The following is a 45,425-nucleotide window of genomic DNA, read 5'->3' on the forward strand; positions in this document are numbered from 1 at the left end:
GTGCGTATGCTGATGCCCGCCGACAACAGGGAACCGAAGATGGACCTTCGGCAAACGACGTTCCTAGAGGAAGAGGAAGGCGCCCGTGCTCCCGAAGTAAGCCGCTCAACGTTGCGAGGGAGCAAGCGTTCTAGCAGTAAAGAGTCAATTCAGGCGATGCTCATCGAATCACTTGTACCGCTGGCAGAGCAGCTCCAGCGAATTCATGCGATGCTCGATACGCTCGCCAAGCAAGTGCTGTCGCAGCAATTGGTCAAAGAATACTACAGCACCAAAGAGGCCGCGAAAGTGTTGGGCAAACGTCCCTATACGGTGCGGGAATGGTGTCGCATGGGCCGCATTCGTGCTGAGAAAGCTGACTTCGGTCGCGGACTGGACGAGGAGTGGCGGATTTCGCACGACGAACTGGTGCGGATTCAAAATGAAGGCTTGATGACACTCAAGCCGGAAAGCCGAATCGGTGGCCCCAGGCGCGTCGCGAAAAAGCAGGCTGGTTAAGTGGAAGTCGCCAACAGCAGCATAGCGGCCACGGGCAGATTACGGTTCTGCTCTTGGCCGCTATCGTTTTATAGCCAGTCAGAAGATTGGTTCTCCATCGCCACAGCCAGGGCAAGCCATGCGGCGCAATTGCTCGCGATAGGCCCGGCGGTATTCTTCCTCACGAAGTGCATCCAGTTGTTCGTGATGATCGGACAATTGACATGCATTCTCTTGGATTGCGGTTACTGCCGCCAATTCGGTTTGCGTGGTCCGGCCGTTTTGCTGCCAAGGAGGGACAATCCGTTCCTGCGATTCGCAAGTTCGACCACAACGGCTACATTTGACAACCGGCTCTGGATAAAACCACTTGGCGTTGCAGCAGCCGCACACGAAGTAGAAAGGAGGCAAGTCGCTTTGCATCGGAACACCTGTGGGCACGAGCGATTTTTGCTAAACGTTCGTCACGGTCTGAATGCTAAACAGTCGATGACGATAGGCCAGCGATACAAGTCCCATTCAAGCGCGACGTGCTGAGATGCGCAGCAAGAGTACAGCAGCGCTGCAACCTTACGCGAACACCGATCGAATCGCTTCCTGCTGCTGATTGGGAATTAAATGACGATAACGGTCCACCATTTCTTCTGACTGGTGGCCGACCCAGGCGTTGATCAATCGTTGGTCGACGCCGCGAGCCGCGCAGTTGGAACAGAATGAGTGACGCAGAACGTGCCATCCCCGCAGTCGCGACCATTTCGAGTTGGCCAGTGTCCGCTTGAAGTGATCGTGCGATTCATCGCGGGTTAGCAAACCGAACTCAGTCCGGGTTTTCTTGCTGCGCTCCACTTCGAGTTGCTGTGAAAAGGTATACAGACCACCGGGATGATGAGACAGCCAACCTTTCAGAACGTCGATCAACAGCGGCGAGAGTGGTACGCGCCGTGTGCTGAGCTTGCCTTTTTTGCGTTTTCTTTCGTGGATAATTGCCGATTGCGATTGAAAATCGAGGTCAGTAAGTAAGGAGCGAATCATTTCACTGCGCCGGGCGCCGGTGTGAGCAGCGAAGACGAACATGGGATAGATAAACGGCTGCACCGCCTTGACTCGAACATATTCCAAGAGTTCGGTGATGTCGGGGAGTGTCAGGAATACGCAATCCCACAGATCTGCTTCTTCCGCTGGAGTGAGCCCGCCCTTATCCACGCGTCGGGAGACTTCGGCAAAGGTCTGAAAGGGTGGCTTCTCTGTCATTTTGGGAAACAGCAATCCCCGATTAGGATACGGGCGTTTCACGACGCCCATGTGGAACGACCAGTTCCAAACCGTTCGCAAAGTCACCAGTTCTTTTTTGATAGTGGCAGCACTGAGTTTCCGACCGTGAATGCCCTTTCCCCGCGAACGCTGCTCGATGTACCGCTGCAAATCTGCGCCTTCGAGTTCTGGAATCGAACAGTGACTTCCCAGAATGCGCTTCAGATGGTTGACATGAATCTCCATCCCGTCACGGGTAGTTTGCTCTAGTGCTGCGACGGGAATCGAAGCAAAGTAGTTCTTGAAAAGCGCACCGAGTGTGCGAATCGGCGCCATTGATGGCTTGCCTTGCACTCGGCCATCCGACAACAGAAAGCTCACCAAATCGACATCGTCGGGAGGCGTTAGAAGTCCCAACTCAACTCGACGCAAATTGTCGTCCAGTCGCGCCAGCGAGGCGAGCGCCTCACGCTGGTTGTTCGTCTTCAGGGAACGGGCGAAGCGCTCCCTGCCGAAGTAGAAGATGACACGATACTTGCCGGAGCGTTTTTCGAGAGTCGCCATCCTTGCAGCATCCTTTCGGATTGCGGCAAGCGCAAGCGATACAAACGCCCTACAAGCGCCACATTCTTCCCAATTTCTTCCCAGTAAGGACTCTTTCGCAATCTTGCATTCAGATTGTGAAAGCCATAAGTCCTTACTGGGTTAAAAGTACCGAAGGTCGGACTTGAACCGACACGGCCTTGCGGCCACTGGATTTTGAGTCCAGCGCGTCTGCCATTCCGCCACTCCGGCATCCGATGGTCATGCTTTCGACAGCATTCACTTCACAAGGGGAAAAGTCTACCATGTAAACGATGGAAAGTGAACGGCCGACGTGTCCGTTGCCGCTCGGTTTTGATTGGGTCCACTCTGCCTGATTTTCGCGGACTGACCCTCTTCCATTTGCCAGCCCGCAGTGCACGAGTAACAATTGCATTTTGGTTGTTCCCTGTGCGGAATTTTCCTTAGCAGTTTTAATCGCTTGACGGCTCTGCGCTTGCGGAAATATCACGATGGATAAACCCGATACCCAGCGAATGACGGTGCCGCGGTTTGCGGCCCTCAAATCGGCCGGTCACAAAATCACAGTTCTTACAGCCTACGACTACACCATGGCGGCCCTGCTGGACGCCACCGGCATCGAAGGCATTTTGGTTGGCGATAGTATGTCGATGGTTGTGCAAGGACACCCCAACACTTTGCCTGTCACACTGGACGAAATGATTTATCATGCCGAGATGGTCGGCCGTGCTGTGCAGCATGCGCTGTTGATCGTCGACATGCCGTTTCCCAGTTATCATTTAGGCGTGCCCAAAGCGATCGAAAACGCCGGCCGTATTCTCAAAGAAACGCGTTGCCAGGCGGTGAAGTTGGAAGGGGGGGCCGATCAGGCCGATGTGATCCGCGGCCTGGTCTCGGCCGGCATTCCAGTGATGGCCCATGTGGGCTTGCGACCGCAAAGCGTGCACGTGCTAGGCGGTTACAAAGTGCAGCGTGACGAAGCTCGTTTGCTGAACGATGCCCGGGCGGCTCAGGAATCGGGCGCTTTTGCGATTGTGCTGGAGTGCATTCCGGCCGAGATTGCGGCGAAGATCACTAAGACGCTCACGATTCCGACCATCGGCATCGGCGCCGGCGTCGATTGCGACGGGCAGGTACTAGTTGTAAATGACCTCCTGGGCATTACCAGCGGCTATGTACCAAAATTTGTGAAAGCCTATGCGGATTTGAAAACCACCATCGCCAACGCGGTGGGCCATTTCCGAGAAGACGTTCGCAGTGGCAAATTTCCGGGACCCGACCAAGCCTTTCATTGAATTCCGCATGCGGTGCACTCGCTGGTCGCGCGAAAGCGCGAAATCCTATGATCGAATTCCCCGCATTCTCCACTAGCGCGACCAAGGGTCGTAGCTTTATTGAAGCATGAACCGGCTTGCCGACGAATCGTCACCCTATCTGTTGCAGCACCAGAACAACCCGGTCGATTGGTATCCCTGGGGGCCAGAATCGCTGCAGCGCGCAAAGGCCGAGCAAAAGCCGATTTTTTTGTCGATCGGCTATTCCGCCTGCCACTGGTGCCACGTCATGGAGCACGAAAGTTTTGAAAATCCAGACATTGCACGGCTCATGAACGAAAACTTCGTGTGCATCAAGGTCGATCGCGAGGAACGCCCCGACTTGGATCATATTTACATGAATGCCGTGCAATTGCTCACGGGCCGCGGCGGCTGGCCCATGTCTGTGTTTCTCACGCCCGATTTGCAGCCGTTTTATGGCGGAACTTATTGGCCGCCGACCGCGAGAATGGGCATGCCGGGATTCGATCAAGTGCTGCTGGCCGTGGCCAATGCTTGGCAGGAGCGGCGGCAACAAGCCATTGAACAAGCGGCGGAATTGACCGGGCACATTTCACAATTGGCGGCGCTGCCGACAGCTGCAGGAGAGCTGTCGCAAAAACTAATCGACGTCGCTGGCGCGGCCTTGGAACGCAGTTTCGACTTCCACCATGGTGGTTTTGGCGGCGCGCCGAAATTTCCGCACCCGATGGATTTGCAAGTGCTGTTGCGGTTGTGGAAGCGCCATCGCCGGCCCGGCTTGTTGGGCATGGTAACCACCACGCTTGATAAGATGGCCGCAGGAGGAATTTACGATCACCTGGGCGGCGGGTTTCATCGCTACTCAGTCGACGAACATTGGTTGGTGCCGCACTTCGAAAAAATGCTGTATGACAATGCGCTGTTGACAACCGCCTATACGGAAGGATTTCTTGCTACCCATAACGCCGAATACGCCAGGGTGGCGAGGGAAACGTGCGATTACTTACTGCGAGATTTGACAGATCCGGCGGGCGGCTTTTATAGCACCGAAGACGCCGACAGTGAAGGCGCGGAAGGAAAATTCTACGTTTGGACACCGCAGGAAATTGCGACCGTGCTAGGAACGAAAACCGCGGAAGTTTTTTGCTATGTTTACGATGTAAGCGAAGCGGGCAACTTCGAAGAGCAAAGCATCTTAAATTTGCCAAAGCCGCTTGAAGTGTGCGCCAAAATCAAGCAGCGTGATCCAGCTGAACTCCGAGCTGTACTGGCCGCGAGCCGGCAGAAACTATTGGAAGTGCGCGGCCGCCGAGTGCGGCCAGGACGAGACGATAAAGTGCTCGTCGCCTGGAATGGGCTGATGATCGATGCATTATCGCGTGCAGCGGTGGCCCTGAGTGAACCGCGCTACATTGCGGCGGCTGTCAACGCAGCAAATTTCATTCTGCACGACATGCGCCGATCTGACGGACGCTTGCTACACACCTGGCGGGCCGGAAAAGCAAAGTATGATGCTTATCTCGACGATTACGCGGCGCTGGCCAATGCGCTGGTAAGTTTGTATGAAGCCACGTTCAACGAACGATACATTGACGAAGCAGTTCGGTTAGCTGAGATCGTGCTGACACACTTTGCCGACGGTGAAGCAGGCGGTTTTTTTTATACTGCCGACGATCACGAGCAACTTATCGCCCGACACAAGGATATTCAAGATAGTTCCGTTCCCAGCGGCAATGCGCTGATGGCCACAGTGCTTGTGCGACTGGGCAAACTCACCGGCAGGGCAAATTATCTGGAGGCCGCCGAAAGAACTTTGAGAATGGCTATCGGTTTGTTAGAGCGGGCGCCAACCGTTGCGGGGCAAATGCTGCTGGCGATAGATATGCTCCTGGGGCCGACACCGGAAATTGTGCTTGTGGGCAACAAAGCCAATTCTGACACTTCCGCCATCCTGCTCGAATTACACCGCCGATTCATTCCCAACAAGATCGTCGCCCTGCGGTCGCCAACCGCTGAATCTTCCCAACCGCATTCAATTGCGCTCGACCCGCTGTTCGCCGGCAAAGCGCCGCTTTCATCCGAACCCACGCTGTTCATTTGCGAAAACTTCGCCTGCCAAGCGCCGGTCAGCGGCCATGCTGCAGCAGTTGAGAAAATTGCGACGCTCGCTGGCGAATAGCACTCTCGGTTAAAGCTGCACACGAAAAGCGGGCGTCGTCGGCCACGATGATGCTTTGTGGACGGCGCCCGCGACAATGAAAATCAATTTATCAAGCCACGAACACGAACGATTCAAATAAAAGGTTGCTCGTGGGCGTCCAGCCCCCAAATCCATTTCGAGCAACCCGTATTTTCAACACATAAAGCGGGTGGCAAAACAAAATAGGCCTTTCGGAAATTCAGCCTTTTGCCTTCTATTTTCTGCTTTTTATGAACAGCCCATTGAATTGCCGCAGTTGTGGCACAAATAGCAGTTGCCGTTGCGGACAGTAATATTACCGCAGTTGTCGCAACTGGGCGCATCCAGTTGGAAACTGGCGAACTGCTCTTCGCGGGCCATCGCCCCAGCATTTTGGTCGATGTGCATGACGGCTCCAGACCGGTGCAACAAGGCAGCATTGTCAGCCACGATACTCGCTGCTTTGCCGTGACCGTTGCTTCCGTTGTGTGCGCCGTTTGTCACCTGTTTGGTGACAATTGGCTTGGTCGTCGACGTTTGATTGCCGGCGCTTGCGGCCTCCGGAGCACGGGCGCCACTGGCAGGCTTTTGCGCTGACTCCTGGCCTTTGACCGCGGACCCTTGATTCTTCACCGCCGGTCCCGGCAGATCAACGGCGTTGGTAAGCGGCGCCGGCTCGTCATTGTGCAAGCCTTTACTGGCTGCTTCTTTGTAGCCTCGCAAAAACTCATTTCCCATCCAGCGGAAAATGTAATCAACAACGCTTTTGGCAATGCGAACTTCTGGGTTCTTCGTTTGCCCCATTGGTTCAAACCGCATGTGCGAGAACTTGTTGACCAGGACCTCCAACGGCACACCGTATTGGAGACTCATCGAAACGGCGGTGCCGAAAGCGTCCATCAAACCACCGATGGTGCTGCCTTCCTTGGCCATGTTGATAAACAATTCGCCGGGTCGTCGAATTTCATTCAGATTGTTTTTGTCGACACGATCGTATAACCCAACGGTTAAATAACCTTCGTGCCCGACGATGCTGAATTTATGTGTGACGGAATCTCGCGTATCGGGCAACCGTTCGCGGCGCGGGGCTGCAACGACCTTTGCCGCCGCTTTGTCGCTTTCGGTGCCGGTGTTTAGCGGCTGACTTTCTTTGGAACCATCGCGGTAAATCGCCAGCGCTTTTAAACCTAGGCGCCAACCTTCCATGTAGGCGTTGGCAATATCGGCCGGGGTAGTCTCCCGCGGCATGTTCACCGTTTTGCTAATTGCGCCGGAGAGGAACGGCTGCGCGGCAGCCATCGTAGTCACATGAGCATGCCAGGCGATGGAGCGCTGACCTCGCATCGGCTTAAAGGCACAATCGAATACGGCCAGATGCTCAGGCTGCAGGTCGTTGGCGCCTTCGATCATGTCGTTTTTCTCGATGTACGCCAAAATCGATTCGATTTTTGGTTGATCGTAGCCCAACGTTTTCAACGCCGAGGGAACCGTGTTGTTGACGATTTTTAACATGCCGCCGCCGGCAAGTTGTTTGTACTTCACGAGCGCAATATCGGGCTCGATGCCAGTCGTGTCGCAATCCATTAGGAAGCTGATTGTTCCTGTAGGGGCCAATACCGTCGCTTGAGCATTGCGGAAACCGAAGCGATGCCCTTCATCGAGCACCTGATCCCACAGACCTTGCGCGGCGTCTTTCAAATAGCCGGGGCACGCGGAATTAATTTGCTCCACGGCATCGCGATGCATTTGCATCACCTCAAGCATTGGCTCGCGGTTTTGCTCAAATGCTTCAAAGGGTCCCACGGCTGCGGCCAATTCCACACTCGTGAGATTGGCGGTCCCATGCAACAGCGCCGTGATGGCGCCGCACAGACCACGAGCCGCATCGCTATCATACGGCACACCGCCAGCCATCAGCAGGCTGCCGAGATTGGAGTAACCCAAGCCCAGCGGACGGAAGCAATGGCTGTTGGCCGCGATTTTTTTCGTCGGGTAACTAGCGTGATCGACCAAAATTTCCTGCGCGATGAAGAAGATGCGGCAAGCAACCTGAAACCGTTCCACGTCGAACGTGCCATCTTCCCGGCGAAACTTCATTAAATTGATGCTTGCCAGATTGCAGGCAGTATCGTCCAGAAACATGTACTCGCTGCACGGATTGCTGGCGTTAATGCGGCCGCTTTCCGGGCAGGTGTTCCAACGGTTAATCGTCGTGTCGTATTGCACGCCGGGGTCGCCGCATTGCCAGGCGCACTCAGCCATACGTTGCATTATCTCGCGGGCTTGCAGCGTTGGACCTTCGCGCTTGGCATCCGTCACCCAGCGTGTGGTCCAGGGTTGATCTTTTTCTACAGCCTGCATGAATGCATCACTCACGCGGACTGACAAATTGGCGTTTTGGAACAGGATGGAACTGTACGCCTCGCCGTTGAAGTTCGATTCGTACCCGCCCTTTTCGATCAATACGCGAGCCTTGTTTTCTTCCTTGGCCTTGCATTCAATGAACTCCATTACGTCAGGATGCTCCACTTTCAGCGATTGCATTTTTGCCGCACGGCGCGTTTTGCCGCCGCTCTTTACCACCGCGGCAATTTGATCGTACACGCGCATGAACGAAAGAGGGCCGCTGGGGCGGCCACCACCAGAGAGCTTTTCACGGTGAGAACGAAGCGTGGAAAGATCAGTGCCGGTACCGGAGCCAAACTTGAACAACATCGCTTCGCTACGAGCCAGCTCCATAATGTCTTCCATGTTATCGTTCACGCTTTGAATGAAGCAGGCCGAGCCTTGCGGATATTCGTAAGGATTTTCTGGCTGCTTCACATCACTGCTTTCGGCATCCCAGTGCCAGTTGCATTGCGCACCCTTGACGCCGTACTGATGAAACAAGCCCACGTTGAACCACACAGGCGAGTTAAATGCTCCATGCTGATGTAAACACAGCCAGGTAAGCTCGCGGTAAAATTGTTCGCCGTCGGCAGCACTGGCGAAGTAACCGTCGGCCAGTCCCCAATCAGCAATCGTGCGGCTCACACGATGAATTAATTGCCGCACGCTGCTTTCACGTTCCGGGGTGCCGTTTTCGCCATAGAAGTACTTGCTCACAACCACATTCGTGGAAAGCTGGCTCCAAAACTTCGGCACTTCGCAGTTTTTTTGCTCGAACAGCACTTCGCCGCCCTCGCCTTTGATGGCGGCGGTGCGCAAATCCCACTCGACTGTTTCGAACGGATCGACTGCTGAAGCAGGGCAAAAGAGCGAATCGATGGCTAGGCCGCCGGCACGTAACCGCCCGGCATTTCGTTTTGAATTTCCCATTTTCTGGCTACGCTTGGGGATGGGCTTGGTCGATAAAGCGAGATCGGCTTGCGCCATGATTCAGCTCCTTCTGTATGCGAACAACCGGGGCATCCGTACCTAGCAAAGTGTACTTCCATACACTATGCCACTATAACTTATGTTCGACATGCTCGCTGCTTAATTTTAGGGGCGTTTCGCGAGAAAACCCGAGAAAAATAACCCTATTGGGTGGTAGTGCTGGCAGAGTCGATAACACCCATATATTGTGGTGAATGCCCTTGCGGCCACAACATACAGTGCGAAGGCGACATCTTACTCCGATTCCTCGAGTCGTCAACTCCCATCTTTGAATTGCATTAAACCTTTATTGATAAACCAGTTGCGCTGATTTTAGATGGCCCTCGTTCGCGCGAAATTCGGCTCCATGGTTAGAACTGCATTGCCACTTTCTCCCGAGCGATAGTGCATTTTTTTGAATTTGCTCATTCTTTTCTTGCGCGCACCTAACAGACAAAAAGTTTTTCTGGATTTTTTGGCCGCTCACCGTAAAACTAGGTGTCTTCTGAAAATGGGGCTAAAGGCAACGATAAGAGGGGCCGCACGCAGTGAAGGTCTCTTTGTCCATAAAGTGGAGCAAAAAAACACATGCACGTCGTCAAAGGCTAAGCCGGTGCTGTCGTTGCGAATTGCTCGCAGCCCGGGATCAGTTACACTCACATCTTTCCGCCGGGCCCGGGCCCCGCGCTCTATATGACCAGCCGCAATGCCTAACCGCAGGGCGGCTTTTTTATTGCGCTCTTTTGAAGGCGCGAGGCAGGCTTCTCCACTGGCCCAAAAGTTCGCTCGATTTTTTCTGGGGCGATGCTATACTGATCGGATGTACATGTATGCTGCGTACTAGGGGCTAGTGAGTAGTGCCTGGTCACTTTAGCCACTGACCACTAGCCACTAAACACCAGCCACTAGCCCCAGCTCCTAACCACTAACGACGAACTACTCGATACCAGACCTCCAGGCCATCCGAACCATATCAACCGCTCCCTCACGGTCGCGGCTCACTAATCCCTAGCCACTAATCACCAGACCACAAGCCACCTGACCACCACTCACCAAATTCCAGCCACGATGAACCAATATTCGCTCCATTTCGCCGGTCAGGAATTAAACAGCGCTCGAGAAAATGCGCTGCGGCGGCAAAGGGGAGCGGACAAATCGTTCTGTTTTGTCCGTGAAAAAAAATTCCGCACAAAACACAGTCCGCTACTGTCCGGCGACTTTGCCTGCGGCCTGGGATTGCTCGATTGCCGTCAGTGCGGCCAGGGCTTGCTGGCGAACTTCGCCGGCGGGGCTGGCTTGTTTGGCAGCGTTTTGGAAATAGATTTTCGCCACGCCCAATTTATGCTGGGCCACCCATTGGCGGCCCCGCGCCAGGGCCGCGGCCGCCTGTTCATCGGCCGCGACATTTTCGGCTGCTTGTTCCGCCTTCAAGGCAGCCACGCTTTGGAGTGCTGGATTGGGGACGGCGATCGCCGCTTGTTGCGAAGCCGACAGATGCCAGGCGGAAACATCGGTTTGAAACGAGGGCGGGCCAATGAGCGCATCTTCCATGGCCCCGAAATCGTGAATTTGGGCACTCACACTGACATTGCTGGCCCCGGTCGTTGTGCCAATGGCGGTGTTAACAAACGGCGGGCCGGAAAAACCTGGAATGCCACGCTCGCTGCGGCCAAAACTGGAACTGCTTGCGCCCCCCAAAAAGGCATCGCCCCCATCGGGCACCAGCACTGTGGTGTCCACGGCGAAATAATGGAACGACGGCAATTGCACCGTTTGGGCCGCCGCTTCGCCGGTCCACAAATGCAGAATCGCCAAGCCGGCCACGAGACCCAGCGTTCGACGCAGCACGCACGCAGGAAGAATCGATTTCATCGCAGCGTTATCCTTAGCACCCGGCCTTTAGCCCACAGAAGGCCGCCCGTATTGTACCGCTTTGGCTCGCGAGAAGGCAACGATTTTGTTGCTTACCGGGTGCCGGACCACAAGGTATCGACGGTATCGGTGCTAACCGAGGTGGCATCCAGACTGGGATCGACGGCGACGGACAGGTCGTCCAAATCGGTGCGGATGGATTGCAGCAGCTTGAACGACAGGATGGTGTCCAACAGGCCAATCAGCGCCAGGCAGCCCATCCAAATTTTTTGGGACTCTTCCTTCAAGCCCGAGACCGCCAGTAGCCCGACGGCAAAAAACGGCGCCATCAAAGTTAAATACAACGCCCAACCGCAGCGACGGCCATTGCTGTTCAGATTGTTTACTTCATCGGGATGGGATTGTTCCGGGCGCACCAGCACCGGATAAAAGGCACGCACAAACATGAACGTGAGCAAGAAAAACGTGAGCGTGGAAGAGATCCAACCGCAGACGATTTGCGAAGCCAAGAAATTTCGATATTGGACCAGGCCGACGCCCGGAATTTCACCGAAATATAAATGTTGCCACAGCGGAAACACAATTCCCGAAGTTACCCACAGCGCCATTCCGACCCAAGCGGCGCCATCGCCGATCCAGAGCGATCGGCGGCGCAGGCGACTTAGTTCATCGGACGGCATCGAGCTTCCGGAGCCCACCCGACCCACGGCGGTGAGCACGGGCCACGCAAAAAAGAAAACCAGGAGAATTGCAATGGGAAATGCAACCGCGTTCACCACCGGCACCTCGACGTGCCAAAAGAAATCGTGGATGGCGGTGTTCACCGGGGAATCTGCAGGCGGAATGAACTCTTTGGAATTGAATTGCAAGTTCATCACGCTGAAAAAGACACTGGGCATGAGCCCGACGCACACAAAAAACCAAAATGGCCAGCGCCGCAAGCGTTGGCGCAAGGAACCGGGGGTGGGGCGCAGCAGCCGTTGCACTTTCGGCTTCAGGCACAATTCCAATTGCCGCTGCAGCAGGCCTGCGGTGGCCGGCCGGTCTTCACGGTTTGGCGATAAGCACGACACCAACAGCGGCTGCAAGCCATTGGGTAAGTCCGGAGGCAAGTTGGCCAATGCGTGCGACGATAACCCGGCCCGGCGGCGCTGGGCCAACCGGGTGAGGAGCTTGTGCGTGTTGCCAATGCAATCGTCCAAGTTGTCTTCGACAAACGGTCGACTTCCGGTAAGCATTTCCCACAACACGATTCCCAATGAATAAACATCGCTGCGACCATCTAACTCGTCAGGTTGGCGGTCGTGATCAGGATTGTAGGCTTCGATTTGCTCGGGCGACATGTAGGCCAACGAGCCGCCGAAAAATGCCGCCGGAGTGGCCCCTTCCAGTTTGGAGCTGAAGCTGACATTGAAATCGACCAGCTTAGGAGAACCGTTGGCGGCCAGTAACACATTCGCCGGCTTGACATCGCGATGCAGTACACCCCGTTGATGAGCATAATCTAATGCCGCTGCCAAACGTGCACCTAACCAACAAACGGCTTCGGGCCAGGAATACGCTGCCAAGCGTCGGCGTGCGCTCGATTCGGCCGGCGGCGCCTCGCCATGACGCTCCAAAGCCAGATCTATCGATTGCACCACGGTTTTGCCGTTCCGCAGCGCCGGCGCTTGTTGCCGAGCCTGCTCCAGTACATCTTGCAGGGTGCCACCGGGAATGTGCTGCATGTACATCAACTGCAAGCGATTGTCGGGCAACACGCGCTGATCATACACGCGGACAATGTGTGGGTGATCGAGCTGTGCCAACGTTTGCGGCTCGGCCCCTTTGTTGCGAGAAATTTTTAGCGCCACCAGCCGCTGCATGGATCGTTGCCGCGCCAAAAATACCGATCCGAACGAGCCTTTGCCCAACCGCACCAGCAAATCAAAATCATCAATTTGCTGGCCGGCATCAAGTTCCAATTCGCGCGCTCCGCGCGCCAAGGCGGTGCTAGATGTGCGATTGGGATCCAATCCGATCATTCGGCGCAAGCGTTCAGCTTGTTGCGGGAAGCGTGCGAAATAATCTTCCAATTTGGGAGGATTGTCGGTTTGCCACCGAACGTGGTATTCCTCGCAAATCAATTCGGAGGGAATATCCCCATCGCGAATCAATTCGGGAAACTCCGCGACATATTCCTCCACTTGCTTGGGAAGCTCATGATGTTGCCAACGATACTCGAGATCGATTTTGATCAATTCGATCAGTGTCAAACTCCGCAAGGCGGGAGGTTCGGCGGGAAGGAATTGCGACAAATCGGGAGGCAAGTCGGTTCCTTGCCAGGCGGCCAACAGGGCGTCGGCCCGTTCCACTAGGGCATTCAAAGCCACGGTGGCCAGTTCAGCGGGAGTCGTGCTGGGACGGGCTGTGCTTTCAATCATGCCGAGAGCTTCGAGAACTACTAAGGATTGTTGAATGCCGCGCACACGGCAGCGCAACCGCCGTTCTGTTTTAGCACACTTCGCGAACTGTGGCAGGGCAGGTTGTGCTAGCACCTGGGTAATCAATAGGACGAGTCACGGCTTGAGAAGATTCACGGAGCGTTTAGCAATACTGGACACACGTTCATATCCGGCATATAATCAACAGTGTACAGATAATCAGTAAATTGTGATTTGCCAGAGAGAGTAAGCCATGATTGCCCCCCTTCGTTCCACCAGCAAACCTGCGGCAAGAGTTTCCACCCAACCGATCGGTCAATTATTGCCACAGGTTTTGGCTCGCTATGGCATTTCGATGACTGCCGAAGAATTAGCTGCGTTCGACTTCCCCCGAACCCTCCAGTCCGCATCCTTGTCACGCACTCCTCTATTGCGGATAGACAGCCGTGGTCGTAAAAAACCCCGTCGAACTGGACGAACGCCGCCTCGAGATAATCGTTCCGGCACATGCCAGCGGATGCAACAGTCGTTGTTTCTGGCATCCAATAGTTCTACTGCTGAAGTGGTCGCGATACCATAACTTGTCTCAACCGGCAATTACAGAAATTTTGGTTCGCGCTTTTCGATGAACGCCGCCAGTCCTTCTGCAGCCGCTTCCGTCGTGCGTGCCGTAGCACTGACCGCTGCGCCCGCAGTTAGCAGTGTGTTCAAATTCTCGCCGATGGTTTCATTGAGCATCCGCTTGGTCAACAGCATGGCTTCGGGCGCGCAGTCAGCAATTTCGCCGGCTAATTGATGGGCCCGAGGCCAAAGCTTTTCCCCTGGAATAAGTTCGTGGTAAATACCCATTCGGAAGGCTTCTTCCGCCGGAATTAATTGGGCGCTTAAAAGCAAATAAGCGGCGCGGCCTGCGCCCAAGCGAAAAACCAACAGTGGCGCGACCAACCCGGCCACAATGCCGCGCTTGGGTTCGGGCAAACCGAATTTGGCTTCCGGGGCGGCCAACACAATATCACAGGCCAACGCCAGGCCGGCGCCCCCTGCTACCGCTGGACCGCCGACTGCGGCAATTATCGGCTTGGGCAATTGCAAAATGGCTTCCAGCAAATCGCGATAAGCGGTAGCATCGTCATACCACAATTCTTGGGAGTTGCTCGCGGCAGCAGTCTGCTGCATTTCATTCAAATCCATTCCGGCACAAAAGGCCGAACCGCTGCCGGCAATGACAACGGTTCGCACTCGTCGCTCCCGACGCAAATCGTCCAAGGCTTGCGTCAATTCGGCGATCAGTCCGCGCGTTAAAGCGTTGCGTTTGTCGGGCCGATTCAAAATCAATGTGCCGGTATGTTCGTGAATGTGAATTTTTACTAGTGGTGCGCCGTTGTTCATAGAATTCTGCAGTTATGGATATTAGATCCGCAACATTTTTTTCAAATCTGTTTCTGATGGAGCGGGAAGCGGCAAATCAAGAATAGCCATACTTAATAGTTTGCCTTGCGTGTCAATTCGCAACGATTGGCTGGCCCCGCCGGCTAACGCATGAAGTAGTAAAAAATTGAGTGCGCCGAGCTTGGGCAGTTCAAATCGATTGACTTGACTTGGTTTCAGGCTAGCAAAGAAATCGGCTACACGTTCGGCAGTTAATTCCGATTGCAAAAACTGAAAACCTGTTGGCGTGTAAGCAATCACACCAATGTTGGCATGATTTCCTTTGTCCCCACTGCGAGCATGTGCAATTTTACTAAGCGGAATCGACGGCATGGTAGATCTTCACGTTGACGGAAATTAAATCCACTGCTTCGCAGTTTTGACCGAAATCGACGGTTTAACGAATTTTTTTGGCATCAGCGTAGGCCAATAAGCGAATACTGGCCGCACCTGTGGACGGCCCGTGGCATAACCGGCGATGCCAGGGGGCCCGCTAGTGATAAGTGGAGCAAATTCTTTCGTAAATCGTTCCACGGCTTTCTGACGAGAATCGTGTGCTGAGACGCGTAACACAACCTGTTTGGCGTCGATATGATTATCGCCCAAACATTCAATCAATGTCCGCTCCAACTTGAAGCCGGCACGTTCCACTCGCTGCAAAATCAACTCGCCGCAGGCCTGGGCCTTCTTCACGCAATCTTCACCGTAAATGAGCAACTGGCCGCTGGCCATAAATCCATTTGAATAGGCTAGCGAAACTTTGTAATTTTCCGGAGCCGGCCTACCCGTGGCGCCACGAACCAATACCCGATCGGTTCCAATTTCTTCAACTTCCACCGTCGTAAAATCGACATCGACATCAGGCGTTAAATAGTGGGTAGGATCGCCGATTTCATAAACAAGTTGCTCGATTACCGTGTGCCTATTCACTGTCCCACCGGTGCTATTGGGCTTGGTAATGATGCACGATCCGTCGGCGTTGATTTCGGCGATGGGGTAACCGGCATTGGCCAAATCCAGATTTTGCCAGTGTCGGTATAGGCCGCCAGTAACTTGTGCGCCGCATTCGATTAAATGCCCCGCGACACTAACGCCGGCTAAGAAATTCCAATTCTCCCACTCGTGGTCCAATTCGTGCATCGCCGGGCCAACCGTCAGCGATGCATCTGCCACCCGGCCAGTGATGACAATCCTTGCCCCATCGGCCAAGGCGTTGACAATTGAGTGCGCGCCTAAATAGGCATTGGCGCTTACAATCGGTTGACGTAATTCGGAAAGAGGTTGGTGAGTGTCGAGATTCTCGAATTTGCAGCCGGCGGCCTGAAGTTTTTCCAGGCGCGGCAGTAAATCGTCACCGATCACAACGCCGATGGCGGTTTCGCCTAATTCGGCGGTGGTCAGAATGGCTCCAACTGCCGCAGCACATGCCAGCGGATTCACACCACCAGCATTGGTGACAATTTTCAATTGTCGTTGTGTTTTTAGTGCGGGCAACAAACTTTTCAGTACATCTAGAAAATCGGTCGCGTAGCCCATTGCGGAATTTTTCTCGCGCTGTCGAGCCAAAATTGACATTGTCAATTCGGCCAAGTATTCCAGCGTGAGATAATCGACACACGCACCTTCCACCAACAGCCGCGGCGCATCCAAATTATCTCCGAGAAATCCAGCGCCGTTAGCGATTTTGATTGTCATGTCAATTCTGGGCGCTGGCTGTGAATTAAATTTTCGCTATTTGTTTGTGCCGCCCTTACACCTGAAACACGCCCAGACGGAATGGCTCTGGCTCGACGTACCGAGTTGCACATTCTAGGGCGAAGATTAATGCTTCACGGGTAACCGCGGGATCCAAAATGGCATCGATCCAGCCGCGTGCGGCGGCGTAACGGACATCCGTCTGGCGCAGGTAATCGGACTTCACGGTGTCGCGAAGTTGCTCTAATTCGGCGGCGTCCACATCGCTGCCTTCACGTCGCAGACTTTTCACCGCTACCTGCAACAACGTGTCCGACGCCTGTTCGGCTCCCATGACTGCTACCTGGGCAGTCGGCCACGCGAAAATGAATCGTGGATCGAACGCCTTTCCACAGAGTGCATAGTTGCCCGCTCCATAGGAACCGCCGGTAATAAGAGTGACTTTCGGCACCCGACTATTGCTGATGGCGCTTACCAATTTGGCACCGGCCTTAATGATCCCGGAGCGTTCTGCGTCACGCCCAACCATAAATCCGTTGACATCTTGCAGAAACAAAATCGGCAGCCAATCTTGATTGCAATTCATCACAAACCGCGCGGCCTTTTCGGCGCTATCAACGTACAGGACACCACCGAACTGGTACGGGCCATCGGCGGGACGTACTCGATGATGTTGATTCGCTACGACGCCCACTGTGAAACCGCCCAATCGAGCTGTGCCGCAAACAACGGTTTGGCCATACTCTGGTTTGAATTCATCGAAGCTGTTGGCATCGAGCAAACATTCCAGAATATCGCGCACTTCGTATTCGCCGTGGACACGCTCCGATAAAATTCGAAGAATCTCGGCCCTCCCAAGTACGGGAGCTTGTTCTTCATCGCGCCGAAACGGCGGTATCGATTTTGGATCGTCCGGCCGTACCGCTGCCGCCAAACGGCGCAGGCGTTCCAAGCAGGCTTCGTCGGTCACATCACGATAATCGATGGTGCCGCTCACCTGAGCGTGCATTGCCGCGCCCCCTAATTCTTCGTGCGAAACTTCCTGTCCAATCGCACTGCGCACCAGTGCGGGCCCGGCCAAATACAGGCCCGAATCTTCAGTCATCAGCAGTTTATCACACAGTACAGGCAGATAACCGCCGCCGGCGACACAGTTTCCCATAATCGCGGCCGTCTGTTGCAAGCCCATGGCCGAAATGACAGCGTTGTTGCGAAAGATGCGGCCAAAATCATCTTCGTCGGGAAAAACATCTTCCTGCAGGGGCAGAAAAATGCCGGCCGAATCTACCAAATACACGATCGGCAGCCGATTTTGCACCGCGATTCGTTGTGCCCTAAGAACTTTTTTGGCTGTAGCGGGAAAGAACGCGCCGGCTTTCACGGTGGCATCGTTGGCGATAATCATGTGTCGCCGGCCGCTGATGGCGCCAATGCCGGTAACAACGCTAGCGGCGGGTGCACCGCCCCATGGGCTGTACATTCCCCATGCAGCCCACAAGCCAAGTTCAAAAAAGGGAATGTCCGAATCGAGGAGTTTTTCGATTCGCTCGCGCGCCGTGAGACGGTTCTTTTTGTGTTGCCGTACGATGGCCGCCAACCCACCCCCCAGTCGAATATCGGCCTCCTGTTCGGCCAAGTGAGCAATAAGCTCAGGCAAAGATAATTGATCAGCCATAGACATAATCGATTATGCACTAAATGATTGATGGAAGAGATCGATCCGCTAGTGCCATTCGCCGACTCGGCATCGCCATATCATATTCAATCATGCTAGAAGTCTATAGCATGGTGGCTTAGTGAGAAAATGTGTGAAATTATTCCCGCCGCAATTCAGCATGTTTCACAACAGACACTCAAAATCCACCGTCGACCGCTTTGGAAGAATATAGGGGTAGATAGCGATAGTACACTTCCAGTGTGAGGATGGCCAGCGACGTGTTGAGCAGCCGGCCCCCTTTATCGTCATGAAAATCGGGGAAGTACCAACTGCCGTTTTCGTGCCCTTCGGTGGCTTGCGTGGCAATCAGATAATCGCGCATTTTTTTGTTCCAGCGCTCCCATTGCGAACCGCCGTGGTGGTACATCACTTGAGTGGCGTAGTAATTGAAGTACATGTTCGTTTCGGAGGGGCCCAATTTTTCCAGAATTGCCACGCCTGCATTCAAAGCCGGGTTGTTTCGCCCCCAACCCAAGTACATACGGCAGAGCAAGCCGACGGAAGTTGTGGTGGCTCCGCCATTACTAGGAAGCGTGTAACCGTAGTAGGCCCCCTTTTCGTTCTGCACGCTGTCGAGAAATTTGTTCGCCAGGAAAAACGCGGGGGAAGAAACATCCAAGCCGGCCATCTGGGCGCTTTTGAGCGCCATCAGCTGCCAACCGGTCACACTGGTGTCGCCTACTTGCCCGGGAAAGTATCGCCAACCGCCGCCGCGATGATCTTGCGCATACAAAATGAAATTGACCGCATTTTGAGCATAAGGTCGCAAGTTGGAATCTTTTGACATGGCGTACGCCTCGCACAACACAATCGTGGTCAGCCCTTGCGCATACATGGTTCCTTCCTGCAAATCGCCCCCTTGCGGAGTGACCAACATTTTCGTGCCTAGATAATACAGTCCGTGATTTACTTGTTCGGCATAAGGCCCTTCCTTGTGCGTGTAGCCGGCACCGTAAAATGGCAACAGAGCCAAGGCGGTGGCGGCAGTGGTGGAAGTTTCACGACCCGGGTTGCGGCATAAATTTCCACACGGGGCACCATCAAAATTGAATCGCCAACCGCCGTCCTCGTGCTGATGGGCCAGCAGCCATTTCAGACCGCGCTCTACGGCCGCCTCACTTCGTTCGGAACCGCCTCCGGAGCCGACCAACTGCGCTCGACGTTCCGGTGACCGTCCTCCTAAACCGCCGCCGCCTTTGCCCATGGGTTGCCCCCACGGTACGCCGCCCCCGTCGGCCGAAAACGCAGCAGCCAAAGGATCAACCTCTGGTAGTTGTGTAGTGAGATGGCTTTTCAATTTACTTGCAGTTCCTAATTTCGGCACGCCCAAAGGCGTATCTTCCAAGGCCGACCCGAATAAATCGCCGCTGGGTGAAGCAGAGGCGGCGCCCGGCAGCCGGGACTGCGAACGATCGGCGGGGGACGTTTCACCAGGCAATTCTTCCGACAAAGGCTCGTCACTGCTGACGGTGTGGACATTCAAATTCACGGGCGAAATATCTTTGATAACACGGTGCATCAATAAGCAGAGCATCACAAACAGCGTCGCATGCATCAAAGCACTGGTGAACCAGGCACCGGTCTGCTGATGGAACGGCCACATCCGTCGCATTAGCGACAGACTGGTTTCGCTGGGAATGGCATTCAACTGGGTCGCGATAGTAGTGGATTGCTCCGACGCAGACTGAGCAGAGGAAGCAAAATTTGCAGCATCAGCGGCCGCCGACTTCTCTGCGGCAGGCAGTTCGGGCGCTGCTGTATTTGTGGACACCACGGGAGGCGGTGCTGGTTGAGTCATGTTTGGAGCTACTAGATCTGCTTTGAACGGCACACCACGCCAGCCCCGCGAGGAAGGCAGATTTGTTTTGTCGACGGGAAAACTGGGATCGGCCGAACCCAATTTCACCGGCGATGGGGACACATTGACGGCAGATGGAGTTTCACCAGGCATCGCTGAATTCACATAGCTAAACCTAGGCCGGACACTTCTGCATCGCCGGCACGTGATAGGCAGAAACTGAGCAGCTTATATCAATTATAACCCGTGCCCCTTACGAAAGACGCCGAGAAAACGGTACAATCGAGCGTTCTCAACCGATGGTTTTAATCGTTTTGGCCTGAGGAGAAAATCGTGGGAAAGAGCAAAAAGAAAGCGGAAACCGTGTTTTTGGTGTGCGACGAAACCGGCGATTACAATTACACCCTGCGGCGGAAGCCAGGGGGCGAGAAACTCAAGCTGAGCAAGTTCAACCAGCGGTTGCGCAAGCACACCATGCATACCGAGAAGAAAAAGTAATGGTTTGCCGAAGGTGTCAGGAGGACGAAGCATGCCCAAACGCTGGCTCATTCGCGAACATGATCCGGCACAAATTGTTCGCCTGGAGCGCGAAGCAGGCGTATCGGCTGTGGTGGCCCAACTGCTGATCGGCCGAGGCATTTGCGATCCGCACGTGGTGGGCGGTTTTCTCGATCCCAAGCTTACTGCCCTGCGCGATCCGGAAGAATTGCCTGGTATTCCCGCAGCCGCCGATCGATTGTTGTCTGCCATCGCCGCCAATAAGCCGATTGTGGTGTATGGCGATTATGATGCCGACGGCATGACCGCCACCGCCATTCTATTGGGTTGTCTGCAATTATTGGGCGCGAATGCCAGTTTTTATGTGCCAAATCGCATTGATGAAGGTTACGGTCTGAACCATGAAGCCCTGCGCAGCTTGGCCGAACGCGGCGCAACGGTGGTAGTGACCGTTGATTGTGGAATTACGAGCATCGATCAAGCCCTAACTGCCCGCGAACTGGGTTTGGAACTTATCATTACCGACCATCACGAAATGGCGGCTGAGTTACCGACCGCGGCAGCGATTGTGCATCCACGACTGTCGGGACATGGTTATCCGTTTGCCGGTTTAAGCGGTGCGGGTGTGGCGTTCAAATTGGCATGGGCATTGTGTCGACGGAAGTGTCAGGCGAAACGAGTAACCGACGCCCTGAGGTCGTTTTTGTTGCAGGCGGTGGGCATTGCCGCCATCGGCACAGTGGCCGACATCGTGCCGTTGATCGATGAAAATCGTATTTTGGTGTATCACGGCCTGACCAGCTTGAAGCATCAACCGACGCCGGGTGTGGCAGCGCTCATGCGGCTGACCAAACTCGATCAAAAACCGGCGCTCAATTGCGAAGATATTGGCTTCACGCTGGCCCCCCGATTGAATGCGGCCGGTCGTTTAGGGCAAGCGCAGTTGGGCGTCGAATTACTGACCACTACCAACGCCGAACGGGCCGGCGCACTGGCCGAGTATTTACACGAGCTCAACAACAGTCGTGATAGTTTGGAGCGCAGCATTTATTTGGCGGCGAAAAAGCAACTGCAGGAACAGTTCGATGCCGAACAGGATGCCGCGTTGGTGCTCGCCAGCCGCGGCTGGCATCCGGGCGTGATTGGCATTGTTGCCGGACGGCTGGCAGAGAAACATCATCGACCAGTAGTATTGATTGCCCAAGATGATTTGGGAGTAAAACCGGGAATTGGCTCGGTTCGGGGAGTACCCGGCTTTCAAGTACATCTCGCGCTGACGGCTTGCACTCAGTGGCTATTGAGCCACGGCGGACATGCCGCAGCCGGCGGTTTGAAAATTGAAGATGGCCATGTAGGCGCTTTTCGCATGGGATTTTGCGAGTTTGCCGCCCAACAAATTTGCGACGACCAGCGCGTGGCCGAGTTGTGGATTGACGGCGAAACCGCACTCGCCACGCTAACGCTAAAAGCCGTGGAGCAGATCGAGCGATTGGCACCCTTCGGTCATGGCAATCATCGCCCCCTGCTATGTGCCAGCCACCTGCGGTTGGCGGAGCCGCCCAAACGCATTGGAGCCAGCGGGCGGCATTTATCGCTGCGCTTGGAGCAACATGGGGCCCGTCTTCGCGGCGTGGCCTTTGGCGGCGGTGAATGGTTCGACGAACTGGCCGGGCATGCCGGCCTGCTGAACGTGGCGTTTCGGCCCGTCATCAATACTTTCAATGGCCGCCGCGCGGTAGAATTACACGTTGTTGATTGGCGCGCGGCAGAGTCAGCCGTAGTAGCAAAAACGGGCTAACGTGGTTTGGGAATTCAATTTTTCCAAACGACGTGGGGCACGGCGGCTCGGCATGTTTCAAAATAAGTGATTTATGGCAACGCCGGATCCACTTCAGACGGCGCGGCTGCAAATGGTCGCGGAGCAACTAGAACATCGCGGCATTCACGATGCAAACGTGTTGGCCGCCATGGGTAAAGTACGGCGAGATGTGTTTGTGCCCAAGGAACAACAGGCTAATGCCTATCGAGATGGGGCTCTGGCCCTGGATCACGGGCAGACGATCAGCCAGCCATACATTGTGGCGCTGATGACTCAAGCGCTGGAGCTTACGGGCAACGAAACCGTGTTGGAAATCGGCACCGGCAGTGGATATCAGTGTGCGGTGTTATGCGAGCTGGCACGCTGGGTGACTAGCGTAGAACGACACGAAGAGCTTTCTAACCAGGCCGCCGCCGCCTTAAAAACGCTGGGTTATACCAATTACACGCTGGTAGTGGGCGATGGCACGTATGGCTGGCGCGAGCTTGCGCCGTATGATCGCATCATGGTTACCGCCGCCGCACAGCGCATGCCGCAGGCATTGTTCGATCAATTACGCGAAGGAGGCATTTTGGTCATTCCACTGGGTCCCACGGAAGATCAAGCGCTGCAAGCAATCAAAAGAATCAATGGGCAACCGTCCTTGCGCGAACTTTCGCCTTGTCGCTTCGTTCCGCTTGTGGGCAGCGAAGAACCGCGGTGGTAATGTGCAAATTCGGCGGGCGGCAATTTTCAGATCTCGGCATGACCACGCTATCAACATGGCTAGAAGTAACCAAAACCTCGCGGAATACGCATAAAAAACGCTCTTGACCCATTTGGAGAATTGCCCTAATCTTCCCGCCTCACGACGGTCGATTGGGGTGGACGACCAATACTTTTCGTCTAGCTCAGCTCGCCGCCAATCAAACACAACAATTCGCGTGATCCACTAGTGGATGGGTCTGCACGGGGATAAGTATAGGCGACGGGCCCGGTTTATCCTGCGGACCAGCGGAGCGATTTCGGCAGCATGGATGCGGCCGGACGCTTCGATACATCAACCGATGTTACGCACACGTCGGACAAGCGCTCGCCAGTACCAAACTTTGCACGGAGGCAAATCTTTCCCGCCACGCGGACATCTTTATCCCCTAGTTCCGCGTCACAACCACCTGCCGCATCGTCCAATCGCTCCCGGAAACGGATGGAGTCCTTTGCCCCCCTGGGACCCGGCCTTTCCGGGAGCTTTTTTGCGCACATGATGTACGAATGAAGATTGTTATGCTGGCTTGCTTTGTGGCGATGCACCCAGCTTGCGGACTTCGTTGAGTAGTTCTTCCAAGCGCATTAACAGTTCGCCGTGTCGCATTTCATCTGGTTCAGGCTTGCGAGCCACAATCGAAATGTTGCCGCCAGGTTCGAGAATCGCACGTTCGACATCCTTGAGTGAACTGAATCCTTGTCGTCGAGCTACGGCCTCCAATTCGGCTTCGGTAATGAGTTCACGGCGCAACCGATCTTTGTGCACTTTACCCGCTTCCACCAACACGTCGGCATCCCCTTCAATTAGATGCTCCAATTTTTGATGGCCGAACAAAAACCACACCACAACATAATTAACCAACAGCAAAGTGGCGGCGCCAATCAGGCCGCCGGTGACAGAGTTATCATCACCAATAATCGCGTTTTGCACGGTGTTAGCCAACGTCAACAGCACGATCAAATCAAACGGATTGAGCTGCGCCAATTGCCGCTTACCCGCCAAGCGCACCCCTAGAATGAGAAAAACGTATACAACAATAGGCCGCAAGATTTTTTCGATGACCGGCAAATTCAAATAAAACATGTCGTGCCAAGAGGTGTCAGCAAAAAGCATAGGCCGGGTCTCCAAAACAAATTGAATGGGAAATGGCGGATCGAATCAGAAAAAAGGAACGGCTCGATTTTGTCTTTTTGTCCAGGAAATTAAATTGGTGGACAAAATCGCTACGTTTTGTCACAAGCTTGGCCTGCTTGCCGCGGATTTTTTCGAAGGTGTGCTGAGTTGGCGGCGACATAATCGGGGAGTTTTTGGCTTGGAAGTGCTAAATGATGAATGATAAATGTTAAACGTTAAACGGCGGCGCAGGTGCCGGCAAAGCGCTGAACGATGAACATGAAACGATCAACGGCTGCGGTTTACATCTCCGTGTGTAATATCGTGGCTCTCGCTCTTTCTACCAATTGTCTATCGCCGGTCGCCTTCGATCCACGCTTATATAGGTGACACATGTACACTTTACCGAATTTCGCCTGAGAATCAATGCTATTTTTGAGCCACGGAATGCCACTGGCTGGAGTCAGTGTTGTTCAATGAATACAGCTCTGGCTCGATCAACAAGTTCTTGCGTCGAAAATCGTAGGAATCGGTTGGTCACCTACAGGCTCACGTCTTCGGCAACTTCAGCACAAATTGGTGGAGTTCGGTCAGTTCTCGTTCGTATCCGCCGGAAAGAATGGGAAAGCGGCACCAGGTTTTGGGATCCAAGTTCTCGTCGTCCACATGAAATGATGGGGCATAGCGCTCGCGCTTCCATTGATTACGGCTCCACAAACGAAAAAATCGCTCCACCCATGTCAACATTTCCTGCGCCGAGTATTGCACAAACTGAGTGCGCATGAGCTTAAATACTTCCATCGGGCTGTGTTTATCGCGGATGGCAGCCCGTTCGATGGCGTCCAGCACGTCGTACGGCATTAAATCGGCTTCGTCGGTTTGACCGGCGCTAGGCGGACGAAGCTCCGCGGTGGGCGCTTGCACGTTCACCGCGTGTAGTGCGGGAATAGGGCCGAATCCTTGCGGGCCGATGGTCTCCAACCACAATAGCCAGCGGCGCAAAAATGCTTTGTCGATGCCGGCAATTGGGCTGATGCCGCCGCTGGTATCGCCGTCCATCGTGGCGTAACCTACGGCCGCCTCCGAACGGTTACTGGTGGAAGCCAGCAGTGCCCCACGCAAATTTGCCAACAGCCACGCACTGGGAGCGCGGGCTCGAGCTTGAATGTTTTGCAGCGCCAAATCGTCCGTTTTCCAACTCAACGTGCGGTTAGTCTTCTGAGAAACAAGATCCAGGTACTCCTGCACTACTCGATCGATATCGAATTGGAAAAAATCGGCGCCAATGGCCTCCGCCACACCGCGAGCGGCCGCTAAAGTAACCTCGCCACTGTTACGCGTCGATTGATACACGCAAGCCAACAAGCGCTGCACCATTTCTCGCTCGTTGTCGGCGGTTTGAATTTCGGGAAAGTAAGACAGCTTGGTAAGAAACGCTTCGCGGCCCAATTCAGCCACGCCGAATTTCACCATCAGCGCGATCAAGCAAGATACCGCCGCCGAATCGGCCCCGCCGCTGATCGAAACCACAAAACCTCGAGAGCGGCTTTTGCGCATGTAGTCGAATAGAGCTAACGAAATAGCCCGGGCGAATTCTTCCTCCTTCACGTCCACGCTGTTTTCCCAGGCTGGGCGCTGCACGGATTGCGCCATGGGTTCGCACGGCAAATAAGTAAACGGCACGTGAATGCAGTCGTCGGTGACCGCGGTTAAATCAGGAGTGAAGCTGCCGGTGCGAGCCCGCGTCAATCGCGCTGCATCCATATCGACCAAGGCCGACGTCAGGCCCCATTGGGCAAAGGAAAAGCGTGGTCCGGCGGCAATCATTTTTCCGGCCGAGGCAATTAAAGCATCGCCATCGTAAATGGCCCGGCCTGCCTCATTGCCAACCAAATTGGAGTACACGTAATGAACCCCGAACGCGCGGGAACCCTCCAACACAAATCGTTCGCGAATGATTGTTTTGCCGAATGCAAAATGACTGGCGCTGGGATTCAAGATGACATCGACGCCGCGCTGAGAAAGCTCGATACCCGGCCGGTTAGCCACCCAGGCATCTTCGCAAATTTCAAAGCCGATGCGCACACCGCCGCAATCGAAGTAAATATCTCCTAGTGGATACTCGTGACCGTCGACCACAATTTGCACCCGGCGACCCAACGGCCAGGGCTTAAACCAACGGGGTTCGTAATGAATTCCGTCGCCGGCCAAATACCGCTTGGCGGTGAATCCGGCAATGCGCCCATCGACGGCCAGGCAAGCCACGTCGTATAGCGCATTTTGATACAGCAAGGGCAAACCCAGAGAAACAATCATGCCGTGGGTTTGCGGCACAATTTCTTCCAGCACACGCCAGGCCATGCGCTGCACGCCGGAAGAAAGAAACGCATCTTCGCAGCCGTAGCCGCTGATGCATAACTCCGGCAGGCAGAGAATGCTGACGTTCCGCCGTCGCGCTTCTTCGATGGCAGCGACAACGTTGGCCTGATTGGCATCCCATGCCAAAGGCGTTTGATTTAGCACCGCGGCGCCGACGTGAAGCAGTTGCATGGGATGATTGAAAGGTTAAATCAATTGCTTTCAATCATTTTCCGCCGCCGCTAAAACGTTCGTCAAGCTGTTGGCAGCCTTGTTGGATGTAATAGTTCAGCAATTCGTTGCGCAGGCTACGCAACGAAATTTGTCGCTGGTCCCAACGCGCGACCAGGTCGGCATGCTTGGTGCGAATGCGATCGATGGCGGCGCGCTCTTCCGAAATATGCTGACGTTGATCGGCCACCGGGGGATTGACCGGGGATGCTGGGTTGACGTCAAGCGGAGGTGGTGGCCCGTCCGAAATGGCATCCAATGCCGCTTGAAACTCGCGGCCAGCGCCATTGGCCACGTCGTCCAGGGTTTCTACCACAGCCTGGGTTTTCGCCGCCGAAACCAAATCCATTTGCGCGCTCACGTTGGCGCTGGCTGCCAGCGCTTTGGCCAGCAATTCGTTGTCTTTGGCCGCCTCCGCCACTTTCAGACGCAACGCTTGAAACAAATCGGGCGTGGGACGCAACACTTGCTTTTCCATTAATTGCGCGAAATGGTCGTAGATAGCTTCTTGCACCTGCCGCTGTGGATCGTACATGGGCTCAGCACGACCGACAATTTCCATCTTCGGCGAAAACAGCGCGCCGGTGGGTGAAACAAAGCCATCCCCCAGCGACAGGCCCAAGGTGGCAATGTTTTCTTGCGTGTGGCCGCTGGCGGCGGTTTCGGTTATCGGAAAAAAAACTTCGCGCGGCAAACCCGTTTGCTGGGCACACAACAGCAGCAAGCCGGCGCAGTAGGTGTGAATTTTCTTGCCGCGCAAATCGACGTTTTTCAATTGGGCAATGCGGTCAGTGCGAAAATTCAGATCGAATTCCGCTGGGTCGCCGATCATTGCCGTGGCCGCTCGCCCCATTTTTTCCGCCACAGCTGGATCGGGATGCCGCAAAAATACGTAATTCAACGTGCGATTCAGAAACAAATCGACATTCGTGGCCGGAATGCTGGTGCCACGTTCTTCCAAATCAACCACGACCATTCGCTGCTTGCCATCACTGCCGGTGTCAACAGCCAACACTCCCACGTGCGTGAATAATCCCGGCGATAAATCGGTGAATAAATTGTATGGCGAAGGATTACGCATCAGCAGCCAATCGCCGGGGCGCACTTCAAAGTGCCCCAAGCGGTAAACGTTGCCTTCCAAACCGTTCCGCTCGCGGTCGGCCAGCCAGGCCAGCAATGTTTCCACCCGGCGTTGTTCTTCGGGCCGCCATTGGGTGCGATCGATTTTCAGCAATCGCTCTCGAAGCTTGGCTGCCGTGATTACCGGCGGCGGAAGCGTAGAATCTTGTCCGGGTCGTGGATCTTGCGGCAAGCCCAAAGCGCGAATCGCTTCGGCCGCGGCCAGAATTAAGGTGGGAGGCGTGGTTTCATCGCGAATGAAATCGGCCAAATCGCGGACGGAATCGATGGTGCCGGCCGCGGCCATCAATTGAATGACTTTTAGCTTTTGTTCGGGCGACAAGACGGAAGCGGTGGCCGGATTGAAATTAAAAAGATTCGAAGTCATGGCGCTGGAGGCGCCTTTGGAGCCATTTGCCTCGTTGGCGCCGGCGGACAGGGCTGCGCGCATGGCCAAGCGCCGTTGAAAGGGAGTCATGCCGGCCATGGCGCTGGCTTGGTTTTTGGCCGAAGTGGCTTCGGAGTTGTTGGGGTCGCTGGACGTTGCCGGCGGATCGATCAAATCGACCGACATGACTTCCGCTCCCACGCTGCTTTTGCGCTGCGAAAGAAAATCTAGGAGCCGTTGCCGCAACGGAGGGACATCGGCGAAGCGGTCGGCGGTGTCGTCGAGAATATCGATCAAATCGGATTGCAACCGGCCCGAAAGATCAACTAATTTGGCCGTCGTCGATAAATAATTTCGGAGACTCGTGTGACGCTGGCTATCGTCGGGAAGCGAAGCAAAGCGAACGCGGACGGTCAACAGGTCGTCGAGTTCTCGATCGATAAACTCTTTGGCATCGAGTAACCGGCCAAGAATATTAATTTGTTCCTGCGGCGGCTGTCCGGCAGCCACTCGACCCCATAAATGCACCCATTGTTCGATCGCATCGGCTGCTTGTGAAAGGCCTGTCAGATCAAGACTGCCGAAATCTTCCGCCGCTTGTGGAACCGATTGATGAAAACGTCGTAGCCAGGGGCTAAGGCCATCGGTTTCCGGCGGAGATGGGGCATTGGGATCGACCGGCTGAGAACGACCTTGTTGTTGCTGAAGTTGCTGCTCCTCTTCCAGCATGCGCTCCATGCGCGGATTCGTGCGCATCATGCGGGCTTGCGCCCAGGCGGTTGAGCCATGCACAACCAATTCCGCTGCAATTGTGGCAATCAAAACGCCACACTTGCCAGACACTAGCCAGCGACAACGCAGCACAGCAATCACAACAAGAGCCCTGCAAATTCAGGAAAAATCGGCACGTTTTAGATTATATCACTATTAACGTGCTGCAGGTTGAAATGCCAGAGCGCGAGCGAAAATTTACAACCCCTTGCCGAGCCACCATAAGAACAGGCCCAAGCCAAGCAGGAACGCGGCAATCCATGTTCCAAAGCGTAACGCATGCCACAAGATCGAGCGCATATCTTCGTGTCGAGTGGCAGCATAGACAAGGCTTACCGAGACTACGAGCGGCAATGCGTACCACAATTGATTTGCTTGTGCCAGTAACATTTATTTCTTTTCCTCTTTATCGGAAGGTGTGCTATCGGTGAATTCTCCTTGCGGTTTCGGTAGGGGAATCGCGGGTCCACCCCATGCATCCCAAATGGCTAGCACATTGAGCAAACCAGCCACCATGGTAAACACGGTGCCCAAATCGTAATATCCGCCTTGCTGATATTGCCAGTGTGCTGATTGATCAGTCGGCGGTTCGCTGCTGGAAACATATCGCAAATATGTGGCGTTAGGATCGCGCGGATCGTACGTATCGAATTTCCGAAATTCCGGATCGTCGGGATACTTTGCTCGTTCACTTTCGACCCATGCACGGGGAACTACCTGGCCAGGCACAACCGGAGGCGCCATGAATCCATCCCACAAGGGCGCTTTGGGGGGAACACTGGCGACGCGAACGGCCTGTACAATGGCCGGAAGGGCCGGCAAGCCTGCGGCGACTTGGCACAAATAAGCATAGTGGGCGTCATTTTCGCGGAACGAAGCGTACACAACGCGCCCGCCCCCTAGCCACAATCCGTAAAAGAACGTGGCCAGAATGCACGTCATCAGCAGGCCACCTTTGCCCCAACGGCGCTGGTACATGTGACCCAACCCCGGCACCAACCACGCCAACAGGGCCGACAGCCAAGGATCGCGCAAGTTAATTTGCAGCGTATTCTTTCCCGCGGGAACCGTAATGATTTTTCCGAGTGTCGTTTCTGGCATGGAAATTCCCTCGCAGTAGCGATGATTTTACGGGACCGATTACCCGCGGCCTTTGGAACGCCAATCGCTAGGCCAGCGCACATGCTTCGATTTTAATGCAATCGAGAACGTACCACTAGGGCAACTAGTTATTCGCCGCCGCGAATAGAATCTTAGTCTGCTGCCAAACGGCGTAGTAGATTTTGTTAGGCCACGGCGTCTACAGCGCCCAATTCGTGATAGACGCTGTTGACGATATCGACGTCGATTTGTGCCAGTTCGCGACCGGCCCCGGCAAGCAACGCCAGGTTGGCCAATTGATCGACACACCTTGGAATGCCGCGGGTCAGATCATGCAAATGTTGCAGCGCTTCGTCGGTGAAAATGGGCGATTCGCTGCCGGCTTGCGCCAACGTTTCGATAATGTATTGCACGGTATCAGTCGGTTCCCAGGCTTCCAGGTCGATGCGTAATTCGGCCAACTCAAGCAACCGCGGAGACAACCGGACCGCGGAATTACCTGGGGCGGTCGTGGTGGCAACCAGCACCATGGTCAGGCGGCCGCCAGCAATATTCTCGGTTTGCGACAACCGTACTAAGTGATCGAGCATTCCGTTGGCGGCCTCATCGGCGTTATCTAGCAGCAAAACGGTGTCGAGTTGCTGATAGCGATTTTCGGCTAGCCGATCGAGTATGCCGCGCCACAACCGAAACGGATCGTCCCGGCGATCTGGATTAATTCCCAATTCGGCCGCCGTGAGCCATAAAAACTCGTGCAAATCGATTCCTAGCAAGTTCACATTGGCCAGTTGCGCGCCGCTGCGCCGAAGCCGACGAGAAAATACATCCAGCACCAGCGATTTGCCACAGCCGCTGGAACCCAGGAGCAGCCCCAGCCGCCTTCGCTCCTCTACTAAAAAATGGAGTCGGGCCAGCGCTTCTTCGTGGATCGGGCTGCGGAAAAACCGCCGGCCATCTAGCGTGCCGCGAAAGGGGGATTCACGCAGTTTCCAATGATTGCGAAGCATACTTGTGCCAAGCATGAAACGAGGAGATTGAGCCGGCCATCCACCGCTTAATCCACTTTGGATTTCCGTATCTTTTAAATTATCGGTAAGATTGACAGAAAACTTGGCTGAATTTTTTCAGAAAAGTGAACTCATGTCCAAAAGATTTTTTGCCCAGACTCCCATCAATGGCGATCGTGTGACGCTCGAAGGAGTCGAAGCTCATCATTTGGCGCGCGTGATGCGTGCTCAAGTGGGCGATGTAGTAACGCTGTTCGACGGATCGGGTTGCGAATGTATGGCGGAAATTGCAGAGATTGGAAAATCGCATGTGGAATTTGTGGTGCGCCAGCGCCGAGAAATGAATCGAGAATCGCCCCTTAAGCTTACGCTGGTGATCGCGCTGCCGAAGGGAGATCGGCAGCGCTGGCTCGTGGAAAAAACCGTAGAATTGGGCGTGGCGACGTTAATTCCGTTGGAAACCCATCGCGGCGTAGCACAGCCTTCCGCGGCAGCACTGGAACGGCTGCAGCGCGCCGTAATTGAAGCCAGCAAACAATGTGGCCGCAATCGGCTTATGGAAATCGCTGCGCCTCAAGCTTGGAGCACCTTTGCGGCCGCTTTCCATGGCCCGGCTTTACGATTGGTGGCCCATCCGGGCGGAGAGCCATTGCACGGCATTCGGTCGAACAACGCAACCATGGAACTTGCCGAAGGCGTGGTCGCTGCCATTGGCCCGGAAGGTGGATTTACCAACGAAGAAATTGCGCAAGCGGTCACGGCTGGCTGGATGAGTGTTGATTTGGGTCCGCGAATTCTACGTGTTGAGACAGCAGCCATTACCATGGCTGCTTGGGCTGCCCTCATCGGCATCGAGATTTGTTGATAATACGGTTTCTAACAAATGTTCTGTCACATTTCGAGTCATTCCTTCGGACTCGCACGAAACTGTAAGCCGATAATATTCTTTAGGTTATCAAGTCTGGGTTTGCGCGACTTTGGGGCAAGCAGTATAATGCTGCATCGTTCACCAAATATTCGAAATTAGCAACATTTTTAAATTCCATTTGTATGCCGCATTGCTTGTATTGTGGCAAAAAGAACCATGAAAAACATTTCCTTCGTGTTATTAGTTTGCGTCGTGTGGTTACCTCTGATTGCCAACGCGGAAGACAACGCGGTTTACAAGGAATTAGTGACGCAAGGCATTGCACTTGCCAACGGCAAAACGATAACACTTCCTGAGCCCGTTATGGTCGACGGTCTGAAAGCCGACCAGCAGCAAACGATCATGACGCAAGTGGGCCCGAAAGCAAAAAGCCTGCTGCAAAGCTATTTGCAAGGCAGTTCAAACGCCGAATTCGAACGCAAATACACAGATGAAAAGGGCGATAAGTCGGAAGATTCGATCGGTCGCCGGATTGATTTGTACTTTGTCGCCAAAGGAAAATTCAAAGTCGTTGCCAGCGAAGGTTTTATAAAAGATCAAATTGCACAGCAAAAACAAAACGGCAATCAGGCAAATCAACCAAAAAGAGCGACAAACGGAAAAGTCGAGTTTTATACCGATGCGGAATTGAAACAGCGAAATCTTTTGGTGACAAATAAAAACACGTTAAAGGATCGTTACGCCCATGCATTAGTGGATCTGATTGGTGAAGTTCAAGTTTCCGGCAGTGGGTACGGTGTTGAGACAATAACGGATGACAGTATCACAATGGCGTTCAAGCTCGATCCGCGGTTGGCGAAAGATGCTCAGTTTCCCAATCAATATCAAACGATCAAAATCAATGCGGCCGGCGCTCCGGTTCTAGCAGATCCGAAGCCTTACGCCGGCTTTGGCGGGTACGCCAAAATTACGAAGCTGGAAGGATCTGAAGATAAAGTCTTTGTCGAATATCACCTTGTTTTTGATGAACCATACGAGTGGTTTAACGGGACCACGGCGTTGGTTTCCAAACTCGATTTTTCTTTTCAAGCCGACATTCGCAAATTCCGGCGCAATTTACTAGCATACGAAAAAAATCTTCCAGCGGCGGCAGCTCCGCAGCCTAATTCTGCGAAATGATCGAGCCAAAAAAATCACGATCGCGGCCGGCAGAGTGCGGTTAAAATCGCTCGTTCAAAAACATTTCACTTGCGCCGCAGGGCTTCGGTGGGCAGCAAATTGGCGCTCCATAATGCCGGGTAAATCGCCCCGAACACTCCCACCAAAATTGCAAAGAAAAATCCCCAGAGAATAACCGGCAGAGAAATATTACCCGACACCAAGCCCGAGGTATTAGGCAATTCGGTCAGTAATTTGACCATCACCAAACCGGCCACACTGCCAACAATGGCGCCCCCCAGGCTTAACAACAGAGATTCGCCAATGACCATTTGAATGATTCGCGTCCGGCGCCAGCCAATGGCCCGGAGTGTGCCGATTTCCTTGGTGCGTTCAAAGACAGACATAATCATGGTATTGAGCATTCCAATGGCGCCGATCACCAACGCAATCGCCGAAGTAATCCAGGCTACGGCGTTAATCATTTTGATTTGTTGCACATTGTTGACGAATTCCGCGGATTTTTTTACCTGCAATCCCGGCTGCAAGGCTTTAATTCGCTCGGCTAAATCATCGAGACCTTTTTCGTCGATCGGCTTCTCAGCGCTAATGGTAAAGCCTGAGGTTTCGTTGGGTTTATTAATTAATGATTGTAGTTCTTTGAGCAAAATGACCGCGCCGCCGTTCTCATACACGATGGGGCTTTCGTAAATCCCGACGACTTCAAATTTTTTGGTGTTGTATAGCTCAATAGTATCGCCGACCTTTTTGTTCATGTTGGCGGCGAACACCCGGCCCAGGATGATTTTGTCGGTATCGGCGGCGGTTAGCTTTTGGCCTGAGATCATTTTAATTTCGCTGAATAACGGAGAATCGGGAGGCCAACCATTCAGCAGCACGCCCAACAGACCTTGATCACGAAATTGAATGGTATCGACCAAACCACCCACCACCTGCTTGACTCCTTTCAGCTTAGTGAGCGGCCCTTGCAGTTGCTCGGGAAGGCCGTTGTTGATTGCCTCGGTGCCTCCAGCGCGCGTGACGACCAGATCGACATCGCGAGATTCGTAAATTTTCATGAACGAATCTTTGAATCCGCTGGCCACGCCCACTAATGACACCACAGCGCCGACCGCCACCGCCAGGCCGACAATTGTCAACAGCGTGCGGGCCGGCCGACGAAGCAAATTTTTGAGCAAAAACGTAAAGAAATGCATGGGCTAAACGGCTTCGCGCTGCTTGAGTGCTTCGGCTCGACTTGGCACAATGCGGCCGTCGCGGATCCAGATAATTCGCTGAGCGTGTTCGGCGACTTCCTGGCTGTGGGTAATCACGATCAGTGTTTTTTTGTGCTTCAGATGCAATTCGTCGAATAAATTCAACACATCGTTGCCGGAACGAGAATCTAAATTGCCGGTGGGCTCGTCGGCTAATAGTAGGGGCGGATCGTTGGCCAACGCTCTGGCAATGGCCACCCGTTGCCGTTCGCCCACCGAAAGCTGCATGGGTAAATGGTTGACCCGATGGCTCATGCTGACCGATTCCAACAGCTCTTGCGCCTTTTTCACACGCTGGCTCGGCGGAGTGCCGGTTTCAAACATGGGAATTTGGACATTTTCCACCGCAGTAAGCGTGGGCAGCAAATAGAACGATTGAAACACAAAGCCGATTTTTCGCGACCGAAAGGCGTCCAAATCGCGCAATTGCGACAGCGGCTGGCCTTCAAAATACAATTCGCCTGTGGTCGGCCGATCGAGCGTGCCCAACAAATTCAATAACGTCGATTTGCCGCTGCCGCTGGGACCCATGATGGCCACATATTCGCCCCGGCAAATTTCCAGGCTGACTTCATTCAGCGCGGTTACTGCACCATCGGCATAAGTACGGCCGACGCGGTCCACACGCAAAATCACCGGTTGGCCATTGTGGCTGCTGTGCAACAGATGACTGTGATTACTCATATCGCAAAGCCTCGGTGGGGGGCAGACTGGCGCCGCGCAGCGCTGGGTATCCGCCGCCGACAAGTCCTACCAAAATCGATAATAAATAGGCCAAGATCACAATTTGAATGGTAATGCCGCCGCTCAGCACGCCCTGAGCTGCGGGAAAACGGGCCAACATTTGAACCAATGCGAAAGCCAACAAAATGCCGGTTGCGGCTCCGGCAAAGCTCAACGTAAAGGATTCAACCATAATCATGCTAATGATACGCGATTTTCGCCAGCCAATGGCGCGTAAAATGCCGATTTCCTGAGTTCGCTCCAACACCGAAACAATCATGGTGTTCAACATGCCAATGGAGCCCACAATCAATGCGATGGCTGAAGTAATCCAGGCCATGGCGTGCGCAAGGCGAATTTGATTATCGCTTTTTACAAATTCGTCGCTGGCTTGCGCTGCCAGGCCTAATTTATTGCCGTCATCGCCGCGCAAACCTTCAATTTGCTGCCGCAGAGCAACTAGAACGGCCGCCCGATTGGACAAATCTTTTTTGACGGTAATGTCGAACTGCGAAACTTGTGCATCTTTACTCGATAGATTCTGGAAAGCGCGCAAAAGCATCACGGCCGAACGATCTTCCATAATGCTGCCGCTGTCGTAAATACCCACCACGGTGAATTTTTCTCCCTCGATTTCTACTTCGTCACCAACTTTTTTATCGAGATTTTCGGCCAATGTTTTTCCCAACAGAACCGCCTGTTTATCGCTCGCTTCCAAGTCGCGGCCGGGTGGCAAAATGGTTAAGGTATCAAAGTTAAAGCTGTCCAAAGGCCAGCCATTTACGGGCACCAACCCCGAGGTACCTTCAATAGAAACGGTATCGCGCAGCGCCATGCTGACCTTGCTGACCCCATCAAGTTCCTGGAGGCGCTTAGCCAGTGATTGATCCAAAGTGCTGCCGTTGGTGACCGCTTCTCCGGCACGCACCACGACCATATCAATGCCGTGGCTAGCATATACTTCTTTGCTGGATTCCTCATAGCCACCGGTAATGCTCATTAGCCCTACAACGGCTGCAATAGCGACCGATACGCCAACAATAGTTAGCGCGGTCCGTACTTTGCGCCGGAGCAAGTTTCGCAAGACAAAATCCAAGAAATGCATACCTATAATCCGTCAAGAGTAAACGCAACTCTAAACGAACCATCAACTTAACGAATTTCAACATTTTGTCCAGCCGCGTTTCGCGTGCTAGCACCTATTTGTATCCGTGCGGCGCCTTTGACCGAAGCGTTTGGGGGGGTTCCAAGGGCTTATCGGCTGATTCGGTTGATCTTGGGACCGAATTGGATATGGCATGGCGCCTCACTCCCAGAGATTGATTTTGTTTTTTACAATTTGGACATTCAAGCATTCGCTTTTATTGATCCAAGGCCAGGTCATGCACATTGAACTGCGAAACATTTGTGTGCCAGTTGATTTCAGCGATACCTCTGCCGCCGCGCTAAATTATGCCAAAGCGCTGGCCGAGGCGTTTCAAGCGCAGCTTCATTTGTTGCACGTACTGGTGAATTGGATTCCTGACAACGATTTTCCCATCAGTCCGCAGTTTTATTCCGATTTAGAAAAATCGGCGCGGCTGCAATTAGACAAGCTGCTGACCGCTCAAGAGCGAGATAAATTCAAGGCGCGTTTAGAACTGGTGAACGGAATGAGTGAGTTTGTCGAAATCATTCGCTATGCGCGCGAAAAAAACATCGATCTTTTAGTATTAGGCACGCATGGACGCGGTCCCATTGCCCACATGCTACTGGGAAGCGTTGCTGAAAAAATCGTGCGCAAGGCTCCTTGCCCAGTCCTTACGGTGCGCCATCCGGAGCACGAATTCGTGATGCCTTGACGTTCGAGGATTTCGTATCGACGGCGGGGAACGTCATTTCGGCTTCGAACTTCGCACGTCGACCTTTGTTCGCGGCCTGGCAAATGCCCCGGCCAACGGGCTTTCCAACCGCATAAAGTCTTCGCCAGCCATGCGAATGGCTTCTTGATGCGTGTTGGCCTCGAACACAATTTGTTCGGCCTCGCGCAGAGACTCGTCTAACACGGTTTCCAAGCCGTAAATCGAGCCGAACGGCGGCAAAACCCCCATTTCGCAATCGGGGCAGCGCTGGCCGATTTCGTATTCGGTCGCTAACTCTACCTTAGCTCCGCCCAACAATTGGCTGATCGAATCCAAATCGATCAAATGGGTAGCAGGCAGAATGGCGACCGCATATTTGTAACCATGATCCATCCGCAGCAACACCGTTTTTGCCACTTGCCGACCTGAGACGTGCACTGCTTCGGCCAAATGCTGGGAATCGAAGGTGTCTTCATGTGGTAACACGTCGAACTTCACCTCTCGGTCATGAAGATATTCTTGAACTTTCATGGTGGACTCCCCTCTCTGGCCGAACGTCGGCGACGATATTTGTGGAACAAAGATTTTCGTCCCATCCTGCCAGTTAATCCTTGCGAATTGAAGCAGCCGGTCAATGGTTGAATTGCCAGGGCGAATATTTCATGCGGACAATGAATTTTAGAGGCGATTTTACGCTCCTAGCGAAGTGGCCCGCGGCCCGGCAAACCGGTAAACTGGGAGTAACTGACATATCTTTTCGACAGACACTTAGGAGCGCGGCGTGTTTCATTCGCTGGTGGAGAACTGGTTTTGCCGTCGCTTTGGCCAGCCGACGGACGCTCAGCGCTTGGGCTGGCCGGAAATTGCGGCCGGCCGTCACACGCTGATTGCCGCCCCCACCGGCAGCGGAAAAACGTTGGCCGCTTTTTTATCGTGTTTGGATCGACTCCTGCGCGAAGCACTGGCCGGCACTCTGACCGATGCGGTTCGTGTGGTCTATATTTCGCCTTTGAAAGCGCTTTCCAACGATATTCACAGGAATTTGGAAGTGCCGCTGGCCGAACTTCAACAAGCGGCAATCGATATGGGGGAGCGGCCCCTGCCGATACGTGCTGTCGTTCGCACCGGCGATACCCCCAACCGGGAGCGCGCGGCCATGCTTCGCCATCCCCCGCACTTGCTGGTTACCACGCCGGAATCGCTGTACTTGTTGGTAACCAGCGCCAAAGGGCGCGCGATGCTTCGCAGCGTGGAAACCGTGATTGTGGACGAAATTCACGCGCTGGCCCGAGATAAACGCGGCTCTCATTTATCGATCACTTTGGAACGGCTGGCCCGGCTGTGTCATCAACCACCGCTGCGAATTGGACTTTCCGCCACCCAGGCCCCGATTGACGAAATTGCCCGATTCCTGGTCGGCACGAACCAGGTGAATGCGGAGGGCCGGCCCCAGTGCACCATTATCGATGCGGGCCATCAGCGGCAGCTCGATTTGAACATTGAAGTACCCCCCAGCGAATTGGAAGCGGTTTGCTCTGGCGAGCAGTGGGGCGAGGTTTACGAGCGGCTATCTCAATTGATTCAAGCTCATCGCAGCACGTTGGTGTTTGTCAACACACGCAAATTGGCCGAACGTGTGGCCCATCAACTGCGCCAAACCCTGGGTGAAGAAGCCGTGGCGGCACATCACGGAAGCTTGTCACGGCAAATTCGTTGGGATGCCGAAGAACGGCTGAAGCAGGGTAAGTTGAAAGCCATTGTGGCCACCGCTTCGCTGGAAATGGGCATTGACGTAGGTTACATCGATTTGGTTTGCCAAATCGGTTCGCCGCGTTCGATTGCCACGTTTTTGCAGCGCGTAGGTCGTTCGGGCCACTCTTTGGGGGTAATTCCCAAAGGCCGACTGTTTCCGCTGACTCGAGATGAATTGATCGAATGTTTGGCGCTGATTCGGGCAGTCGGTTGTGGTCGATTGGATGCTATCGAAGTACCCGTGGCTCCGTTGGACTTGTTGGCCCAACAAATCGTAGCCATGTGCGCCAGCGACGAATGGCACGAAGATGATTTATTTGCTGTGGTACGTGGCGCATGGCCGTACCGCAATTTGAGCCGCGAGCAATTCAATCGAATTATTGCGATTCTTAGCGAAGGAATTACGCCGGCGAACCGCTCCGGGGCGTGGCTGCATCGCGATGTTATTTCGGGCCGCGTGAAAGCTCGCCGCGGGGCCCGTATTGCGGCCATCACGTGCGGCGGTGCAATTCCGGAATTGGGTGATTTCCGCGTCGTGACCGAGAACGACGGCACCTTTGTCGGGACCGTGAATGAAGATTTCGCGCTGGAAAGCAACATCGGCGATATTTTCCTGTTGGGAAACACTTCCTGGCGCGTGCATTACGTGCGTGGTTCTGAGGTGGTCGTTAGCGACGCACAGGGAGCGCCCGCCACCGTGCCGTTTTGGTTGGGTGAGGCACCCGGCCGTACGATCGAATTTTCGCAGGAGATTTCCCGCCTGCGGGAAGATTTAGAACAGCAAATTTCACCACACGTAAGTGCCAATGGCACCGAACCGGATTTATCTGCGCCGGTGGCGTGGTTGCAGCAGGAGCTGGGAATTGATGCTTTTTCCGCCGTGCAGACCGCACGGTACGTGGCGGCCCAATATGTCGCCATTGGTTTAATTCCCACTTTACGGCGAATTGTATTCGAACGCTTTTTCGACGAATCGGGCGGAACGCAATTGGTCATTCACGCGCCCTGGGGTGCACGCATTAATCGGGCATGGGGTTTGGCCTTCCGCAAGCGCTTTTGCCGCTCGTTCGATTTTGAATTGCAAGCCAGCGCCGACGAAGATGGCATCGTACTTTCGCTGGGCCCCCAACACAGTTTTCCGCTCCAGGCGCTTTTCGGCATGCTGACGCCTGAAAACGGCCGGCACTTATTGGAGCAGGCGCTCTTGGCCGCGCCGGTATTTCAAACCCGTTGGCGATGGTGCGTTACCCGAGCGTTGGCCGTGCTACGCAATAAACACGGGCAGCGCGTGCCGCCGAACTTGCAACGCTTCCGCAGCGATGATTTGTTGGCCGCGGTGTTTCCGGCGCAAGCAGGGTGTTTAGAAAATCATCACGGCGATACCGAAATTCCCGACCATCCATACATTCATCAAACATTCGAGGATTGTTTGCACGAGGCCATGGATGTGGATCGCTGGCTGAGCGTATTGGCGGACATCCGCAGCGGCCACATCGAACTGATTGCACGCGATACCCGAGAGCCCTCGCCATTCAGTCACGAAATTTTGAACGCTAGTCCGTATGCCTTTCTCGATGATGCGCCGTTGGAAGAGCGCCGCGCGCGGGCCGTTGTCCTACGGCGCGGTCTGTCGTTTGAATCGGCCAGCGATTTGGGCCGGCTCGATCCGGAAGCTATTGCTCAGGTGCGCGCCGAAGCGTGGCCGTTGGTCCGCGATGCAGATGAATTGCACGATGCATTGCATGGATTGTGCCTACTGCGCGCCGACGAAGCGCCGGAATGGACGCCGCAATTTGACGAATTAGTTTCCGCCGGCAGAGCGCTACGCGTGGATGCGGCGCATACGATTCAAATTGATCAGCAAGTAGAGCGAAATGGCCAGAGCCAAGTGCATGCAGAAGTTGTCAAAACTTTTCCAGCGTCACAAACTTCACAATTTTGGACAGTGACCGAACGCTGGCCGTTGGTAAAATCGCTGTATCCGGAAGCGGTGGCAGATCTGCATAGAGAATTACCCAGTACCGTGCGTCAACATTGGGAATCGGCTGAAGCCTTGGTGACTCTGGTGCGCGGTCGCCTGCAATGTAGCGGACCGGTTACTTCGGAACAGCTTGGCGAGTTGTTATCGCTCGAACCCAGCCAAATTTTTGCGGCACTGGAAGCCGTCGAGGCGGAAGGTACGGTTATGCGCGGGCATTTTTCGGGACAGCGAAATTCAGATCTTCCTGTCGGCAACGGCCAAACCGCCGCCGAGGGCAATCTTGCGACGGGGAGTCCCAACGCTGCGCTTCACCGTCACCCATCGTCTCTTGTTCCGCGTCCTTCCGCTCCGATCGAATGGTGTGAACGCCGTTTGCTGGCCCGAATTCATCGCAAAACTTTGGATGGCCTGCGGCGGCAAATTCAGCCAGCTCCTCCGCGTGATTTTATCCGCTTTCTGGCTCGCTGGCACCATTTGCTGCCGGGCACTCAGTGGCATGGCCGTGCAGGGCTGCGGAAGGCGCTATCACAACTCCAAGGTCTGGAATTGGCGGCCGCTTTGTGGGAACGTCGTTTGTTGCCGGCCCGGTGCGACGAATATGATCCGCACTGGTTAGATGAACTTTCGATGTCGGGCGAAATCGCTTGGGGACGACTCTCGCCGCCTCGGAAAGATGCTGCCGATGTGCCTAGCGGCGCGGGGCTTACTCGGGCAGCACCTATTTCGATTTTGTTTCGAGAAAATTTGGGATGGCTGTTGCCTGAAAACCGCAAATCGTCCGAAGCGTATTGCCGAGCCGATGCGACCTCGATATTGGAAGCTCTGCGCCAGCGAGGTGCGCTATTTCCCCATGAACTTTTGGCACTAACCCAACTCTTGCCTTCGCAGCTGGATGAAGCGCTGCACGAATTGGCGACCCTGGGTCTTGCGACGGCCGACGCGTTTACCGCCGTGCGAACTATTTCGGGCACCGTCACTGATCGTCGTCGTGCCGAAAAACGTCGCCGCGCCCGACGAATGCGGCGAGAGTTCACGGCCGCGCCTTCAGGACGCTGGTCGCAGTTTCCCGGTTTTTTGCCCAAGGTTGATTCACAACAAGCGTTAACCAGTTGGGCGTGGCAATTATTGCGGCGCTGGGGAATTGTATTTCGCGATTTGTTAACGCGCGAATTGGCGGCGCCCTATTGGGGACGTTTGGCGCCGATATATCGACGCCTGGAAGCACGCGGAGAAATTCGCGGCGGCCGATTTGTCAGCAATGTCGCCGGAGAACAATATGCTTTGCCAGAAGCAGTGGAATTACTTCGCGGCTTGCGCGATGAACCGGGAGATACATCGACGTTGGTGTTATCGGCTGCCGACCCAATCAATCTATGCGGCCTCATTACGCCAGAGCCACGTATTCCGGCCGTCCACACTAACACCGTGGCCTTGAACAATGGTCAACTTGCAGCCGCCTGCCAAGCCGGCGAAATTCAATGGTTTGTCGAGTTGCCGTCCGATCAAAGAGAAGAGATTTCGCACCGCTTGCGGTTGCAATTCCACGCGGCCGAAGAGCCTTTGGTAACGGGTGATTTCGCCGCTCACGGCTTTGCCGCGCCAGCGGCAGAATTGGGAGGATTATCAGCCGGGTTGGATAACCGTTGTTCGTAAAACTTAAGGCGCGTCATAATTCCATCGGCTAACTTGGCGTCTTTCTTCGAACGCGCCAGCTCTAAAGCGGTTTCGGCATATTTAATTGCTTCCACAAAATTACCCAGAGCCGCATACGCGGAAGCCATGTTAACATCAGCTTCAACAAAATCGGGATCAGCCTTTAAGGTCTGCTGAAAGTAATCAATTGCATCCTGATATTGACCGCGCGACGCTAGCAACAAACCCATTGCATGATTGGCATCGGGGTAACCAGGATTGAGTTCGATAGCCTTTCGATAGTGGGGCTCGGCTTGATCCGGATGTCCGGAAAGAGTTAAAGCCATTCCGAGGTTGTAATGGGCAACCGGATCGCTCGGCGCAATATAAAGTGCTTTATTGTAATTCTCGATAGCTTCCGGCAAGCGATCTAAGTCGGATAGCGCGTTGCCGAGATTACGATAAGCGACTGCGCAATCGGGATTGAGTCGCAATGCCGTTTCGTAATGCGAAATGGCTGCATCTAACTTGCCTGCCTTGTAATATTCAAAGCCAAGGTTGTGCTGCACTAACCAACTTTCCGGATTGTCTGCTACCGTCTTGGTATATAAGGTCATTGCATCGACATATCCGCTGCTTTGCTGCCAGGTTAAAACCGCGAATGTCACAACCATCAATCCAGCAACTCCATTGAACGCTTGTTGATTCACAGGCAATTGCAGTTCGCGCAATCGGAAAAAAGCGGCGGCCACTAATGCTACGACGGCAATAAGCGCAATATGCTGGTAGTGATCAGCCACCAGGCTATGCCGCATGTAGCCAACGTCAGTAAAACCCATCACGGGCAACAAGGCGATGCAGAAAAACGCCCAAGCAAAGATTGCGGGCCGAATCCACTTCCATTGTGAGGAATTTCGGTTACGCAACAGAAAGAAAGTCACAGTAGCTGTCGCTATATCAGGCAGCCACCAGAGCGGATTGTTGGGATCGATGTGCCATTGCGGATATACAAATACTAAATGCAACGGGAATATTGCTTTCTCCAAATAAAACCAGATCACTGCTCCCGCACCTAATAGACGTTGAATCAACGAGACTTCGCGAATGACATCTCCCGTGCCGTGCGTTTGAAACCAAAGATTGATCGCGGTTAGCACAACGGCAACCACAAAAAATGGGCCGGCGCGCAGCAAGTCGGACCAGTGAATTCGGTTCCACCGCCACCAGGTAATCAACAGTAAAATGGGAGGCAAAATCGCCACGGAACCTTTGCTTAACATGGCCAGCACAAAGGCCAATATGCTGATCCAGTACCAAATGCCGAACACTCCCTTGCCATGGTTAATGTTGTCCGGAGTGGAGGGTGGCTGCGTGGCGTTGCCTCTGGCAGTGCCCCCGGTTGCAAGCTCTTCGTTCGGTTCGCTTTTGATCCAAAATAGAATGGAAAGCAGAAAAAATAGCACCGCCATAACATCTTTGCGCTGTGCAATCCAAGCAACTGATTCCACATTCACCGGATGGACTGCGAACAATAAGCCTGCCAACCAAGCCCCGGGAACGTGCAACCGTTGCAATACGGCCCAAACCAGTAACGAATCGATGATGTGTAAAATCAAATTTGTAACGTGGTAACCGGTGGGATCGAGATGCCACAGCCGCCACTCCAGCCACAGCGTGGTGTTCGACAGCGGCCAATAGTCAGCCGGCTGTTTGTCCAGAGCCAGGTTCCATGGCCACCAAAAACGAAATAAGCCGTCCGATGCACGAATGGTATTACTCGTGGTCAGCAATACGTCATCGTCGAGAATAAAGCCGCCATGAATGCTCGGATAATACGCGATCAACACAGCGGCGGCGATCAGGCCTGCGCCACCGATGCGCTGCATCCGTGCAGTTGAGGGGCGTGCGCCTGCAGACTCAGCTAACAGCAATTCTTGGCGCTGCGCGCGTTGCTTTCGAGACATAGGCGACTAAATCAATTTCGGCCGGGCCAAAAATAACCGGCACAACACGTGACGAGTTGATTGCAGAGCAATCATTCTCGATCCGCAATTCTATTTTATCTAGCCCATGCGCCGATTCGATAATGGCTGAATCCCGAATTAGCGGTTCAAAGTAGATGGCCCGCCGCGCGATGCCTGGTTCTGCGAATTAAGACCAGCTTGATACTCTTTCAGCCACATGGTTATCTCTTGGGCAATTTCGGTTTGTTTTTGGGCCGTAGCCAGTTGGGTCGCTTGAAGTGCTTGCGCCTGAGCAGCATCAGGCCGGTTTAATTGTGCATACGCTAATGCTAAGTTGAACGTGGCATCATAATCGATGGGATTTTTTTGCAGCACTTCTTGAAACTGCTCGATAGCTTGCTCCGGTTGTTCCAAATTCAAAAAAGCTATTCCCAATTTGGCTCGGGCGACGGTGTAATTGGAATTCAGCCGCAATGCCGTTTGGAATTGCTGGACGGCTTCCGGCAATCGCCCCGCTTGCCCTAGTCCGATTCCCAAATTGTAGTGCACCTGGGCGTTATCTGGATCGGAGTGTTCGGCTATTTGCAATTGCTCGAGGGCTTCCGCGGTTTTGCCGATTTTTCCCAGTGCGAGCCCTAAGTTGCACCGGGCGGGAACAAAGTCAGGCTTTAGTTGCAAGGCTTGTCGATATTGCTCGATAGCTTCCTCCAGGCGGCCGATTTTCATTAGTGCGGTTCCCAAGTTCGTGTGAACCTCACCGTGCTTGGGATTGATTTGCAGCGCATGTCGATAACGTTCAATTGCCTCGGGAACACGATTCGCGGCCATCAATTCAAGCCCCCAGTTGTTATAGGCCACAACGTCGCTTGGTTGCGTCTGAGCGGTATCTTCCCACAGGGTAATGGCATCGTGATAAGCGGCTAGGCGGTGGAGATCGACGCTGCTGTAGATCAAGATGAGTGCGGACGCAAGGGTGGCCAACGCCGTGCTGGCGCGCCGTGTTCCTATTCCTATGTGTGTCAA

31 protein-coding genes and 1 tRNA gene are annotated in these 45,425 nt (G+C 54.2%); 10 read left to right on the plus strand and 22 right to left on the minus strand.

Features of this window, described 5'->3' with window-relative positions:
- Window positions 1–498: helix-turn-helix domain-containing protein (locus tag VFE46_04525; protein HZZ27252.1), on the plus strand; the 498-nt coding region annotated here is incomplete at its 5' end.
- Between the two features lie 78 nt (window positions 499–576).
- On the opposite strand, the gene VFE46_04530 is transcribed toward VFE46_04525, so the two are convergent.
- The 3 genes from VFE46_04530 to VFE46_04540 all read right to left on the minus strand — a co-directional run bounded on the left by VFE46_04530 (window position 577) and on the right by VFE46_04540 (window position 2,523).
- A complete protein-coding gene (locus tag VFE46_04530) occupies window positions 577–918 on the minus strand; it encodes a hypothetical protein (protein HZZ27253.1) in 342 nt (113 codons plus the stop codon).
- A gap of 129 nt (window positions 919–1,047) precedes the next feature.
- On the minus strand, window positions 1,048–2,292 hold the full coding sequence (locus VFE46_04535; GenBank protein ID HZZ27254.1) for a site-specific integrase: 1,245 nt from the start codon (window positions 2,290–2,292) through the stop codon (window positions 1,048–1,050).
- A 148-nt stretch (window positions 2,293–2,440) separates the two neighbouring features.
- Window positions 2,441–2,523, minus strand: a tRNA-Leu gene (locus tag VFE46_04540).
- 260 nt (window positions 2,524–2,783) lie between these two features.
- Here VFE46_04540 and panB point away from each other — a divergent pair.
- Complete coding sequence (panB, locus tag VFE46_04545; protein ID HZZ27255.1) at window positions 2,784–3,587, plus strand: 3-methyl-2-oxobutanoate hydroxymethyltransferase; 804 nt, start codon at window positions 2,784–2,786, stop codon at window positions 3,585–3,587.
- 106 nt (window positions 3,588–3,693) lie between these two features.
- Window positions 3,694–5,766: a thioredoxin domain-containing protein gene (locus VFE46_04550; protein HZZ27256.1), complete on the plus strand. Its 2,073-nt coding sequence runs from the start codon at window positions 3,694–3,696 to the stop codon at window positions 5,764–5,766.
- Window positions 5,767–6,015: 249 nt separating this feature from the next.
- On the opposite strand, the gene VFE46_04555 is transcribed toward VFE46_04550, so the two are convergent.
- From VFE46_04555 to VFE46_04590, 8 genes are all read right to left on the minus strand, one after another.
- Window positions 6,016–9,084: a vitamin B12-dependent ribonucleotide reductase gene (locus tag VFE46_04555; protein HZZ27257.1), complete on the minus strand. Its 3,069-nt coding sequence runs from the start codon at window positions 9,082–9,084 to the stop codon at window positions 6,016–6,018.
- A gap of 1,242 nt (window positions 9,085–10,326) precedes the next feature.
- Complete coding sequence (locus tag VFE46_04560; GenBank protein HZZ27258.1) at window positions 10,327–10,995, minus strand: hypothetical protein; 669 nt, start codon at window positions 10,993–10,995, stop codon at window positions 10,327–10,329.
- A gap of 92 nt (window positions 10,996–11,087) precedes the next feature.
- On the minus strand, window positions 11,088–13,418 hold the full coding sequence (locus tag VFE46_04565) for a serine/threonine-protein kinase (protein ID HZZ27259.1): 2,331 nt from the start codon (window positions 13,416–13,418) through the stop codon (window positions 11,088–11,090).
- Window positions 13,419–14,015: 597 nt separating this feature from the next.
- On the minus strand, window positions 14,016–14,807 hold the full coding sequence (locus VFE46_04570) for an enoyl-CoA hydratase/isomerase family protein (protein HZZ27260.1): 792 nt from the start codon (window positions 14,805–14,807) through the stop codon (window positions 14,016–14,018).
- Between the two features lie 21 nt (window positions 14,808–14,828).
- Entirely contained in the window at window positions 14,829–15,179 is a 351-nt protein-coding gene (locus VFE46_04575) for a hypothetical protein (GenBank protein ID HZZ27261.1), read from the minus strand.
- A 24-nt stretch (window positions 15,180–15,203) separates the two neighbouring features.
- Complete coding sequence (locus VFE46_04580) at window positions 15,204–16,541, minus strand: acyclic terpene utilization AtuA family protein (protein ID HZZ27262.1); 1,338 nt, start codon at window positions 16,539–16,541, stop codon at window positions 15,204–15,206.
- 55 nt (window positions 16,542–16,596) lie between these two features.
- A complete protein-coding gene (locus VFE46_04585; GenBank protein ID HZZ27263.1) occupies window positions 16,597–18,216 on the minus strand; it encodes an acyl-CoA carboxylase subunit beta in 1,620 nt (539 codons plus the stop codon).
- Window positions 18,217–18,394: 178 nt separating this feature from the next.
- The gene (locus VFE46_04590; protein ID HZZ27264.1) at window positions 18,395–20,209 is read right to left on the minus strand and encodes a prenyltransferase/squalene oxidase repeat-containing protein; all 1,815 of its coding nucleotides are present in this window, start codon (window positions 20,207–20,209) and stop codon (window positions 18,395–18,397) included.
- Window positions 20,210–20,389: 180 nt separating this feature from the next.
- Here VFE46_04590 and rpmG point away from each other — a divergent pair, with 180 nt between their 5' ends.
- From rpmG to VFE46_04605, 3 genes are all read left to right on the plus strand, one after another.
- Window positions 20,390–20,554: a 50S ribosomal protein L33 gene (rpmG, locus tag VFE46_04595; protein HZZ27265.1), complete on the plus strand. Its 165-nt coding sequence runs from the start codon at window positions 20,390–20,392 to the stop codon at window positions 20,552–20,554.
- A gap of 31 nt (window positions 20,555–20,585) precedes the next feature.
- Complete coding sequence (gene recJ, locus VFE46_04600; GenBank protein ID HZZ27266.1) at window positions 20,586–22,352, plus strand: single-stranded-DNA-specific exonuclease RecJ; 1,767 nt, start codon at window positions 20,586–20,588, stop codon at window positions 22,350–22,352.
- Between the two features lie 73 nt (window positions 22,353–22,425).
- Window positions 22,426–23,079 carry a protein-L-isoaspartate(D-aspartate) O-methyltransferase gene (locus tag VFE46_04605; protein ID HZZ27267.1) on the plus strand — a complete coding sequence of 218 codons (654 nt, stop codon included), beginning with the start codon at window positions 22,426–22,428 and terminating at the stop codon, window positions 23,077–23,079.
- Window positions 23,080–23,634: 555 nt separating this feature from the next.
- On the opposite strand, the gene VFE46_04610 is transcribed toward VFE46_04605, so the two are convergent.
- The 5 genes from VFE46_04610 to VFE46_04630 form a co-directional block, all read right to left on the minus strand.
- Window positions 23,635–24,231: a YetF domain-containing protein gene (locus VFE46_04610; protein HZZ27268.1), complete on the minus strand. Its 597-nt coding sequence runs from the start codon at window positions 24,229–24,231 to the stop codon at window positions 23,635–23,637.
- Between the two features lie 549 nt (window positions 24,232–24,780).
- Window positions 24,781–26,781 carry an NAD(+) synthase gene (gene nadE / locus VFE46_04615; GenBank protein HZZ27269.1) on the minus strand — a complete coding sequence of 667 codons (2,001 nt, stop codon included), beginning with the start codon at window positions 26,779–26,781 and terminating at the stop codon, window positions 24,781–24,783.
- A gap of 34 nt (window positions 26,782–26,815) precedes the next feature.
- Complete coding sequence (locus tag VFE46_04620; protein HZZ27270.1) at window positions 26,816–29,149, minus strand: hypothetical protein; 2,334 nt, start codon at window positions 29,147–29,149, stop codon at window positions 26,816–26,818.
- Window positions 29,150–29,488: 339 nt separating this feature from the next.
- Entirely contained in the window at window positions 29,489–30,199 is a 711-nt protein-coding gene (locus VFE46_04625; GenBank protein ID HZZ27271.1) for a DUF6677 family protein, read from the minus strand.
- 185 nt (window positions 30,200–30,384) lie between these two features.
- Window positions 30,385–31,206, minus strand: a complete 822-nt coding sequence (locus VFE46_04630; GenBank protein HZZ27272.1) for an AAA family ATPase — start codon at window positions 31,204–31,206, stop codon at window positions 30,385–30,387.
- Window positions 31,207–31,339: 133 nt separating this feature from the next.
- Here VFE46_04630 and VFE46_04635 point away from each other — a divergent pair, with 133 nt between their 5' ends.
- Window positions 31,340–32,071, plus strand: coding sequence for a 16S rRNA (uracil(1498)-N(3))-methyltransferase (locus tag VFE46_04635; protein ID HZZ27273.1), 732 nt, complete (start codon window positions 31,340–31,342; stop codon window positions 32,069–32,071).
- 219 nt (window positions 32,072–32,290) lie between these two features.
- Window positions 32,291–33,253 (plus strand): hypothetical protein, encoded by a 963-nt coding sequence (locus VFE46_04640; GenBank protein HZZ27274.1) that lies wholly within the window; start codon window positions 32,291–32,293, stop codon window positions 33,251–33,253.
- Between the two features lie 65 nt (window positions 33,254–33,318).
- Here VFE46_04640 and VFE46_04645 read toward each other — a convergent pair whose 3' ends face one another.
- From VFE46_04645 to VFE46_04655, 3 genes are read right to left on the minus strand one after another with little or no spacing between them, the layout of a single operon-like run.
- Window positions 33,319–34,449: an ABC transporter permease gene (locus VFE46_04645; GenBank protein HZZ27275.1), complete on the minus strand. Its 1,131-nt coding sequence runs from the start codon at window positions 34,447–34,449 to the stop codon at window positions 33,319–33,321.
- A 3-nt stretch (window positions 34,450–34,452) separates the two neighbouring features.
- On the minus strand, window positions 34,453–35,193 hold the full coding sequence (locus VFE46_04650) for an ABC transporter ATP-binding protein (GenBank protein HZZ27276.1): 741 nt from the start codon (window positions 35,191–35,193) through the stop codon (window positions 34,453–34,455).
- Window positions 35,186–36,337 carry an ABC transporter permease gene (locus tag VFE46_04655; protein HZZ27277.1) on the minus strand — a complete coding sequence of 384 codons (1,152 nt, stop codon included), beginning with the start codon at window positions 36,335–36,337 and terminating at the stop codon, window positions 35,186–35,188. The genes VFE46_04650 and VFE46_04655 overlap by 8 nt, the downstream gene beginning before the upstream one ends.
- 220 nt (window positions 36,338–36,557) lie before the next feature.
- Here VFE46_04655 and VFE46_04660 point away from each other — a divergent pair, with 220 nt between their 5' ends.
- Window positions 36,558–37,073 (plus strand): universal stress protein, encoded by a 516-nt coding sequence (locus VFE46_04660; GenBank protein ID HZZ27278.1) that lies wholly within the window; start codon window positions 36,558–36,560, stop codon window positions 37,071–37,073.
- A gap of 33 nt (window positions 37,074–37,106) precedes the next feature.
- On the opposite strand, the gene VFE46_04665 is transcribed toward VFE46_04660, so the two are convergent.
- Window positions 37,107–37,604, minus strand: a complete 498-nt coding sequence (locus VFE46_04665) for a YbaK/EbsC family protein (GenBank protein HZZ27279.1) — start codon at window positions 37,602–37,604, stop codon at window positions 37,107–37,109.
- Between the two features lie 250 nt (window positions 37,605–37,854).
- On the opposite strand from VFE46_04665, the gene VFE46_04670 reads away from it, so the two are divergent.
- The gene (locus tag VFE46_04670) at window positions 37,855–42,459 is read left to right on the plus strand and encodes a DEAD/DEAH box helicase (protein HZZ27280.1); all 4,605 of its coding nucleotides are present in this window, start codon (window positions 37,855–37,857) and stop codon (window positions 42,457–42,459) included.
- On the opposite strand, the gene VFE46_04675 is transcribed toward VFE46_04670, so the two are convergent.
- Together VFE46_04675 and VFE46_04680 are read right to left on the minus strand one after the other, a co-directional pair.
- A complete protein-coding gene (locus tag VFE46_04675; protein HZZ27281.1) occupies window positions 42,390–43,727 on the minus strand; it encodes a tetratricopeptide repeat protein in 1,338 nt (445 codons plus the stop codon). The genes VFE46_04670 and VFE46_04675 overlap by 70 nt on opposite strands.
- An 813-nt stretch (window positions 43,728–44,540) precedes the next feature.
- A partial coding sequence (locus VFE46_04680) for a protein adenylyltransferase SelO family protein (protein ID HZZ27282.1) occupies window positions 44,541–45,425 on the minus strand: 885 nt, incomplete at its 5' end.

The sequence above is a fragment of the Pirellulales bacterium genome, from assembly GCA_035656635.1.
Lineage (GTDB): Bacteria > Planctomycetota > Planctomycetia > Pirellulales > JADZDJ01 > DATJYL01.

What these genes read in the sequence shown, in the direction of transcription:
- VFE46_04640 (HZZ27274.1), top strand. Translation starts at nt 32,291, where the DNA reads ATGAAAAACATTTCCTTCGTGTTATTAGTTTGCGTCGTGTGGTTACCT.
- VFE46_04580 (HZZ27262.1), bottom strand. Translation starts at nt 16,541, where the DNA reads ATGACAATCAAAATCGCTAACGGCGCTGGATTTCTCGGAGATAATTTG.
- VFE46_04605 (HZZ27267.1), top strand. Translation starts at nt 22,426, where the DNA reads ATGGCAACGCCGGATCCACTTCAGACGGCGCGGCTGCAAATGGTCGCG.
- VFE46_04665 (HZZ27279.1), bottom strand. Translation starts at nt 37,604, where the DNA reads ATGAAAGTTCAAGAATATCTTCATGACCGAGAGGTGAAGTTCGACGTG.
- VFE46_04565 (HZZ27259.1), bottom strand. Translation starts at nt 13,418, where the DNA reads ATGATTGAAAGCACAGCCCGTCCCAGCACGACTCCCGCTGAACTGGCC.
- VFE46_04585 (HZZ27263.1), bottom strand. Translation starts at nt 18,216, where the DNA reads ATGGCTGATCAATTATCTTTGCCTGAGCTTATTGCTCACTTGGCCGAA.
- nadE (HZZ27269.1), bottom strand. Translation starts at nt 26,781, where the DNA reads ATGCAACTGCTTCACGTCGGCGCCGCGGTGCTAAATCAAACGCCTTTG.
- VFE46_04655 (HZZ27277.1), bottom strand. Translation starts at nt 36,337, where the DNA reads ATGCATTTCTTGGATTTTGTCTTGCGAAACTTGCTCCGGCGCAAAGTA.
- VFE46_04625 (HZZ27271.1), bottom strand. Translation starts at nt 30,199, where the DNA reads ATGCCAGAAACGACACTCGGAAAAATCATTACGGTTCCCGCGGGAAAG.
- panB (HZZ27255.1), top strand. Translation starts at nt 2,784, where the DNA reads ATGGATAAACCCGATACCCAGCGAATGACGGTGCCGCGGTTTGCGGCC.
- VFE46_04560 (HZZ27258.1), bottom strand. Translation starts at nt 10,995, where the DNA reads ATGAAATCGATTCTTCCTGCGTGCGTGCTGCGTCGAACGCTGGGTCTC.
- VFE46_04590 (HZZ27264.1), bottom strand. Translation starts at nt 20,209, where the DNA reads ATGCCTGGTGAAACTCCATCTGCCGTCAATGTGTCCCCATCGCCGGTG.
- VFE46_04645 (HZZ27275.1), bottom strand. Translation starts at nt 34,449, where the DNA reads ATGCATTTCTTTACGTTTTTGCTCAAAAATTTGCTTCGTCGGCCGGCC.
- VFE46_04650 (HZZ27276.1), bottom strand. Translation starts at nt 35,193, where the DNA reads ATGAGTAATCACAGTCATCTGTTGCACAGCAGCCACAATGGCCAACCG.
- VFE46_04610 (HZZ27268.1), bottom strand. Translation starts at nt 24,231, where the DNA reads ATGCTTTTTGCTGACACCTCTTGGCACGACATGTTTTATTTGAATTTG.
- VFE46_04635 (HZZ27273.1), top strand. Translation starts at nt 31,340, where the DNA reads ATGTCCAAAAGATTTTTTGCCCAGACTCCCATCAATGGCGATCGTGTG.
- VFE46_04555 (HZZ27257.1), bottom strand. Translation starts at nt 9,084, where the DNA reads ATGGGAAATTCAAAACGAAATGCCGGGCGGTTACGTGCCGGCGGCCTA.
- recJ (HZZ27266.1), top strand. Translation starts at nt 20,586, where the DNA reads ATGCCCAAACGCTGGCTCATTCGCGAACATGATCCGGCACAAATTGTT.
- VFE46_04550 (HZZ27256.1), top strand. Translation starts at nt 3,694, where the DNA reads ATGAACCGGCTTGCCGACGAATCGTCACCCTATCTGTTGCAGCACCAG.
- VFE46_04575 (HZZ27261.1), bottom strand. Translation starts at nt 15,179, where the DNA reads ATGCCGTCGATTCCGCTTAGTAAAATTGCACATGCTCGCAGTGGGGAC.
- VFE46_04630 (HZZ27272.1), bottom strand. Translation starts at nt 31,206, where the DNA reads ATGCTTCGCAATCATTGGAAACTGCGTGAATCCCCCTTTCGCGGCACG.
- VFE46_04570 (HZZ27260.1), bottom strand. Translation starts at nt 14,807, where the DNA reads ATGAACAACGGCGCACCACTAGTAAAAATTCACATTCACGAACATACC.
- VFE46_04535 (HZZ27254.1), bottom strand. Translation starts at nt 2,292, where the DNA reads ATGGCGACTCTCGAAAAACGCTCCGGCAAGTATCGTGTCATCTTCTAC.